Source organism: Ruegeria sp. HKCCA6707 (assembly GCF_013033515.1).
In the GTDB taxonomy this organism is placed as follows: domain Bacteria; phylum Pseudomonadota; class Alphaproteobacteria; order Rhodobacterales; family Rhodobacteraceae; genus Ruegeria.
Genome location: NZ_WQEG01000004.1, coordinates 1 through 57,671, shown reverse-complemented (window position 1 = coordinate 57,671; position 57,671 = coordinate 1). Strand labels below are relative to the sequence as shown.

At 57.1% G+C, this 57,671-nt stretch carries 48 protein-coding genes and 1 pseudogene (1 of these 49 running past the window's edge); 37 read left to right on the top strand and 12 right to left on the bottom strand.

Going from position 1 to position 57,671, the window contains the following annotated elements; all coding sequences use genetic code 11:
* On the bottom strand, positions 1–374 hold the beginning of the coding sequence (locus GOW40_RS11170; protein ID WP_217352285.1) for a carbohydrate ABC transporter permease. Its footprint begins 493 nt before the window's first position; 374 of the gene's 867 nt are visible here — the first part of the coding sequence; its start codon is at positions 372–374; the stop codon falls past the left edge of the window.
* A gap of 26 nt (positions 375–400) precedes the next feature.
* A complete protein-coding gene (locus GOW40_RS11165) occupies positions 401–1,630 on the bottom strand; it encodes an ABC transporter substrate-binding protein (RefSeq protein WP_171132394.1) in 1,230 nt (409 codons plus the stop codon).
* A 204-nt stretch (positions 1,631–1,834) separates the two neighbouring features.
* On the opposite strand from GOW40_RS11165, the gene GOW40_RS11160 reads away from it, so the two are divergent.
* From GOW40_RS11160 to GOW40_RS11125, 8 genes are all read left to right on the top strand, one after another.
* Positions 1,835–2,497 carry a GntR family transcriptional regulator gene (locus GOW40_RS11160; RefSeq protein ID WP_171132392.1) on the top strand — a complete coding sequence of 221 codons (663 nt, stop codon included), beginning with the start codon at positions 1,835–1,837 and terminating at the stop codon, positions 2,495–2,497.
* 223 nt (positions 2,498–2,720) lie between these two features.
* Complete coding sequence (locus GOW40_RS11155; RefSeq protein ID WP_171136627.1) at positions 2,721–4,250, top strand: sulfatase; 1,530 nt, start codon at positions 2,721–2,723, stop codon at positions 4,248–4,250.
* A gap of 12 nt (positions 4,251–4,262) precedes the next feature.
* Positions 4,263–5,417 carry a mandelate racemase/muconate lactonizing enzyme family protein gene (locus tag GOW40_RS11150; RefSeq protein ID WP_171132388.1) on the top strand — a complete coding sequence of 385 codons (1,155 nt, stop codon included), beginning with the start codon at positions 4,263–4,265 and terminating at the stop codon, positions 5,415–5,417.
* Between the two features lie 29 nt (positions 5,418–5,446).
* A complete protein-coding gene (locus GOW40_RS11145) occupies positions 5,447–7,372 on the top strand; it encodes an ABC transporter substrate-binding protein (protein ID WP_171132386.1) in 1,926 nt (641 codons plus the stop codon).
* A 118-nt stretch (positions 7,373–7,490) separates the two neighbouring features.
* Positions 7,491–8,474 carry an ABC transporter permease gene (locus tag GOW40_RS11140; protein ID WP_171132384.1) on the top strand — a complete coding sequence of 328 codons (984 nt, stop codon included), beginning with the start codon at positions 7,491–7,493 and terminating at the stop codon, positions 8,472–8,474.
* Positions 8,471–9,616, top strand: coding sequence for an ABC transporter permease (locus GOW40_RS11135; protein WP_171132382.1), 1,146 nt, complete (start codon positions 8,471–8,473; stop codon positions 9,614–9,616). The genes GOW40_RS11140 and GOW40_RS11135 overlap by 4 nt, the downstream gene beginning before the upstream one ends.
* Complete coding sequence (locus tag GOW40_RS11130; protein WP_254444409.1) at positions 9,591–10,643, top strand: ABC transporter ATP-binding protein; 1,053 nt, start codon at positions 9,591–9,593, stop codon at positions 10,641–10,643. Before GOW40_RS11135 ends, GOW40_RS11130 begins: the two co-directional genes overlap by 26 nt.
* A complete protein-coding gene (locus GOW40_RS11125; protein ID WP_254444408.1) occupies positions 10,636–11,619 on the top strand; it encodes an ABC transporter ATP-binding protein in 984 nt (327 codons plus the stop codon). Before GOW40_RS11130 ends, GOW40_RS11125 begins: the two co-directional genes overlap by 8 nt.
* 9 nt (positions 11,620–11,628) lie before the next feature.
* Here GOW40_RS11125 and GOW40_RS11120 read toward each other — a convergent pair whose 3' ends face one another.
* From GOW40_RS11120 to GOW40_RS11100, 5 genes are all read right to left on the bottom strand, one after another.
* Positions 11,629–12,489, bottom strand: a complete 861-nt coding sequence (locus GOW40_RS11120) for a carbohydrate ABC transporter permease (RefSeq protein ID WP_171132380.1) — start codon at positions 12,487–12,489, stop codon at positions 11,629–11,631.
* The gene (locus tag GOW40_RS11115) at positions 12,486–13,322 is read right to left on the bottom strand and encodes a carbohydrate ABC transporter permease (RefSeq protein ID WP_171230970.1); all 837 of its coding nucleotides are present in this window, start codon (positions 13,320–13,322) and stop codon (positions 12,486–12,488) included. The genes GOW40_RS11120 and GOW40_RS11115 overlap by 4 nt, the downstream gene beginning before the upstream one ends.
* A 139-nt stretch (positions 13,323–13,461) precedes the next feature.
* Positions 13,462–14,676, bottom strand: a complete 1,215-nt coding sequence (locus tag GOW40_RS11110) for an ABC transporter substrate-binding protein (protein ID WP_171132376.1) — start codon at positions 14,674–14,676, stop codon at positions 13,462–13,464.
* Positions 14,677–14,709: 33 nt separating this feature from the next.
* Positions 14,710–15,888 carry an ABC transporter ATP-binding protein gene (locus GOW40_RS11105; protein ID WP_171132373.1) on the bottom strand — a complete coding sequence of 393 codons (1,179 nt, stop codon included), beginning with the start codon at positions 15,886–15,888 and terminating at the stop codon, positions 14,710–14,712.
* A 276-nt stretch (positions 15,889–16,164) separates the two neighbouring features.
* Positions 16,165–17,166 (bottom strand): LacI family transcriptional regulator, encoded by a 1,002-nt coding sequence (locus GOW40_RS11100; protein ID WP_171132371.1) that lies wholly within the window; start codon positions 17,164–17,166, stop codon positions 16,165–16,167.
* Positions 17,167–17,360: 194 nt separating this feature from the next.
* Here GOW40_RS11100 and GOW40_RS11095 point away from each other — a divergent pair, with 194 nt between their 5' ends.
* The 15 genes from GOW40_RS11095 (at position 17,361) to GOW40_RS11025 (ending at position 37,699) form a co-directional block, all read left to right on the top strand.
* Positions 17,361–18,569 (top strand): ABC transporter substrate-binding protein, encoded by a 1,209-nt coding sequence (locus GOW40_RS11095; protein WP_254444407.1) that lies wholly within the window; start codon positions 17,361–17,363, stop codon positions 18,567–18,569.
* Between the two features lie 72 nt (positions 18,570–18,641).
* Positions 18,642–19,568, top strand: a complete 927-nt coding sequence (locus GOW40_RS11090) for a carbohydrate ABC transporter permease (RefSeq protein ID WP_171230969.1) — start codon at positions 18,642–18,644, stop codon at positions 19,566–19,568.
* Positions 19,561–20,469 (top strand): carbohydrate ABC transporter permease, encoded by a 909-nt coding sequence (locus GOW40_RS11085; RefSeq protein ID WP_171097706.1) that lies wholly within the window; start codon positions 19,561–19,563, stop codon positions 20,467–20,469. Before GOW40_RS11090 ends, GOW40_RS11085 begins: the two co-directional genes overlap by 8 nt.
* A 2-nt stretch (positions 20,470–20,471) precedes the next feature.
* Positions 20,472–21,542: an ABC transporter ATP-binding protein gene (locus tag GOW40_RS11080; protein ID WP_171132367.1), complete on the top strand. Its 1,071-nt coding sequence runs from the start codon at positions 20,472–20,474 to the stop codon at positions 21,540–21,542.
* Between the two features lie 8 nt (positions 21,543–21,550).
* Positions 21,551–23,971 carry a glycoside hydrolase family 2 protein gene (locus tag GOW40_RS11075; protein ID WP_217352283.1) on the top strand — a complete coding sequence of 807 codons (2,421 nt, stop codon included), beginning with the start codon at positions 21,551–21,553 and terminating at the stop codon, positions 23,969–23,971.
* Positions 23,968–24,738, top strand: a complete 771-nt coding sequence (locus GOW40_RS11070; RefSeq protein ID WP_171132365.1) for a sugar phosphate isomerase/epimerase — start codon at positions 23,968–23,970, stop codon at positions 24,736–24,738. Before GOW40_RS11075 ends, GOW40_RS11070 begins: the two co-directional genes overlap by 4 nt.
* On the top strand, positions 24,735–25,874 hold the full coding sequence (locus GOW40_RS11065; RefSeq protein ID WP_171132363.1) for a Gfo/Idh/MocA family protein: 1,140 nt from the start codon (positions 24,735–24,737) through the stop codon (positions 25,872–25,874). Before GOW40_RS11070 ends, GOW40_RS11065 begins: the two co-directional genes overlap by 4 nt.
* Before the next feature lie 145 nt (positions 25,875–26,019).
* Complete coding sequence (locus tag GOW40_RS11060; RefSeq protein ID WP_171132722.1) at positions 26,020–26,604, top strand: ANTAR domain-containing response regulator; 585 nt, start codon at positions 26,020–26,022, stop codon at positions 26,602–26,604.
* Positions 26,601–27,770 (top strand): ABC transporter substrate-binding protein, encoded by a 1,170-nt coding sequence (locus tag GOW40_RS11055; RefSeq protein WP_171097717.1) that lies wholly within the window; start codon positions 26,601–26,603, stop codon positions 27,768–27,770. The genes GOW40_RS11060 and GOW40_RS11055 overlap by 4 nt, the downstream gene beginning before the upstream one ends.
* A 266-nt stretch (positions 27,771–28,036) precedes the next feature.
* On the top strand, positions 28,037–29,401 hold the full coding sequence (locus tag GOW40_RS11050; RefSeq protein ID WP_171132361.1) for a CmpA/NrtA family ABC transporter substrate-binding protein: 1,365 nt from the start codon (positions 28,037–28,039) through the stop codon (positions 29,399–29,401).
* Between the two features lie 119 nt (positions 29,402–29,520).
* Positions 29,521–30,594 carry an ABC transporter permease gene (locus GOW40_RS11045; RefSeq protein ID WP_171097721.1) on the top strand — a complete coding sequence of 358 codons (1,074 nt, stop codon included), beginning with the start codon at positions 29,521–29,523 and terminating at the stop codon, positions 30,592–30,594.
* Positions 30,595–30,599: 5 nt separating this feature from the next.
* Positions 30,600–32,279: an ABC transporter ATP-binding protein gene (locus tag GOW40_RS11040; protein WP_171097723.1), complete on the top strand. Its 1,680-nt coding sequence runs from the start codon at positions 30,600–30,602 to the stop codon at positions 32,277–32,279.
* Between the two features lie 4 nt (positions 32,280–32,283).
* Complete coding sequence (nirB, locus tag GOW40_RS11035) at positions 32,284–34,719, top strand: nitrite reductase large subunit NirB (RefSeq protein WP_171136625.1); 2,436 nt, start codon at positions 32,284–32,286, stop codon at positions 34,717–34,719.
* Positions 34,716–35,048: a nitrite reductase small subunit NirD gene (nirD, locus tag GOW40_RS11030; protein WP_171230968.1), complete on the top strand. Its 333-nt coding sequence runs from the start codon at positions 34,716–34,718 to the stop codon at positions 35,046–35,048. Before nirB ends, nirD begins: the two co-directional genes overlap by 4 nt.
* Entirely contained in the window at positions 35,048–37,699 is a 2,652-nt protein-coding gene (locus tag GOW40_RS11025) for a nitrate reductase (protein WP_171132355.1), read from the top strand. The genes nirD and GOW40_RS11025 overlap by 1 nt, the downstream gene beginning before the upstream one ends.
* A gap of 64 nt (positions 37,700–37,763) precedes the next feature.
* Here the strand turns inward: GOW40_RS11025 and GOW40_RS11020 are convergent, their stop codons facing one another.
* The gene (locus GOW40_RS11020) at positions 37,764–38,834 is read right to left on the bottom strand and encodes a sulfatase-like hydrolase/transferase (protein ID WP_171132353.1); all 1,071 of its coding nucleotides are present in this window, start codon (positions 38,832–38,834) and stop codon (positions 37,764–37,766) included.
* Complete coding sequence (locus GOW40_RS11015; RefSeq protein ID WP_171136623.1) at positions 38,786–39,505, bottom strand: hypothetical protein; 720 nt, start codon at positions 39,503–39,505, stop codon at positions 38,786–38,788. The genes GOW40_RS11020 and GOW40_RS11015 overlap by 49 nt, the downstream gene beginning before the upstream one ends.
* A 314-nt stretch (positions 39,506–39,819) precedes the next feature.
* Between GOW40_RS11015 and GOW40_RS11010 the strand changes: the two genes are divergently transcribed.
* Both GOW40_RS11010 and GOW40_RS11005 read left to right on the top strand, forming a co-directional pair.
* A complete protein-coding gene (locus tag GOW40_RS11010) occupies positions 39,820–40,926 on the top strand; it encodes a saccharopine dehydrogenase family protein (protein ID WP_171230967.1) in 1,107 nt (368 codons plus the stop codon).
* A gap of 18 nt (positions 40,927–40,944) precedes the next feature.
* Complete coding sequence (locus tag GOW40_RS11005; protein WP_371731846.1) at positions 40,945–42,441, top strand: aldehyde dehydrogenase family protein; 1,497 nt, start codon at positions 40,945–40,947, stop codon at positions 42,439–42,441.
* A gap of 35 nt (positions 42,442–42,476) precedes the next feature.
* On the opposite strand, the gene GOW40_RS11000 is transcribed toward GOW40_RS11005, so the two are convergent.
* Positions 42,477–44,054, bottom strand: coding sequence for a DUF5928 domain-containing protein (locus GOW40_RS11000; RefSeq protein WP_171136622.1), 1,578 nt, complete (start codon positions 44,052–44,054; stop codon positions 42,477–42,479).
* 141 nt (positions 44,055–44,195) lie between these two features.
* Between GOW40_RS11000 and GOW40_RS10995 the strand changes: the two genes are divergently transcribed.
* Complete coding sequence (locus GOW40_RS10995; protein ID WP_171132341.1) at positions 44,196–45,014, top strand: sulfotransferase family protein; 819 nt, start codon at positions 44,196–44,198, stop codon at positions 45,012–45,014.
* A 425-nt stretch (positions 45,015–45,439) separates the two neighbouring features.
* Here GOW40_RS10995 and GOW40_RS22185 read toward each other — a convergent pair.
* A pseudogene (locus GOW40_RS22185) lies at positions 45,440–45,745 on the bottom strand (transposase); the annotation flags it as partial.
* A 397-nt stretch (positions 45,746–46,142) separates the two neighbouring features.
* Between GOW40_RS22185 and GOW40_RS10985 the strand changes: the two are divergent.
* The 11 genes from GOW40_RS10985 to GOW40_RS10935 all read left to right on the top strand — a co-directional run bounded on the left by GOW40_RS10985 (position 46,143) and on the right by GOW40_RS10935 (position 56,247).
* Positions 46,143–46,313: a Flp family type IVb pilin gene (locus GOW40_RS10985; protein WP_171097742.1), complete on the top strand. Its 171-nt coding sequence runs from the start codon at positions 46,143–46,145 to the stop codon at positions 46,311–46,313.
* A gap of 143 nt (positions 46,314–46,456) precedes the next feature.
* Positions 46,457–47,272: a Flp pilus assembly protein CpaB gene (gene cpaB, locus GOW40_RS10980; protein ID WP_171097744.1), complete on the top strand. Its 816-nt coding sequence runs from the start codon at positions 46,457–46,459 to the stop codon at positions 47,270–47,272.
* A gap of 23 nt (positions 47,273–47,295) precedes the next feature.
* Positions 47,296–48,864, top strand: coding sequence for a Tad domain-containing protein (locus tag GOW40_RS10975; protein ID WP_171136621.1), 1,569 nt, complete (start codon positions 47,296–47,298; stop codon positions 48,862–48,864).
* 32 nt (positions 48,865–48,896) lie between these two features.
* The gene (locus GOW40_RS10970) at positions 48,897–49,376 is read left to right on the top strand and encodes a TadE/TadG family type IV pilus assembly protein (protein WP_217352282.1); all 480 of its coding nucleotides are present in this window, start codon (positions 48,897–48,899) and stop codon (positions 49,374–49,376) included.
* Positions 49,373–50,068 carry a TadE/TadG family type IV pilus assembly protein gene (locus GOW40_RS10965; protein WP_171132335.1) on the top strand — a complete coding sequence of 232 codons (696 nt, stop codon included), beginning with the start codon at positions 49,373–49,375 and terminating at the stop codon, positions 50,066–50,068. The genes GOW40_RS10970 and GOW40_RS10965 overlap by 4 nt, the downstream gene beginning before the upstream one ends.
* 24 nt (positions 50,069–50,092) lie before the next feature.
* Positions 50,093–51,301: an AAA family ATPase gene (locus tag GOW40_RS10960; protein ID WP_171132333.1), complete on the top strand. Its 1,209-nt coding sequence runs from the start codon at positions 50,093–50,095 to the stop codon at positions 51,299–51,301.
* Positions 51,302–51,315: 14 nt separating this feature from the next.
* Positions 51,316–52,704, top strand: a complete 1,389-nt coding sequence (locus GOW40_RS10955; RefSeq protein WP_171230964.1) for a CpaF family protein — start codon at positions 51,316–51,318, stop codon at positions 52,702–52,704.
* Positions 52,705–52,707: 3 nt separating this feature from the next.
* Positions 52,708–53,679 carry a type II secretion system F family protein gene (locus GOW40_RS10950; RefSeq protein ID WP_171132331.1) on the top strand — a complete coding sequence of 324 codons (972 nt, stop codon included), beginning with the start codon at positions 52,708–52,710 and terminating at the stop codon, positions 53,677–53,679.
* A gap of 10 nt (positions 53,680–53,689) precedes the next feature.
* A complete protein-coding gene (locus GOW40_RS10945) occupies positions 53,690–54,691 on the top strand; it encodes a type II secretion system F family protein (RefSeq protein WP_171230963.1) in 1,002 nt (333 codons plus the stop codon).
* 196 nt (positions 54,692–54,887) lie between these two features.
* Positions 54,888–55,772, top strand: a complete 885-nt coding sequence (locus GOW40_RS10940; RefSeq protein ID WP_171136618.1) for a LuxR family transcriptional regulator — start codon at positions 54,888–54,890, stop codon at positions 55,770–55,772.
* The gene (locus GOW40_RS10935; RefSeq protein ID WP_171132325.1) at positions 55,762–56,247 is read left to right on the top strand and encodes a prepilin peptidase; all 486 of its coding nucleotides are present in this window, start codon (positions 55,762–55,764) and stop codon (positions 56,245–56,247) included. The genes GOW40_RS10940 and GOW40_RS10935 overlap by 11 nt, the downstream gene beginning before the upstream one ends.
* Before the next feature lie 205 nt (positions 56,248–56,452).
* On the opposite strand, the gene GOW40_RS10930 is transcribed toward GOW40_RS10935, so the two are convergent.
* Positions 56,453–57,613, bottom strand: coding sequence for an IS30 family transposase (locus tag GOW40_RS10930; RefSeq protein ID WP_171133943.1), 1,161 nt, complete (start codon positions 57,611–57,613; stop codon positions 56,453–56,455).
* Between the last annotated feature and the right edge of the window lie 58 nt (positions 57,614–57,671).

Below are 57,671 nucleotides of genomic sequence, written 5' to 3'. Positions count from 1 at the left end.
AACGGAGAATAGATGAACTGCCAGACATAGCCGACGACAACAAAGGACATCATCGCCGGTGTGAACAAGGCGGCGCGGGAAAAGTTGCGGATGGCGGGCAGGCGGTGCAGCAAGGCCGCCATAATCAGGCCCGCCAGGGTTTGGACCGTCACCACAAAGACCGTGAACTTGACGGTGACCCAAAGCGCCTCGGGGTATCTGCTGCGGCCTATGATACGTTCATAGTTCTTCAGGCCAATATTTTCCGAAACGCCCACGCCCGTGAAGTTGGTGAAACTCATCTGGAACGTGAGCAATATTGGATAGACAAAGAACACGCTCAAAACAATCAGAGCGGGCAGGGTGAACATCACCGCAGAGCTTCTAGATACCATTGTCCTCGTTCCAGTGAGAAGACGCGTTAAAACGCGTCTTCAACTGCCTCGTCCCAACGTGTCAGAACGTCTTCGCTTGGCTTTGACGGGTCAAGCAGGAAACCGGTCAGGCTGTCCCAGATCTCACCCTCCAACGGTTTGGGCCATTGCAGCAGTGCAAAGGGATAATTGATGATACCGCCTGCGCTGCGCGCCGCATCATAAGGTGCGGCCTCGGCCGGGGTGCCGCTGGCACCGTCGTCAAAGGGCGAATAGGCGGATTCGGCATCCAGCATGACCTGAAGGTTTTCGGGCTGGGCAAACCAGTCTACGTAAGTGCGCGCAGCGTCTTTGTTTTTGCTGCCCGACGCGATGGACCAGCCGATGCCAAACAGATCAAGCGCGACGCCCGATGGTTGCGAGGTCGGGATCGGTCCGAACGCAAAGTTCAGCCCGTCGATCTGCTTGAACGCCGCGATATTCCACGCGCCCTGCGGCATCATCGCAAAATTGCCACCCTGAAATTCGGTCAGCGCCGTGCTCCAGGGATCCAGCCCCGCCTGCAGCGATGGATCAAAACAGCGGGCGTCAATCAGATCGCGGATCAGGTCGATCCCCTGGTTGAATGCCGCGTCTTCGGCAAATTTCGCGTCACCTGATCCAAGCGATACAGCTGCGTTGGTTGTTGTCTCAAGCCCGTTTGCGATCAGAAAGAGAGGTGCCTGAAAGCCGCCCGTAAAGATCATCGGATTGATCCCCTCATCCGCAAGCGCACCGCAGGCTGATTTCAGTTCGTCCAATGTTGTGGGCATTTCATCGACACCAGCCTGGGCCAGCAGGTCCATATTGGCGAAATTGCCCATGCCAATCACTTCGAGCGGCATGATGAAAGCGTTGCCATTCAAGGTCAGAGCCGCCTGCAGGCTTTCGGGAATACGCCCATACCATTCGGAATCTGTACCAAGGTTTTCCAGCAGACCGGCGTTGCCCCAAACCTCGACCAGCGGCATATCAGTCATCATGACGTCTGGTGGATTTCCACCCTGCAGGCGCGGCGGAATGATCGTGTCGGTATCCAGACGCCCAATGTAGCTGAGTTCGACATCAATATCGGGGTGTTCCGATTCGAATTTCTCGATCAGTTCGGCCAAACCCGCAGGCTCTGCCTCGTTGCCTTTCCAGGCGGTGACATCCAGTGTTACAGATTGACCAAAGGCCATTGTTGCAGTGACTGCCAATATCGAACTCGCAGCCGCCAAAGCCGAGCGCTGTTTCATGGTTTCCTCCTCGTTGGGATCCGCTGGTTGCGAATCTCTCGTCACGAAAATAGCATCATTTCTAAAAAATCGTCGATTATTTTTTTCATTTAGTATATATTGTGGTTCACACCACTGATAATCTGTTTTGAACTGAAGTTGGTGTGCCTTATGGTATATGCCTGCGGAAAATCGGGCCACAAATACTAATGAAGCGGAGTGCGTATGACGATTGAGCTGAAAACAGGCGACGAACAGAAGGCCACGCTTTACCAGGCAATACTCGACGATATTTCCAGTGGAAGGCTTGTCGGCGGCCAGCGTTTGAAAATCTCGGCACTGGCTGATCGGTTTGGTGTCAGTGCAAGCCCGGTGCGCGAAACGTTGCGGCAGATGCAAGGCGAGGGCTTTGTCGAGATCCACCCCAATCGCGGCGCTACAATCAAACTGGCCGATGCCAGCACAATCCAGAACATCTTTGAAGTTCTTCAGTTGCTAGAGCCTTATTTCGTCAGTTGGTTCGCCGAGCATGCCCGCCCTGAGGACGTCGCGCGACTGAGCGAAATTCAAGAAAAAATTCGAACCTGCGGTGACGGCAACATGCTGAAATTCCGCAAGCTTGATCTGCAGTTTCACAGCGTGATCTGTCAGCACCATTATAATGACGTTGCCGCTGAAACATGGAAACGACTGCGCACGGCGCTGAACGTTCACGCTGCGCCTCTGCGCATCAGTCAGGGGCGGTTGCGGAACATTCTGAAAGAGCACGATGATCTGATCGAAGCGTTTCGTCAGAATGATCCGGAACAGGCAGATCGGGTGATCCGCACCCATGTGGACGGGTCGTTTGTGCAGATGTCGCAGCAAATGCGCGCCTTGGGGCTGTGACCTCGGGTCTGAGTACCCGGATGTGACGGCTCGCGCCGCGGATTCTCGAACTTTGACCGACTGACTTTTGCCTTTGTGCATTTTAAGTCGATTATTGCGAAAAAATCATCGACGATTTGTTATGTTTCATATTATTGTTTTTAGCATTCGATTCGACGAACTGGGGAGGAGTGACGGTCGTGGGTAGCCTTGGGCTCTTTAAGCACGGCAAGCAGGTCGGGTAATGCCAAAGGGCCAACCGAACGTATTGCTGATTACGACGGACCAGCATCGCGGCGATTGCATGGGCTATGGTGTGCGAGGTGTGAAAACACCGCATATCGATCGTCTGGCAGAGACCGGGACACGGTTTAATACCTGCATCACGCCCAATCCAATGTGTCAGCCCGCGCGCGCGGCAATTCTGACGGGCAAGCTGCCTTATTCGAACGGTGTGCGCGACAACGGGCGCAACCTGGATGAAGCTTTGGGGCAAGACGGGATGGGTGGCGTGTTTTCACGCGCCGGGTATCAGACCCATTTCATCGGCAAGGCACATTTTTCATCAAATGAGACGTTTGACGCAACCGGACGTCCAGAATGCTATACGTCGACCGCAGATTTCCCGGCAGATTGGTGCGGGCCGTACTTCGGATTTCAACATGTTGAACTAACCCTGCGGCCGCATCATCACTGCGCGTGGAACGATCCCCCCTATACGTTGCATTTCGAGAACTTTCTGAACGGTGACGGGCTTGGCCGTGCGCGTTGGCAGCGTGCGAAAGAGCAGGCGCCGCCGGCTACAGATCATCCACAAGCCTGGCGAACCCCTCTGGGTGATCGCTGGCAATCCACAACCTGGATTGGTGACCGCGCTGTGGATCTGATCGAGAGCAAGGGTGAAAAGCCCATATTTTCCTGGATTTCCTTTCCTGACCCGCATCCGCCGTTTCTGGCCTCGGAGCCTTGGTCGCAGATGTATGACCCGCAGGACGTCGTCATCGCCGAAAGCAGATCGCGAGATCTTGAGGGCCGCCCATGGTGGCACAGCGCCTTCTTGAAACACCGGCTTGCAGGCGACGTTGAGCGCGAAAATGCGGAAGGTGGCAAAAACTGGAGCGATATGGGCCGGCTGGACGAGGCCGAATTGCGGCAGATCACGGCGATTTACTTCGGCATGATCTCGGCGGTTGATCATCAGGTCGGTCGGATCGTCAAAGCACTTGAGGACACGGGCGCGTTAGAAAACACCATTATTGTTTTCGCCAGCGACCATGGCGAATGGCTTGGGGATCACGGGCTCTTGCTGAAAGGGCCGATGCTCTATGATGGGTTGCTACGTGTCCCTCTGGTGATTGCGGGGCCCGGCGTCCCGCGCGGACGGGTGATCGACGACCCGGTCTCGACCCTGGATCTGCGATCGACACTGGCAGAGCTGGCTGCAATCGACGCGACGGCAGACAATGGGTGTTCGCTGGTGCCCGTCATGACCGGCGCGGAACGCCGTGACTTTGCTTTGAGCGAATGGGAAGTCGATGCGGAACGCAGTGGTGTTTCGCTGGACCTGCGCACCGTCAGAACGCGTCGCCACCGGATGTCGGTTGATCTGAGCACCGGTGCAGGTGAGCTTTACGATTTCGACACCGACCCCTCTGAGACAACCAACCTATGGTCCGATGCGTCGCACAGACCGCTGCGCGATGAGTTGATGGACATGATCCACAGCCGACCAGACGACATGATTCCGGCAGCCCCACGCGTGGGCTGGCATTGAGAAGGACATGGAATGACTAAGATTGCCGCAATTGAACCTCTTTTGGCCCGGGTCGGGATCCGTAACCAGCTTTTGGTCAAAGTGACGACCGACGACGGTTTGTACGGGTGGGGTGAATCGGGTCTTTCCTGTCGTGAAGGCCCTGTTGCGGCGGCTGTCGAACATTTTGCCGAGTTTCTCGTTGGCAAGGATTCCCGGCAGATCGGGCGCATTTGGCAGGAAACCTATCGCAGCCAGTATTTCGAAGGCGGTCGCGTTCTGACGGCGGCAATGTCTGCCATCGACATCGCCCTTTATGACATTCTGGGCAAACGCCTTGGAGTTCCTGTGTATCAGCTTTTGGGTGGTAAACAGCGCGATGAAATCCCCACCTTCCCAAGCTGCCAGGGCCGAAACGTCGAGGAACTGCTCGGCAAAGCCAGAGTTCTGGTGGACGCTGGCTGGGATTGTCTGCGCATCTACACTGGCGAGTTCGACGGGAATGGTGAATTCGACCCAAGGCGCAATCTGAACCGCGCTGCAAACGAATTGATCGCGTTGCGCGAGGAGTTTGGTCCAGAGCTTTGTATTGGCATCGACATGCATCACCGGCTTTCGCTGGCCGAGGCCGCTGATTTCTGTGCCCGGCTGCCTCAAGGTACTTTGAATTTCCTGGAAGAACCCATTCGTTCGCAGACGCCAGACGCTTATCGGACGTTGCGTGGCATGACGAATATTCCGTTCGCCATCGGTGAGGAGTTTTCCTCGAAATGGGAGGCGCTGCCCTATATCGAAGGCGGCCTGACGCAATATATGCGGCTCGATATCTGCAATATTGGTGGGTTTACCGAAGCCATGAAAGTCGCGGGCTGGTGCGAGGCACATTACGTCGATCTGATGCCCCATAACCCGCTTGGCCCGGTCTGCACCGCGGCCACGGTTCATATGGCCGCAGCGGTCGCAAATTTCAGTTGGGTCGAAACCAGGCAGGCTCAGACTGAGTCCCTGGGTTTTCACGACCCCGAGATTTTCCCGGTTCAAGTTCCGCTGGAAGGGATCACCTACAAAGTGCCGGATCGACCTGGTCTTGGCGTCGAGGTGGACGAAGAGAAGGTTCGGAACTCGAAACCCGAACATGTCGAGCCGCCGCATCTGTGGCGGCCCGATGGGTCTGTCACCAACTGGTGACACACACGCATTAGGAGGAGGAGAAAAAGATGAGTTTGGATTTTGGACATTTACGTCCGTTGGTTACGGCGCTTTGCCTGACCGCAGCGGGTACGCTGCCGGCTTGGGCCTATCAAGAAGCGCCGGCGCTGGCCGAAAAAGTGGCAGCGGGGGAGTTGCCACCGGTTGAAGAGCGGATGCCCGATGAGCCGATGGTGATGGAAACGCTCGACAGCATTGGCGAATATGGCGGCACCCTGCGCCGTGCGATCCTTGGGGGCGGTGATCAGCACAACATTCTGCGCCAGATCGGAACCGAGCTTTTGGTGCGCTGGAGCCCCGATTGGAGTGAGGTGAAACCCAATATTGCCAAGAGCTGGACGGTGTCGGATGACGCCACGACCTATACGTTCGAACTGCGCCCGGGCATGCGCTGGTCGGATGGTGAGCCCTTTACTGCCGACGATATCATGTTCTGGTATGAAGTGTTTCTGGACGAAAGGCTGACGCCGTCGAAGCACGCGAATTTCGTTGATGCCGGCGGTCCGGTGCAGGTCGCAAAGCTTGGGGATTACACGGTTGAATTCAAATTCAACGAACCGAACGGTCTTTTCCTACAGGCACTGGCCTATGGGTTCGGCTACCCACCCGTAGTCTATCCCAAACACTATCTGAGCCAGTTCCACATCGACCACAATCCCGATGTTCAGGCTCTTGTGGATGCCGAACCGGCAGCGACCGATTGGGTTTCTCTGTTCAACCTTAAAGCGGGCCCGATGCATACGCCTCTGTTCTGGCAGAACCCGGATCGCCCGACATTGCATCCGTGGAAGGTGAAAAACGCCTATGGCTCGGTCGACCGTGTTGTGGCCGAACGGAACCCCTATTTCTGGAAGGTCGATGAAGAAGGCAATCAACTGCCCTATATCGACGGCCTGACCTGGGATCAGGTTGAAGACGCCGAGACCATACTGTTGAAAGCCTTCAACGGTGAGATCGACTATATGGCGCGTCATATCGGTCGCCCGGTGAATCTTGCCGCTCTGACCGACAACAAAGATCGTGGCCAGTATGGCTTCTTTCAGGTCGGAGACATTCCCGGCAGCCAGACCGCCTTGCTGTTGAACCTCAACAACCCCGATCCGGTGAAAAACGAGATCGTCAACATGTTCGAGTTCCGCCAGGCGCTGAGCCATGCGGTGGATCGCCAAGAGATCAACGATCTTGTGTATCTGGGTGCTGGCCGACCGGTTCAAACCGCACCGCACCCGAACGCACCATTCTATAATGAAGAATGGGCGACGCGGTATACCGAGTTTGATCCCGATCTGGCCAACGAATTGCTCGACGGTATCGGGTTGGATCAGCGCGATGCGGATGGCTTCCGGCTGGGGCCCGACGGCAACCGGTTTACGCTGGTCTTCCTGGTCGCGGATGTCTTTGGGTGGCAATACCCCGATGTGGGCGAGCTGCTTCAGGGATATGCCAAGGATGTTGGCCTTGATTTCCAGATCCGTGCCTCTGACCGGTCGCGTTTGCAGGAAATCGCGTCAGCCGCCGAACATGACGCCTATATCTGGAACTGTCCCGGCGGTCTGGTTGATGCCTATGTCAACCCGTTCTGCTACTTGCCGCGTGGTGGTGCCGTTTACTGGGCGCCGAAATGGGCTGATTGGGGGACCGACCCGAATACCGGGATCGAGCCACCCGAGCACATCAAAGAGCTGTTCGAGATCTATCGCGGTGTGACATCGACCAGTGACCCGGCAGCGCAGGAAGCGGCCTTGCTTGAGCTGATCGAAAAGGCGAACTCGCAGCTGTTGACCATTGGTTTGATCCAATCAAACGGGGCCTTTGGGATCGTGCGCAACAATGTGCGCAACTATGTGGATCCGATGCCCATCGCCGGTCAGCTGTGGACGCCTGCGCCCTATACCTCGCAGGTGTATTTCGAAGGCGGCGCCAACCTGCCCTAAACGCCAATAATTGCGTCCGGCCCATCCGGGCGTGATTTCTGCGGGGTGAGCGTGTCCTCCATTAGCTCACCCCGTGTTATAACCGCGCTGCACCGCGCCTGAAACGGAACCAAGGATCGTGCTGGGATTTCTTTACCGCCGCATACTCTACATGATCCCGACAGTCTTTCTGGTTTCGGTGGTCACCTTTCTGATCATTCAGCTGCCCCCTGGGGACTATCTGGACACGTTGGCGGCGGAACTGTCGGATCAAGGCGGGCTGGACGAGGCAACGGCGCAGGCGTTGCGTGATCAATATGGTCTGGGTAAGCCGTTCTATGTCCAATATTACAAGTGGATCACGGGGATCATTTTTGATTGGAACTTTGGCATCTCGTTTGAAAAGAACGTGCCGGTCAATGATCTGATCTGGGATCGATTGGGTTGGACCTTTGGGATTTCGGTTCTGACGCTGCTGTTCATCTGGATTGTCGCGCTGCCCATCGGGATCTATTCTGCTGTTCGAAAGTATTCCTTTGGGGATTACGCTGCCACATTGTTCGGGTTCATCGGTCTGGCCGTGCCGAATTTCCTGCTGGCTTTGGTGATGATGTATGTGGCCTTCAAATATTTCGGCCAAAGCGTTGGTGGTCTTGTCAGCCCACAATATATCGGCGAGCCCTGGACATGGGACAAGTTCGTCGATCTGCTGAAACATATCTGGATGCCCATTGTTGTGGTTGGCACGTCGGGTGCGGCGGCGCTTATCCGTATCATGCGCGCCAATCTGCTGGATGAGCTGTATCGGCCCTATGTGGTAACAGCACGGGCCAAGGGCATGTCCGAGTTTCAGCTTCTGATGCGCTACCCCGTTCGCGTCGCGCTTAATCCCTTTGTCTCAACAATCGGCTGGATCCTTCCCACGCTTGTGTCCGGCGAAATCATCGTAGCGGTTGTGATGAACCTGCCGACCACCGGCCCGCTGCTGCTGCGGGCGTTGTTGGTGCAGGACATGTACCTTGCCGGATCTCTGATCCTGATCGTCAGCCTTTTGACGGTGCTGGGCACGTTGATCTCGGATCTGTTGCTGGCATGGATCGACCCGAGGATACGGTATCAATGAGCTTGGCAGACACACAACCCGAAGCCGCAAAGCAAGCGGATGTTGCCGTGCCCGAACTGCTGGGGCCGTGGTCGCTGATGTGGCGAAAGTTCCGGCGTCACCGGGTGGCCTATGTCAGCCTCTGGCTGGTCGGTTTCATCTATGCGCTGGCGCTGTTTGGGGATTTCTTTGCGCCCGAACGTTTGGATGACACCAACCGTAGGGGCATCTTTGCACCTCCGCAGGGCATTCATTTCTTTGTGGAAAACGAAGACGGATCGAGTGAGTTTCAGCTTCACGCCAAGGCGCGCAAGGTGCAGGTCAATCAATCGACGATGCGGCGCAGCTATGTTGACGTTCCGGGCAAGATCATCCCGCTTGGCTTTTTTGTCGAAGGCTATGACTATAAGCTTTTGTGGCTGATCCCGTCCAACACCCATTTCTTTGGCCCGAAAGACCCTGATGATGTTGTCTATTTCCTTGGGGCCGACAGATTGGGGCGCGATATCCTCAGTCGGATCATCATTGGCACCAAGATCTCGATGTCGATCGGTCTTGTAGGTGTGGCGATTTCACTGGTCATCGGCGTGTCGCTTGGGGGTTTGTCGGGTTATTACGGCGGCTGGGTCGACAATGTCATCCAGCGTTTGATCGAGTTTCTGCGGTCGATACCCACCATCCCTCTTTGGATGGGTCTTGCGGCCGCGATCCCATTGGGATGGCCGCCCCTGCGCACCTATTTCGTGGTCACTATCATTGTGTCGATGATCGGTTGGACAAGCCTTGCGCGCGAGGTGCGCGGCAAGTTTCTGTCATTGCGCAGCGAAGACTTCATCGTTGCGGCTCGGTTGGACGGCTTGTCGGATTGGGAAGTGATCCGCAAGCATATGATCCCCAGCTTTTCCAGTCATATTATTGCATCGCTCACGCTTGCGGTGCCGATGATGATCCTGGCCGAAACCTCATTGTCTTTTCTGGGTATTGGGCTGCAACCGCCCATCGTGTCCTGGGGGACGTTGCTGAAAGAGGCTCAGAATATCCGCACGATTATCGAGGCCCCCTGGCTGCTGCTGGCGCCGGGCACGATGATTGTTGTGGCCGTTCTGGCGTTGAACTTCCTGGGGGACGGCCTTCGCGATGCCGCAGATCCACATGCCCACTGATATGTCCATCGCCCCGCCCGAAGGATCTCCGCTGGTCGAGATACGGGGGCTTAAGACCCATTTCTTCACCGATGACGGTGTGGTCAAGGCCGTGGAAGGCGTTGACCTGGACATCTTCGCCAATCGGACCTTGTGCATTCTTGGCGAAAGCGGTTGTGGCAAATCCATCATGGCGCGGTCGATCCTGCGGATCATTGATGCGCCGGGCAAGATCACCGCAGGCAGCATCACCTATCACGGGCGCGAAGGCGGGTCAGTGGATCTGGCCCGGGCGCGGCCCGGATCGAAAGAGCTGCGCGATATCCGCGGCAGTGACATCGCGATGATCTTTCAGGAACCGATGTCCTCGCTGGGTCCGATCACGAAGATCGGCAAGCAGATTGTCGAAACCTTGCACCTGCACCGAAACCTGAGCAAGGCTGAAGCGCGCGAGCTGGCCATCGAAATGCTGGCCAAGGTCGGTATCCCCAAACCTGCAGAGCGGTTCGAGGCCTATCCGTTCGAGCTGTCCGGCGGTATGCGTCAGCGGGCGATGATCGCAATGGCGCTGTCGTGCCAACCTCGGTTGCTGATCGCGGATGAGCCGACCACCGCGCTGGACGTGACCACCCAGGCGCAGATTCTTGATCTGATCGCCGAGTTGCAGGACGAGTTGAAGATGGGCGTCATGCTGATCACCCATGACCTGGGCGTGGTGGCCGAAGTGGCCGAGGATGTGGCCGTCATGTATATGGGGCAGATTGTCGAGAAGGGCGATGTCTACTCGATCTTCGAGAACCCGCAACACCCCTATACACAGGCTTTGCTGGCCTCAATCCCGCGTATGGGCATGACGCGGCAAAGGCGTTTGCCTGCGATTCAAGGCATGGTGCCACATCCATTGGCGCGCCCCTCGGGCTGTGCGTTCCGAACCCGGTGTAACCACGTCATCGCGGGCAAGTGTGATGCGCAGACCCCACCTCTGGTGTCGCGCGATGGCAGCGAGGTTGCGTGTTTCCTTCACGATGAGGGGGCCAAGCATGTCTGACCCCATTCTGAAGGTCCGCAATTTGGACAAGCATTTCCCGATTGGTGGCGGGTTTTTCGGCAAGCCCACAGATATCGTGCGCGCCGTCGACAACGTGTCGTTCGATGTTGAGCGGGGCGAGACCTTTGGCATCGTTGGCGAAAGCGGTAGCGGAAAGACCACGCTGGGCCGCTGTATCATGCGCGTGTTGAGCCCGACAAACGGGGACATGACGTTGCACCGGAAGGGCAAGGACTCGCTTGATCTGGTCACTGCCGACCGGGCACGCTTGACCGAATCCTGGCAGGACATGCGGATGGTGTTTCAGGACCCGCAATCATCCCTGAACCCCCGTTTGCGCGTGCTTGAGATCGTTGGTCAATGCCTGCGTAAATCCGAAGGTCTAAGCGGCAAAGCGCTGTCCGACAGGGTGGGCGGTTTGCTGGAAGAGGTCGGACTGCGCAAGGAATTCCTGATGCGCTATCCCAATGCCTTTTCGGGCGGACAGCGTCAAAGGTTGGGCATCGCGCGCGCCTTGGCGACAAAGCCCGAATTGGTCATCGCGGATGAAGCTGTCTCGGCCCTGGATGTGTCTATTCAGGCCCAAACGCTCAATCTGTTGCAGGACCTGCAAGAACAGTTCGCCCTGACCTATATCTTCATCGCTCATGATCTGGCGGTGGTCGAACATATCTGTGACCGGATCGCGGTGATGTATCTGGGTGAGATCGTCGAGCTGTCGACAACCCAGGATTTGTTCCGCGCCCCGAAGCATCCCTACACCCGAGCGCTTTTGTCTGCGGTGCCTATTCCCGACCCGCGCGCGCGTCACAAAGCGAAACGACGCTTGCCGGTCGGGGATGGCGGCGTGCCCGACAAGGGCTGCCGTTTTGCCCCGCGATGCCCACATGCAACCGAGCTGTGTCGGAACGAAACACCCAAGGCCAAACCAATGGCCGGCGCGGATGTGCTGTGCCACTATGCGGGAGAGATCTAGTGACCGGTCTCAGCCCTTCAGCGCACCGGCTGTGAGCCCGGATTGGAACTGGCGTGTCATCAGGAAATAGGTGACGACGACCGGCAGGGTTGAAACAACCACCGAGGCAAATACAAGCCCCCATTCGGTCGAATACGATCCTACAAAAGACACGATACCAACCGGCATCGTCTGCACTTCGGGATCGAAGGCGATGATGAGGGGGATGAAGAACTCGTTCCACATCCAGACACCGTTCAGGATCGAGACCGACAGCAAGCCCGGTTTCAACAGCGGCAATACGACCCGCCGAAACACTTGCCATTCCGACGCCCCATCCATGCGGGCCGCGTGGATCAGGTCACGTGGCAGGCTGGCGGCCAGCGGCGTCAGCACCAGCACACCCAGCGGCAGCCCCATGGCGATATAGGGGATGATCAGTGCAAATAGCGTACCAAAAAGCCCGACGGTCTTGAGCAGAATAAAAAGCGGCAGAATGATCGCATGGACAGGCACCAGCAGGCCCGCCACGAACAATGTGTAAAGCCCGGTCGAAAACTTGCGTTCTTTCCGAGACAAGCCATAGGCAACCATGGCCGACAGAAAGCTGGAGGCGGCAACAGCCGTTCCGGTCACGATGATCGTGTTGGGCAATGTCAGAGACAGGTTCGCCTCATCCCAGGCGCGTTTGTAGTTCGAGAAGCTCCATGATGATGGCAGACCAAACGGGTCCATGAAGATCTCGCTGACCGATTTGAACGAGGCCAGGACCATGAATAGAAGGGGCAAGATCACCCAGGCAGCGGCCACGATCAAAACCGCTGTTCGCGCTGAGGTGATCAGAAACCGTGACTTGGCGCTTGTACGTTGAACCAGTTCAGTGGAACTCATGTCTCGATCTCCCGCGCGCGCAAGACTTTGAGGATCAGGCGGCAGATCACTGCCATGACCAGCATGGTCAAAAGCGCCATGGCGACACCAAATGCGAAGCGGATTTCAGCGCTGGAGAAGGATGAACTGCCGAAAGCCGTCCGATAGATGAGCGTGCCCAGCACATCGGTCGAAAAGTTCGGCGCCCCGAGCGGGCCGGTCAGAACATAGACAACATCGAAAGTGCGAAAGGTTCCAATGAAAGTCAGGACGCTGAGCGCCGTGAATGCCGGAGAAAGCTGAGGGAAAGTGACGCGCCAAAAAATCTGACGGGTATTTGCCCCATCCATTGCGGCTGCCTGGCGCAGCTCTTCCGATACGTTCTGCAATCCCGCAAGGTAGATAATGATCGCCCAACCCAGCGAGTTCCACGCGGTCACCGCAATGACGACACCCAAAGCTGAGGTCGGATTCGACAGCCATTGCAGCGCCAGAAAATCAAGCCCCACCGATCTGAGCGCCGGATTGATCAGGCCGATATTGGGCGACAGCATCAATGTCCAGACAAACCCCGTGGCCACCAGCGACAGAATGACGGGAAGAAACAGAACCGTGCGGTAGAATTCCATAAAGCGCGGTTTTTCGTTCAATAGGACCGCAATATAGAGCCCGACTGTGTGTTGAAACACGAGGATCGCCACAAAGATCGCCGCATTGTGTAACGCTGCACGGTAATAGGGCCAATAGCCTAGAATTTCGGTATAATTCGCCAATCCGATGAACGACACATCATTGCCAAGCCCGCTCCAGTCGGTCATCGACAGGCCAAAGGCAAACAGGATCGGAAAGATCATGACTGCCAAAAAGAAAGCCAGCCCTGGTAACACAAACCAGAGATGGCTGTAGGATGACCGTCTGTTTTTCGGATTGCTTTGCATGTGCGCTCTTGTTGGATCGGCTGCACCAAATGGCGCAAGCGATCCTGTCTTGGTGTCAGTTGGCAATTTTGACGGCGTCCTGAGCCGCCTGAGCAAAGTCTTCTGGGCTCATCTCTCCCAAAAACAGGGCCGCTACGTTTTGCTGAACGACGGACCAGACATTGCCGGTTTCGGGCAGCTCATAGAATACGCGAACGTCGTTTACCTTTGCCGCCGAGGTGAACTCATCCAGGATGCGGTTTTCACTGGGCGTGACGTCTTTGTGCGTGGTCATCGTGATCGTATCGACCACCATCTGCTGCGCCTCTTCCGACAGCATCCAATTCAGGAATGTGTAGGCCGCGTCTTTGTCTTCGGCGTCCGAGTTGACCAGAAAGATGTATTCCAGACCTGTCACGGTCGAGGGCGCATTATCCCCAACTGCGGGGAACGGCACGACACCGAGATCGACATTGGGGTTGATCTCTTTATAGCCGACATAGTCGGCCGAGCCGCCGGGCATCATCGCGCCGCGTTTCATCGCCGCCAGCGCCTTGCCTTCGACATAGGGTGTCGACAGAGCGCCAGGTTGCAGACAATTCTGCCCGATCTCTTGCAGGAACCGGGCAGCATCGACCATGTCAGGGTCTGTGAACTTGCGCTTGCCGGCACGCAGATCGGCAAACCCATCGGCCCCCATGACCGAAGAGGTCAGCATCATATACATGAAGGATGGCACGATGCCGTCAGAGGCTGGCACAACCATCGGCGTGATGCCTTTGTCCTTGAGCGTTGTGCACATCTCCAGGAATTCCGCCTGCGTCGATGGGGGCGTCAATCCGTTCTCTTCAAAGACATCCCGGTGGTAATAAAGACCTACGGAATAGGCGCCCAGGATCGGAACGCCCCACACCTGACCATTGGTTTCAATCGCTTCACGTGCCGCGTCGCGCAGGTTGGCAACGTCAACTTTGCCGGTCAGGTCGGTGATATAGCCTGCCTCGGCGGCGGCAACCGTCTCGGGCCCTGCGGGTAGGCCAAACAGATCAGGGGCTTCGCCTGCGGCAAGGGCTGTGTTCAGCCGGGCGGAGTAGTTGGTGCCTGCGATCTCTTCGAGATCGATCTTGATGTCGGGATGGGCGGCTTCGAATTTGTCCAGAATGGCTTCGACCGCCGATTTCCATTCAGGGTGCTGATGCCACATGGTCAGGGTCGTTTCAGCCAGGGTCTGGTTCGCGCAGAACGCCAACCCGGCAGCTGTGACAAGGGAACGGAACACACGTTTCTTCATTTTCTTCTCCTCCAAGTTGGTCTTGATGTCACTTCACTGGTTCAGCGCTCCTCCTGTCGCCGGATCAAAGAAGTGAAGGTTATCTGTGGCGATACGCGCGCGGACGCGGTCGCCGGAACGGGCTTTGGATCGCGGTGAAAAGCGGCAGATACACAATCCGCCGGATGTAGGCCCAAGCGGGGTTTCGACCTGATCCTGGGGTTGATCACCAACATGGACCTGCTCGGCCTCTAAGGCCAAATGAACCATGTGATCCGCGCCAAGCGACTCGAGATGTGCAACTTCGGCTGTGATCGTGTCGCCCGCGCGCGTGTCTGGGGACAGATCCGCGTCTTCGATATCTTCGGGGCGGATCCCAAGGATGACATCACCTGTGTGTGCGGAGATTCCGGGATAGGCTTCAATGCTTTCGGGGGCGATGGTCAGGGTCTGGTCCCCAAGTGTTATCTGCTTGTCGCCGGTCCCGCTCAGGCTGGCCCGAAACAGGTTCATCGGGGGTGAGCCAATGAAACTTGCCACAAATGTATTGGCAGGTTTTCGATAGAGGTCATCAGGCGTGGCCACTTGTTGCAGCACGCCTTCACGCATGATGGCCACGCGGTCACCCATTGTCATCGCTTCGACCTGATCATGGGTCACGTAGATGGTGGTCACATCCAGACGTCGCTGAATCTGGGCGATTTCCGAACGCATTTTGACCCGCAGTTTTGCGTCGAGGTTCGACAGCGGTTCGTCCATGAGAAACACCGAAGGCTGGCGGATGATCGCCCGCCCCATCGCAACCCGTTGCCGTTGGCCACCCGACAAGCGGCCCGGCCGCTGGTTTAAAAAAGCGCTAAGATGCAGTGTTTCAGCAACGGCTTGAACACGCTTGGAAATTTCGGCTTTGTCAACTTTGGCGATCTGAAGGGGAAAAGCGATATTGTCGAAGACCGACATATGCGGATAGAGCGCATAGCTTTGGAACACCATCGCGATGTCCCGGTCGCGCGATTCAAAATCCGTCACGCGTTGTTCGCCGATATAGACGTCACCCCCGGAGGGGTCTTCCAGTCCACCGATCAGCTTGAGCGCGGTAGATTTTCCGCAGCCGGACGGGCCGACGAGCACAAGAAACTCGCCATCTGAAATCTCAAGATCGAGGTGATCCAGCGAAGGCTTGGCGGATCCATCGTAGACCTTCGAAAGCCCCTGAAGCGTAACGCTTGCCAAAAGCCCCTCCCAGCAGTTTTGGCGGAATATGCGCTTCGCATCGCAAAGGCGGCCGCATTTTGTTATACGTTCCAAATGAAATACTATATTATTTTGGCCGTATCAACGATTAAATAGTTTGCGAGGCGCAGAGTGTCAGTGATTTTAGTGATCGCGGCTCTGTTTGATCAGGCAGGGGGGCGCTGGTTTCCGCGACGCTCTAGTAACCGGTGCGGCAGAGGGACCTGTTGGACTTTATGCTGAGTCTGGGCACACATGCGTCACGCGCTTTTCGGCTCAGACCTGCTTGGGTGATATGATGTCTTGGCTGGGTGCTTTGTTCGGCGCCTCGATCGCGCGGATGGCTGCCTTGGCCAGAAAGCTGCCGGCATTTTGAACATCCTCGCGCACCACTTTGATCGCGTGCCGGAAGTGCTGCAAGAACGGTACCGCTTCTTTTGCGAAGATATCCAGATCCTGACCCAGAACCCTGCCCGCCCCTTCGGCCCCGACGCTGGCAAAGATCGCCGCCGTCGAGGAGGGAGCGATAATGCCGTCGATATCGGTCCGTCTGAGCAGAAAATCCCTGATATGCTCTTTGATGTCCTCGCCGCTTTCATCGCTCGATGATCCGGGGATCGCCTCGAAATGCGCCTCGGTCTGCGCAATGGCTTCGCGCGCGCCTTTCAGCATGTCCTGTGCATAGTTTTGGGTCAGCGGCGGGGTCAGCATCGCAATGCGGCGACGACCGCTGCGGACAAGCTCTTGCGCTGCGATCCGCCCGAAGGCGACATTGTCAAAGTCGAAATAGGGGTGCTGTTCGCGCCACTTCGTCCGGCCGTAAGTGGCAAAGGGGAATTGACGCCGCAGCAGATAGGCGACGCGCGGGTCTTCGACTTCGATCCGGTTCAGGATCAACGCATCCGCCGATCCGGTCTCGAGGATGTAGCGGACCGGCTTCATCGGGTCCTCGCCGGGAAAATAGGGCGTCACAATCAGATGGTAACGCGTGTCGCGCAGCGCATCCGCAATTGACGAGACCAGTTGTCCGGTGTGATCGGTCACCTCATGATCAGAGCATAGGACCAGTGAGATCACATTGGTCTTGCCGGTGCGCAAGCGCAATCCGGCCCTGTTGGGGACGTATCCGATCTGTGACGCGATTGCGCGTACCTTTTCCTTGGTCGCGACCCCAATATCCGGCGCATCGTTCAGTGCCCGCGATACAGTGGGCACCGCCAGCCCCGAAAGCTCGGCGATGGTGCGCAATGTTGGTCTGGGCTTGTCCGAATCCGGCATCTCTTGGTGCGCCTTGGTGGAGTTTGTTGGGCTTTATGGCGGCTCGATAGCTGCCGTTCGCCCTATTTTGAAAGACGAAATTAACCTGCGAAAGGCCGGAAGTAAATCCGTTGCAAGAAATTTCTAAAACGTTATAGTAGCGATCTATAACGATTTAGATTTGGGAGGAATCAATGAATCGCCTGGCGAAAATAATGGCTGGAACTTTTCTTGCAGGGGCCGGAGCAGCCCATGCAGCGGACCTTGAGGTCACGCATTGGTGGACATCAGGAGGCGAGGCCGCAGCGGTCTCGGAGTTTGCCAAAGCCTTTACTGAAAATACGGATCACAACTGGGTCGACGGCGCGATTGCCGGATCAGGTGGTACAGCGCGCCCGATCATCATCAGCCGCATCATCGGCGGTGACCCGATGGGCGCCACGCAGCTAAACCATGGACGACAGGCGGAAGAGTTGATCGAGGCCGGTTTGCTGACCGACCTGACCGAGTTGGCAGAGAAAGAAGGCTGGAAGGACGTTGTGAACCCGTCCTCGCTGCTGGATGCATGCACCTATGAAGGACGCATCTATTGCGTGCCGGTCAATATCCATTCCTGGCAGTGGATCTGGCTGAGCCATGACGCCTATGAGACAGCGGGTCTGGATGTCCCCGCCGACTGGAACGAATTCGTCGCCAGCGCACCGAAACTGCAAGAGGCCGGTATTGTTCCGCTGGCCATGGGGCAGCAAAGCTGGCAGCAGAACGGTGCCTTTGGCGTCTTGGCTATCGCCATTGCAGGTGTTGACGCCTGGCGCAAAGTGGTTGTCGATCGCGATGCAGATGCGGCGATGGGCCCGGAATACCAAAAGGTGTTTGAAGCGATTGTAACCGCACGTGAGCTGGCTGCCGACTCAAACGTCCAGGACTGGAACCAGGCCACAAATATGGTGATCACCGGCAAGGCCGGCGCGCAGATCATGGGCGATTGGGCGCAGGGCGAATTCCAGATCGCCGAGCAAGTGGCCGGTGAAGACTATACCTGCCTGCCCGGTTTGGGGATCAATGAGATCCTGGATACCGGTGGCGACGCGTTCTATTTCCCTGTGATTGATGATCCGGCGGTGCAAGAGGCCCAGATGGCCCTGGCCTCGACCCTGATTTCCCCGGATGTGCAGGTGGCCTTCAACCTGAAAAAAGGGTCGCTGCCGGTGCGTGGCGATGTTGATCTGTCTGCGGCCAATGACTGCATGCAGAAGGGTCTGGATATCCTCAAGGCGGGTGGCATCCTGCCATCGGGCGAAATGAACCTAACGCCCGACACGCAAACCCAGATCGAAGACCTGATGGCCGAGTTCTGGTCGACAGATATGTCTGCCGGTGATGCGCAAGAGCGCTATGCCGACATCATTCGGTCTTCTGAGTAAAGCGCCACCACTCGCGCGCCTGTCCGGGATTAGGTAATCTCGGGCAGGTTTAAGCCGCGCCAAGGGACTATCATGTCAGATCTGTCGTCAATCAACACATCCGAGCGCAAGCAAGCGCAACGGCCTGTGTCACTGTTTCGCAACCTGTCCGCCAAAATCGCTTCGATCCCAATGATCCTGACCGCTCTGGTCGTGTTCGTGGGCGGAACGGCCTGGACGGTGGTGCATTCTTTTACCTCGTCGAAACTGCTGCCGAAGACCAATTTTGTAGGCTTCGAGCAGTATGAGCGACTGTGGACCACGCGCCGCTGGCTGGTGTCGCTGGAAAACCTTGCGCTCTACGGTATCCTGTCGTTGGTCTTTACCTTGGTCATCGGCTTTACGCTGGCCGCCCTGCTGGACCGAAAGATCAGAGGCGAGAACGTATTTCGCACAATCTTCCTTTACCCTTTCGCGCTCAGCTTCATTGTGACGGGTCTGGCCTGGCAATGGATTTTGAACCCCGATCTGGGCATTCAGCACGTGGTGCGCAGCCTGGGGTGGGAAAGCTTCACCTTCAACCCGCTGAACGACCCCGACATCGTGATGTATGGTATCCTGATTGCGGGGCTGTGGCAGGGTACCGGGCTGATCATGGTGATCATGCTGGCGGGTCTGCGCGGCATTGACGAAGACATCTGGAAAGCCGCCCGAGTGGACGGCATTGGCACCGTGAAAACCTATGTGGTGGTCATCATCCCGATGATGCGCCCGGTTTTTGTGACCGCGCTGGTGCTGATCGCAAGCGGCATCATCAAGCTTTATGATTTGGTGGTCGCTCTGACCAACGGGGGGCCCGGCATTGCCTCGGAAGTGCCCGCGAAATACGTGATCCAGTACATGTTCCGCGCCCAAAATCTGGGGCAGGGCTTTGCGGCCTCGACCATGATGCTGGTTTCGGTGGCCATCATCCTGATCCCCTGGGCCTATCTTGAATTCGGAGGGCGCAAACGTGGTTGATCTGACCTCATCCCGCAGCCTCGACGGCCCCCGTGGCCCCAAACCCAAACGCAGCTTCAGCCGAGCGAACATCTTTCTCTATGGCACGCTGATTGTCGTGTCTGTGTATTACCTGCTGCCGCTTTACGTGATGGTGGTGACCTCACTCAAGGGCATGCCGGAAATCCGCACCGGGAACATCTTTTCCCCACCGCTTGAAATCACTTTCCAGCCTTGGGTCAAGGCCTGGGCGCAGGCCTGTACCGGGATCAATTGTGACGGGCTGAGCCGGGGGTTCGGCAATTCGGTCAAGATCCTGATCCCTTCGGTGGTACTGTCCATCGCCATCGCCTCGATCAACGGCTACGCTCTGGCGCGGTGGCGTTTCAAAGGGTCCGAGGTGTTCTTTTCGATCCTGATTGTGGGCGCATTCATACCCTATCAGACGATGCTGTATCCGCTGGTGATCATCCTGCGCGAGATCGGATTGATGGGCGATCTGGGTGGGCTGGTGCTGGTGCACACCATCTTTGGTATGCCGATCCTGACGCTGCTGTTTAGGAACTATTTTGCCTCGATCCCCGAGGATCTGCACAAGGCCGCGCGGGTCGATGGGGCCGGGTTCTGGAGCATCTATTTCCGCATCATGCTGCCCATGTCTCTTCCGATCTTCGTGGTAGCGATAATCCTGCAAGTCACTGGTATCTGGAACGATTTCCTGTTCGGAGTGATCTATACCAAGCCCGAAACTTACCCGATGACGGTGCAGTTGAACAACATCGTCAACTCGGTTCAGGGCGTCAAGGAATACAACGTCAACATGGCCGCGACCCTGCTGACCGGGCTGGTGCCGCTGATCATCTACTTTGTCTCAGGCAAGCTGTTTGTGCGCGGTATCGCCGCCGGTGCCGTGAAAGGATAACCATGCATTCTGTCGAAATACGCGATCTTGATCTCAGCTTTGGCGCGGTCGAAGTGCTCAAAGGTCTGAACCTGAATATCGAGGACGGAGAGTTTCTGGTTCTGCTCGGTTCATCCGGCTGCGGCAAGTCAACGCTGCTCAACTGCATTGCCGGGCTGTTAGAAGTCACCGACGGGCAGATCTTCATCAAAGACCGTAATGTTACATGGGAGGAACCCTCGGACCGGGGTATCGGCATGGTGTTCCAGTCTTATGCGCTCTATCCGCAGATGACGGTCGAGGGGAACCTGTCTTTTGGTCTGAAAAACGCCCGCATGTCGCGGGACGAGATCGCCAAGCGCGTCGCGCGGGCGGCCGAGATTTTGCAGATCGAACCGCTGCTGAAACGCAAACCCGCGGCCCTATCGGGCGGTCAGCGTCAGCGTGTCGCCATCGGTCGGGCGCTGGTGCGCGATGCCGATGTGTTTCTGTTCGATGAACCGCTCAGCAATCTGGATGCCAAACTGCGTGCCGATCTGCGGGTGGAAATCAAGCGCCTGCACCAGCAGTTGAAAAACACCATCATCTATGTGACCCACGATCAGGTCGAGGCGCTGACATTGGCCGACCGCATTGCGGTGATGAAAGGCGGGCAGATTCAACAATTGGCCTCGCCCACGGAAATCTACAACCGGCCAGGCAACCGCTATGTTGCGGATTTTGTGGGCTCTCCGGCGATGAATTTCATCGATGGGATGCTGATCGAAGACCGGTTCGAGATGCAGGATCAGGTGCTGTCGGTGGCAGGTTATCCCTTTGCCAAAACGCCAGGCGGCCCGGCCACATTGGGCATCCGTCCCGAGCATATCGAAACCGGCGCTGCCGCCGAGGCTTTGCCGTTTCACACTGATGTTCCCGTTGAGGTGATCGAACCGATGGGGTCAGACACTCTGGCCTGGACCCGTTTTGCAGACAAGGCGTTCCGTGTGCGACTGGATGGGCAGACCGATATCCGCCCCGGTGATCAGCTGAAAATCGGGATCGATATGGCGAAGGCCTCATTCTTTGACGCCGAAACCGAGGTTCGGTTGTGAAGGACATGATGAACGGCGGCACCCTCAATCTGACCGGGCCGTGGCGCATGACCGATGCGGATGGCGAATATGATCTGACGATCACATTGCCCGGGGACGGTATCTCGGCCCTCTATGATGCGGGTCTGATCCCCGATCCTTATTTCGGGCGCAACGAGTATGATCTGCGCTGGATTGCTGAGCGCGATTGGGTGTTTGAACGGGCGATCCATCTAGATGACCCAAACGTCGTTCTGTGCCTGTCCGAGGTCGACACGGTGGCCCGGATCGACGTGAACGGAACCCCGGTGCTGCGCACAGACAATGTGTTCCGATCCTACCGCGTTGATCTGTCAGACGCCGCGCGCCAGGGTGAGAACATGCTGCGGATCACGCTGCGCTCCAGCGTACGCGAAAGCGCCGACCGTCAGGCAGCTCTGCCCTATCCCGTGCCCAGCCATCCGCGAAACTGCCCGATCCTAAACGGCAATATGCTGCGCAAGGTGCAGTGCGACTTCGGCTGGGATTGGAACATCGCGCTGGCACCCTTCGGGATCTACGGCGAGATGCAGCTGCGGCCCAAAGACCAGCCGCATTTCTCTCAGATTACCACAAAACAGGCCCATTCCGAGGGCTGTGTAACACTGACCGTGCAGGCGCAACTGGACGGTGCGGATCAAGCAGAGCTTTGCTTTGCAGGCCAGGCCCAGACGGTTACCCGCGATGCGCATGGCCGGATCGAAGCGATGTTCGAGGTCGAAAACCCGGATCTGTGGTGGCCGGTTGGGCTGGGCGCTCAGGTGATGCACAGCCTGACGCTCAGTGCCCAAGACGTCACCGAGACGCGCAGGATCGGGTTGCGCGACATGCGTCTGGTCACCGAACCCGATGAGATCGGCACCAGCTTTCGGGTGCAAGTTAACGGGGTCGATGTCTTTTGCCGGGGCGCAAACTGGATCCCCGCTGATGCGTTGCCGGGCCGGATTACGCCGGAAAAGACCCGCGACCTGCTGCAATCGGCGGTTGACGCCAATATGAATATGCTGCGCGTCTGGGGTGGTGGGCGGTATGAGCCCGACAGCTTTTACGAGGCCTGTGATGAGCTGGGGTTGCTGATCTGGCAGGACGCGATGTTCTCGTGCAACCTCTACCCGGCGCATGACAGTTTTCTGGATGATGTGCGGGCCGAGGTGACGGAACAGGCCGCGCGTCTCTCGAACCACGCCTGCATCGCGCTGTGGTGTGGCGATAATGAGCTGGTCGGCGCGCTGGGCTGGTATCCCGAAAGCGTAAAGGACCGTGACCGTTATCTTGTGGCCTACGACCGCCTGAACCGCACCATTGAACGCGCGGTCAAGGACGTGCTGGGCGACGACGCCAATTGGTGGCCCTCATCACCGTCCCTGGGGCGGCTGGATTTCGGTGACGGCTGGCATGATGACCGCGCTGGTGACATGCATTTCTGGTCGGTCTGGCACGAAGGGCGCGATTTTGATCATTATCGCGACGTGGTGCCGCGGTTTTGCAGCGAGTTCGGTTTTCAATCCTACCCGTCGATGGATGTAATCCGCAGCTTTGCCGGGGAACGAGATTTCAACATCGCCACCCCGGTGCTGGAAAGCCACCAGAAGAACAAAGGCGGCAATGCGCGGATTGCCGAGACGATGTTCCGCTATTTCCGTTTCCCCGAAGGCTTCGAGAACTTCGTCTATCTCAGCCAGGTACAGCAGGGTTTGGCTATCAAAACCGCTGTATCCCATTGGCGCGCACAAAAGCCACGCTGCATGGGGACGCTTTATTGGCAGCTCAATGACACTTGGCCTGTCGCCAGTTGGTCTTCGCTGGATTATGGCGGCGGGTGGAAGTTGATGCACTATATGGCGCGCCATTTCTATGCGCCGGTCAGCACCACGCTTGTGCCCAGTGACGGCGCCTATGATCTGATCACGGTGAATGACACATCGGCCCCGGTTGAGGTCACTGTTGCCCTCTGCGCGCTGGGCATGGACGGGCAAGAGCGTGAGGTTGCGCGGGCGAAAGGGCAGGTCACGCCAGATCGTGCCGCCAAGCTGTTGCAGGTGCCAACCAGTCTGATTGCTGCCGACGAAATCCTACTCTACCGCACCACCCTGCCGGACGGATCTGTGCAGACCGATCACCATGCGCCCTTACCCTACAAGGCCTATGACCTGCCGGCGACGCAGTTGGTCCTGACGTCTGCGCGTGATGGTGACAGATACAAGTTGACCGTCAGCACCGACAAGCCCGCTTTTTTCGCCGGTATCGAGGCCGACAAACCGGGCCGGTTCTCGGACAACGCGCTTTTGGTGCTTCCGAAAGAGCCGCGCCAGTTGACCTTTACGCCATCCGACCCGCACGCGCGCGTCGAATTCGTTCTGCGCGATCTGTATTCCGCCACATACGGCACGACCAACAAGGATAGATCATGACCGCTTTTGGATATCAGCTTTATAGCTCGCGCAATTTTGCGCCACTCACCGATACGCTTAGCTTGCTGGCCGATATCGGCTATCAAGAGGTCGAAGGTTATGGTGCGCTGTTTCAGGATGCTGAACTGCTTGGACAGTTGAGGGCAGGGCTGGACCAAACCGGGTTGCGCCTGCCCACCGCTCATTTCGGTTTGGATGCCGTGCGCCAAAACCCTGGCGATGTGGTCAAACTGTGCAAGGAACTCGGGGTCGAGATCGTCTTTTTTCCGTTCCTGATGCCTCAGGATCGCCCGGTGGATGCGCAGGGATGGACAGCGTTTGGTCAAGCTTTGGCTGAGGCTGGCAAGCCTTTGCAGGATGCCGGACTGTCCTTCGGCTGGCACAATCATGACTTTGAAGTTGCCGATCTGGGGATAGCGGAAACGCCATTGGATCTGATCTTGCAGGCGTCGGATGAACTGTTGCTGGAACTCGACGTGGCTTGGGTTGCGCGCGGCGGGCGTGACCCGTTCGACTATATCGCCCGCTATGGTGACCGGATTTCTGCCGTTCACGTCAAAGACATCGCGCCCGAAGGCATGTGTCAGGACGAAGACGGCTGGGCCGATGTAGGGCAGGGCGTTTTGGACTGGTCGGCACTGTTTGCAGCGCTGAAAGGGACCAGCGCAAAGCACTTCATCATGGAACATGACAACCCGTCTGACCATGCACGGTTCGCCCGGCGTTCGTTCGAGGCAGCAACCGCATTTGCAAAGGACAACACATGACGAATTTGGGCGTAGGTATTATCGGGGCCGGAAACATCTCGGCCGCCTATCTAAGGCTCGCCCCGTTGTTCAAAGGGTTCGAAATGCGGGCCATTGCCGATTTGAACCTGGAAACGGCACAGGCACGGGCGGCCGAGTTCGGGATCCGGGCCGCGACGGTCGAAGAGTTGCTTGCGGCGGATGACATTGACGTTGTGGTCAACCTCACCATCCCTGCGGCGCATTTCGAGGTTTCGAAATCGGTGCTTGAGGCGGGAAAACATGTTTATTCGGAAAAACCGGTTGTTCTGACGCTGGATGAGGCCATCGCGCTGTCCAAACTGGCCAATGAGCGCGGGCTGCGTGTCGGGTCTGCACCTGACACTTTTCTGGGTGGCAGCCACCAACAGGCGCGGCAGCTGATCGATGATGGGGCCATTGGTCAGGTCGTTTCGGGGACCGCCTATGTGATGGGGCCGGGGATGGAGCATTGGCATCCAAACCCCGATTTCTTCTTTTTGCCCGGCGCTGGGCCGGTTCTGGATATCGGGCCGTATTACGTGACCAACCTCATCAACATGCTGGGGCCGGTGCGAAAGGTTGCTGCCCTGTCGCAGACCGCTTTTGCCGAACGGGTCATCAAGTCTGAGCCCCGGCGCGGTGAGACGGTACCGGTGAAGACCCCCACAACGCTGATGGCTTTGCTGGAGTTTCAGTCGGGCGCGATCATAACGCTTGGCACCAGTTGGGATGTGAAGGCGCACACCCATAGCAATATGGAGCTTTATGGCAGCCATGGCTCGCTCTATGTGCCTGATCCGAACTTTTTCGGAGGTACGCTTTCCCTTGCGGGTGAGAACGGTGAGGTCAAAACGGTCGAGCCTTGGAACCACCCCTTTGGTCAGGCCAATGAAAACCTCGATTCAAATGAGCCGCGCGCCAATTATCGCTGTGCGGGGCTGGCCGACATGATTGCCGGTCTGCATGCGGGTCGCCCGCATCGGTGTGCCTTGGAACTTGCTGTGCATAGTGTCGATGTCATGACCGCTATTCTGAAATCGGCCAAGATCGGTTCGTTTGTCGAGATCGAGACAGATTGCACCCGGCCCGAGGCTTTCCCACCCGAACTGGCCCGGGAAATCCTGAACCCAGCTTGAGTCCATGGGCGGGCGACACCTAAAACTGCTCATCGCTTTCGCAGCCTCGCCGTTTCCGCTCAATTTTTGAGCGGAAGTGGACCCGAAAGCGGTGGGCCTGACCCTGCTGATTGAGGTCGGCCCAACAAGTGTCCAGATGGTCTGCATGAGCCAGAATCTGACCGTTGTTGTCGTCGAGCAGAACCAGGAACGCGCGTTCGCGATCGTTGATGCCTTGAAAGAGGCGGGCGACGCGGACGTGTTTGTGATTGGCAATGTCTCGGGCTTGGCGCGCCAGATTGCTGTGCATGACCCCGACATCGTTCTGATTGATATCGACAACCCTTCACGCGACATGCTGGAAGAGCTGACCGTCGCTTCCAGCCCGCTCGAACGCCCGGTGGCCATGTTCGTAACCGGTGCGGCGGGCGGTTTGGCCAAAGCGGCTGTTGAGGCCGGCGTGTCTGCCTATGTGGTCGATGGCTTGCAGGCCGAGCGGATTAAACCGGTTATCGATACGGCCATTGCCCGGTTTCAGGTCCTCCGTCAGATGCGCGTGGAACTGGCCGAAACCCGCCGCGCACTGGAAGAGCGTAAGGTGATTGACCGGGCCAAAGGATTGATCATCAAGGCCAAGGGAGTTTCCGAGGACGAGGCCTATGCGCTGTTGCGCAAGACCGCCATGAACCAGAACCGAAGGGTCGCGGAGGTGGCTGAGGCACTGGTCACCGCGTCGGGGTTGTTGTCATGAGAACCGTGACTCTGCCCGTCGCCTATATGCCTCTGGTCGATGCCGCCCCCCTGATCGTTGCGCGCGAGATGGGGTTTGATCATGCCGAAGGCATCTCATTGGATTTGCGCCCGGCCCCGTCTTGGTCATCGCTGCGCGATATGCTGGCCTTTGGGCATGTGGATGCGGCGCATCTGCTGTCACCAGTCCCGGTGGCGATGGCTTTGGGCCTGGGGGGCATTGCAACTTCGCTTTCTGCGGTTTCGGTCCTGTCGCTGAATGGGAATGTTATCGGCGTTGGTACGCATCTGGCCCAGCGGTTGGCGGATCAGGGTTTTGCCTTTGACTTTGCCGATGCGCAAGCGGCGGGTGCTGCCTTGGCAAAGGTGGCCGGTGACGTTCTGGTATTCGGCGTGCCTTTCCCGTTCTCGATGCATGTCGAGCTTTTGCGCTATTGGGTTGCGGGCACCGATCTGGCCTCGAAACAAGTGGAAATTCGCACGGTTCCGCCCCCTCTGATGGCACAGGCGCTGGCCGGAGGGGAAATCGATGCGTTTTGCGTGGGTGAACCTTGGGGCTCTTTCGCGGTGGATGACAATGTCGGTGCGCTGCTTTTGCCCGGTCGTGCGATCTGGAGCTGTGCGCCGGAAAAGGTGCTGGCGGTTAGAAATGATTGGGCCGAGACCGAGCCACATTTGCTGGGCAGTCTGATGCGCGCCGTGTGGCGTGCAGCGCGGTGGCTGTCGCAACCGGACAGCCGGACCACCGCCTCTGAAATGTTGTCGCGTAAAACCTATCTTGATGTCTCGCCGGAACTGGTTGACCGCGCGTTGATGGGTGAGTTCACCATTTCGGCCCGCGGTGAGACGCGCCAAGTCGAAGGCTTTGTTGAATTCTTTGACGGTGCGGCCACTTTCCCCTGGCGCAGTCAGGCGAAATGGGTGGCGCACCAACTGGCGATGCGAAACGGGCTGGATGCCAGCACAGCCGAACGTCAGGCTGCCAAGGTCTTTCGCAGTGATCTGTACCGGCGTGAGTTGCAGGGGCTTGGGGTCGAAACTCCCGGCGCATCCGAGAAACTGGAAGGTGCTTTGGCCGAGTCAACAGCCGTCGCTTCAGCCAATGGAAGCCTGATTCTGTCTCAGAATGTGTTCTTCGACCGGCGCATTTTCGAGCCGACCAGTTAAGTCTGCACAAAATTTTTGCATCGCAGCGTAGTTTGACGCTGCATTGCAGAAAAATCGGGGCGCAAACCTCAAAAAGGAATGACGTCGCCACCTGTCAGGGGCTTAATGAGGTCATCGGAAGGCAACGAAGCCCACCGACGGAATTCGCCCACAACGCAGGGCATCTAAAAAGAGCAAAGCCGCTCGACCAACCGCCAACTCCTCCCGGCGGTGTGTGTCGGCGGCTTTTTTTGTTTGCCCAATGGGCTGAACCGAGAGGGATGAAGATGAAAAAGCTAATTCTGAGCCTGGCAGCGACGACGGCCCTTGCCTCGCCTGTATTTGCCGAGCTGGAGCTGGAAAAAGACGAGCTGACCTTTGGCTTTATCAAGCTGACCGACATGGCGCCTTTGGCGGTTGCCCAGGAACAAGGGTTCTTCGACGACGAAGGCTTGTTTGTCACGCTTGAAGCGCAGGCCAACTGGAAAGTGCTGCTGGATGGCGTCATCGATGGTCAGCTGGATGGTGCACATATGCTGGCCGGTCAGCCTTTGGCGGCAACAATCGGCTATGGTACCGAAGCGCATATCATCACGCCCTTCTCGATGGACCTGAACGGCAACGGCATCACCGTGTCCAATGAGGTTTGGGAAGAGATGAAGCCGAACGTGCCGAAAATGGACGATGGTCGCCCGCAGCACCCGATTTCTGCGGCAGCGCTCAAGCCGGTGATCGAAAAGTACAACGCCGAAGGCAAGCCTTTTAACATGGGCATGGTCTTCCCGGTTTCGACGCATAATTACGAGCTGCGCTATTGGTTGGCAGCGGGGGGTATCAACCCCGGTTATTACTCTCCTGAAAACATCACCGGTCAGATCGCAGCCGAAGCGTTCCTGTCTGTGACGCCTCCGCCGCAAATGCCGGCCACGCTCGAAGCGGGCACCATTTATGGCTATGCCGTGGGCGAGCCATGGAACCAGCAGGCCGTGTTCAAGGGCATCGGCGTTCCGGTCATCACCGACTATGATATGTGGAAGAACAACCCCGAAAAGGTCTTTGGCATCACCAAGGAATTCGCGGAAGAAAACCCGAACACGACCCTCGCCGTGGTCAAGGCGCTGATCCGCGCGGCTATCTGGCTGGATGAAAACGACAATGCCAACCGCGAAGAAGCGGTCGAGATCCTGAGCCGCCCGGAATATGTGGGTGCGGATTACGAGGTGATCGCAAACTCGATGACCGGCTTTTTCGAGTTTGAAAAAGGCGACCGTCGTCCGGCGCCCGACTTCAACGTGTTCTTCCGCTATAACGCGACATACCCGTTCTATTCCGACGCGGTGTGGTATCTGACGCAAATGCGCCGCTGGGGCCAGATCTCGGAAGCCAAACCAGACAGCTGGTATGACGAGGTCGCCAAGTCTGTCTATAAGCCTGAAATCTATCTGGAAGCTGCCAAGCTGCTGGTAGACGAAGGCCTGGCGAACGAAGCCGACTTCCCCTGGGACAGCGACGGGTACAAAGCGCCTACTCCGGCAGCGGACGTCATCGACGGCATCGGCTATGACGGCAAAGCGCCCAACGCCTATCTGGACAGCCTGCCGATCGGCCTGAAGGGTGACCAAAAAGTCGTTGGCACCGAGATCCAAGGCTAATTGAGCTGCGCCTCGGTGATGGCTTGCGGCGGAAGGATTCTTCAAATCCTTCCCCGCCCCGGCATCACTGATGCGCGATCCCTCCATCCAACTTCCCGCCACAAAGCAGGACCCGACACATGACCGCGATCGACCCCAGTTCCTTAGCTTCTGAACAGCGCAAAGAGCGTTTGTTCACACGTATCAACCAGGCCGACAAATGGTTTCAGGTGCTTGGCCTTGCTTGGCTGACGCCTGTCCTGAAGGCTGCTGCGGGCGATAACCCCAAGGCACAAGTCAGCGAAATCTGGCGTCTGTTGATCGTGCCGTTGTTGGCCATTGCGGCCTTTCTGGTCTTGTGGGGCACGCTGGCCCCAAAGGTCCAAACTTCTCTGGGGGCGATCCCCGGCCCGGCGCAAGTCTGGACCGAAGCGGTCAACCTGCACGAAGCGGCGAAAGCGACCGCTGAAAAACGGGCAGCCCATGAAGAGCGCGTCGAAAAACGCAACCAGCGTTTTATCGACCGGGGCCAGCCTGAGAAGGTGAAAGATATCCCCTTCACCGGCGCGCCATCTTATTACGCGCAAATCTGGACTTCGATCAAAACCGTGTTCTTCGGCTTTCTGATCGCCACGGTTGTCGCCGTGCCGCTTGGTATCGCGGCGGGCCTTTCGCCGACCGCAAATGCAGCGCTGAACCCGTTGATCCAGATTTTCAAACCGGTCTCTCCTCTGGCATGGTTGCCCATCGTGACCATGGTTGTCTCGGCCGTTTACGTCACGCAGGATGGCTGGTTCGCCAAGTCCTTCCTGGTCTCGGCTATCACCGTCACGCTCTGTTCGCTCTGGCCTACGCTGATCAATACCGCTTTGGGTGTGGCATCCATCGACAAGGATCTAGTGAACGTCTCGAAGGTGTTGAAAATGAACACCTATACCAAGATCACCAAGCTGGTTCTGCCCTCGGCTCTGCCGCTGATCTTCACTGGTCTGCGCCTCAGCCTTGGTGTTGGCTGGATGGTTCTGATCGCCGCTGAAATGCTGGCGCAGAACCCTGGCCTTGGTAAGTTCGTCTGGGATGAGTTCCAGAACGGCTCGTCTCAGTCGCTGGCCAAGATCATGGTTGCGGTTTTGACCATCGGCATCATCGGCTTCCTGCTGGATCGGGTGATGTACGCGCTGCAATCCCTGTTTACCTTTACCAATAACCGGTGAGTATGATGGGTATTCTAAGCATCAAAAACGCCTCGAAATCCTTTGGTGAGGGCGCCGGACGCACCGATGTGCTGAAGGGCATCGACCTGGATGTAGAAGAGGGTGAGTTCCTGGTCATCCTCGGCTTTTCCGGCACCGGCAAGACCACGCTGATCAACCTGCTGGCAGGGCTGGATACCCCCACATCGGGTGAGGTCACGTTCAAAGGCGCACCGATCAAGGGCCCGGGCCCAGAACGCGGCGTGATCTTTCAAAGCTATTCGCTGATGCCGTGGCTGACGGTCAATGGCAATGTCGGGTTGGCGGTGGACACTGTGTTCCCGGGTCTCAGCAAGGCGGAAAAAGCCGAGAAGGTCGCGCATTACGTCAAGATGGTGGGCCTCAGCCACGCCGCGACGCGCCGTCCGGCGGAACTGTCGGGCGGGATGCGGCAACGGGTCAACGTGGCGCGCGCCCTGTCGATGAACCCCGAGGTTCTGCTTCTGGACGAGCCGCTGTCAGCACTGGATGCGCTGACCCGCGCCAATCTGGCCGATGAGATCGAACATATCTGGGAAGCCGACAAGAAAACCTGCGTGCTTATTACCAACGATGTGGATGAGGCGATCATTCTGGCCGACCGTATCATCGCATTGAACCCTGATGGCACGCTGGGGCAGGAATTCCGCGTCTCAATCCCGCGTCCGCGTGAACGGGGGGCGATGAACAACAACGAGACGTTCAAGCGTCTGCGTGCTGATGTCACCAAATACCTGATGGATGTGGGGATCGAGGCCAAGGTTGAAGGCACGCGTCTGCTGCCTGATGTCACCCCGATCCACGGCGTGCCCGCTGCAGTAGCCGAGGCACAGGCCGGGATGATCGAAAACCGGTTCCTGGACTTCTCGCAACTGCACAAGGTCTATCCGACACCCAAGGGACCGCTGACCGTGGTTGAAGATTTCGATCTGAAGATCGACAAGGGTGAGTTCATCTCGCTGATCGGCCATTCAGGCTGCGGCAAGTCCACGGTTCTGACCATGGCGGCCGGACTGAACGAGATCTCGAAAGGCGCGATTAAACTGGATGGGCGTCACGTTGAAGGCGCTGATCCCGAACGTGCGGTGGTCTTCCAGTCACCCAACCTGTTCCCCTGGCTCAGCGCCAAAGAGAACGTGGCGATCGGGGTCGACAAGGTCTATCCCAAGGCCAGCCAGGCCGAGCGGCAAGATGTGGTCGAATACTATCTGGAACGGGTCGGTCTGGCCGACGCGATGGACAAATCCGCCAGCGATCTGTCGAACGGCATGAAGCAGCGCGTTGGCATCGCCCGCGCCTTTGCTCTGTCGCCCAAACTCCTGCTGCTGGATGAGCCCTTTGGGATGCTCGACAGCTTGACCCGCTGGGAGTTGCAAGAAGTGCTGATGGAGGTCTGGTCGCGCACCAAGGTGACCGCGATCTGCGTGACCCATGATGTCGATGAGGCGATCCTGCTGGCTGACCGGGTGGTGATGATGACCAACGGTCCGCAGGCGACCATCGGCAAGATCACCAACGTCGATCTGCCGCGCCCGCGCACCCGCAAGGCGTTGTTGGAGCATCCCGATTATTACGCCTATCGGCAGGAAGTTCTGGATTTCCTGGAAGAATACGAACACGGCGCCAAGCCGAAATCGCCCGCCCCCAAGGCGATTGCAGCGGAGTGAAACCATGAAACAAAGACTTGTTGTCATCGGCGCAGGCATGGCCTCGGGTCGGGTTCTGGAAACCCTGACCGACAACGCGCCGGATGCGTTCGACATCACCCTGTTCAATGCCGAGCCGCGCGGGAACTATAACCGCATCATGCTGAGCCCGGTGCTGTCGGGTGAGAAAACCTATGACGAGATCGTCACCCATGACGATGCCTGGTATGCCGAGCGTGGCGTGGCCTGCCGCTTTGGCGAAAAGGTTGCGAAGATCGACCGTGAAATGAAGGTGGTCGAGGGTGAGAAGGGGCATGTGCCCTACGACAAACTGGTGATTGCCACCGGGTCAAACCCGTTCATCATCCCTCTGCCCGGTCATGATCTGGACGGTGTGATCGCCTATCGCGATCTGGAAGATACGCAGCAGATGATGGGTATGGGTCCCGATAACAAGGTTGTCGTGATCGGTGGCGGCTTGCTGGGCCTTGAGGCCGCAGCGGGCATGGCCGCGCATGGGGTGGACGTGACAGTGGTGCACATCATGGGCCACTTGATGGAACGTCAGCTGGATGAGGCCGCCGGTTACCTTCTGAAGAAGTCGCTGGAGGAGAAAGGCATCAAGATCTGCCTGCAGGCGAACTCGAAGGAGATCCTGGGCCAGGACGGCAAAGTACGGGCGTTGCTGTTGGAGGACGGCACGGAATTGCCCTGCGACCTGCTGGTGATGGCGGTGGGCATCCGGCCCAACACCACACTCGCGCAGGAGGCCGGCCTGGCCACGGGGCGTGGTATTCATGTTGATGACCAGATGCTCACCTCGGACCCGGATGTGTATGCGGTGGGCGAATGTGTCGAACATGATGGTGCGGTCTTTGGCCTTGTGGCGCCTCTTTATGATCAGGCTAAGGTGGCCGCGCAGGCTCTGATGGAGCAGGACGCGGCATTTGTTCAGAAAACGCTCTCGACCAAGTTGAAAGTCACCGGGTGCGACCTGTTCAGCGCGGGTGATTTTGCCGATGGCCCCGGGCGCGAAGACATTGTGTTCCGCGATCCGTCGCGCGGCGTCTACAAGCGGTTGGTGATCGAAGAGGACCGGCTGGTTGGCGCGGTCATGTATGGCGACACGGCCGATGGCAGCTGGTTCTTTGGCCTGATCAAAGACGGCACAAACATTGACGAAATGCGCGAGACGCTGATCTTCGGCCCGGCTTATCAGGGGGGCGATACTGCGGACCCTCTCTCAGCCGTTGCAGCATTGCCGCCTGAGGCGGAGATTTGCGGCTGCAACGGCGTATGCAAGGGCGAGATTGTCGCAGCGATCACAGCAGGGGCCGGTGATCTGGGCGCGGTGCGGGCCAGCACCAAGGCCAGCGCATCCTGCGGGACATGCACCGGGCTGGTCGAGCAATTGTTGCAGGTTACACTGGGTGATGAGTTCCAGATGCCAGCGGCGCAGCCGGTATGTGGCTGCACTGATCTGACCCACGAGGATGTGCGCCGTCTGATCAAGGGGCAGGAGTTGAAAAGCCAGGCTGCCGTCTGGCAGGAGCTGGGTTGGACAACACCCAATGGCTGTCATATCTGCCGCCCGGCGATCAACTATTACCTGCTGGCCGATTGGCCGCTGGAATATCAGGACGACCCGCAAAGCCGGTTCGTGAACGAACGCAAACACGCCAATATCCAAAAGGACGGTACTTTCAGCGTTGTGCCGCGTATATGGGGTGGGATCACCACGCCGGATGAGCTGCGTGCCATCGCAGACGCCGCCGACAAATACGATGTGCCCACCGTCAAGGTGACAGGCGGCCAGCGCATCGACTTGCTGGGCGTTAAGGGTGAGGACTTGCCCGCGATCTGGTCGGACCTGAACGATGCGGGTTTGGTCTCGGGCCACGCCTATTCCAAGGGTCTGCGCACGGTGAAAACCTGTGTTGGCACTGATCACTGCCGGTTCGGCACGCAAGACAGCACCGGGCTTGGCATCAAGCTTGAGAAAACCCTGTGGGGGTCCTGGACACCGCACAAGCTCAAGCTGGCCGTTTCGGGCTGTCCACGCAACTGTGCCGAAGCGACCTGCAAGGATATCGGCGTCGTCTGTGTGGACTCGGGCTATCAGATCAGCATCGGCGGGGCTGCCGGGATGGATGTGAAAGAGACCGAGCTGCTGTGTCAGGTCCCCACCGAGGATGAGGCGATTGAGGTCGTCATGGCCGTCACGCAAGCCTATCGCGAAGGCGGCAAGTATCTGGACCGCCTGTATAAATGGCTGGGCAAGGTCGGCATGGACTGGGTCAAGGCGCAGGTCGTCGAGGACCTGGACAACCGTGCCGCACTGGTTGCGCGGTTTGAGCTGTCGCAAAGCATCTACCGCAAGGATCCCTGGGCCGAGCATGTGCGTGACAAGGCCAAGACCTATGCACCGATTGCAGATTTCACATTGGAGGCCGCGGAATGAGCTGGATCGACATCGGAAGCCTCGATGATGTGCCCCTGCGCGGCGCACGTCTGGTGAAAACCCATATCGGCTGTATCGCGGTGTTTCGCACCGCCGAGGCCGAAGTTTTTGCCGCCACCAACAGCTGCCCGCATAAGGGCGGGCCTTTGTCCGAGGGCATCGTGCACGGGCAATCCGTGACTTGCCCGTTGCACAATTGGGTGTTCGATCTGAACACTGGTCAGGCGCAGGTCGCGGATGAGGGGCGGATTGACACTTATCCCGTACGCGTCGAAGACGGCCGCATCTTGCTGGACGACAGCGCCGTCACCCGGCGGAGCGCGGCCTGATGGACGGAACCGGCCTGCCCGAGACCCGGTCAACCTGTGCCTATTGCGGTGTCGGCTGTGGCGTCTTGCTGCGCCCGGACGGGGCCGGGGGGCTGGCCGTGCGTGGAGACCCGGAGCATCCGGCAAATTACGGGCGTCTATGCTCGAAAGGCATGGCCTTGGCGGAAACTGTCGGACTGGATCACCGCCTGCTAGCCCCGCGTGTGTTGGGACAAGACACAACGTGGGACGACGCGTTGCTGCTGGTGGCGGATCGCTTTGCCACAACGATCAGGGATCACGGGCCCGACAGCGTCGCCTTTTATGTCTCGGGCCAGTTGCTGACCGAGGATTACTATGTCGCCAACAAGCTGATGAAAGGGTTCATCGGCTCGGCCAATATCGACACCAATTCGCGGCTGTGCATGGCCTCCACCGTGGCCGGGCAAAAACGGGCCTTTGGGACGGATACGGTTCCGGGCACCTACGAGGACCTGGATCAGGCCGACCTGATTGTTCTCGTGGGGTCAAACCTCGCGTGGTGTCACCCGGTTCTCTATCAGCGCATAATCGCCGCGCGACAGGTGCGGGGCACCAAGATCGTGGTAATCGACCCGCGCCGGACAGCCAGTTGCAGCCAGGCCGATCTGCACCTTGCCTTGCAGCCCGGCAGCGATGTGGCCTTGTTCAATCACCTGTTGACGCAAATCCATGCAGGCGGGCATGTCGCGCCTGAGTTTCTGGACCACACAGTTGGCTTCGCCGAAGCGCTTGAGGCCGCCCAACAGGATGATCCGTCGGTCACCGGTTTGGACCCTGACGACATCGAACGGTTTTGCACGCTTTGGACGCAAACGGAACGCGTGGTGACGATCTTCAGCCAGGGCGTGAACCAATCCTCCAGCGGAACGGACAAGGTGAACGCGATCCTGAGCTGCCATCTGGCGACCGGGCGGATCGGGCGTGAAGGCATGGGGCCGTTTTCGGTCACCGGTCAACCCAACGCGATGGGCGGTCGAGAGGTGGGCGGCTTGGCCAATATGCTGGCCTGCCATCTGGACATCGAAAACGAAGACCATCGCGCCGCGGTGCAGGGGTTCTGGAATGCGCCAACGTTGCCGCAAAAACAGGGTCTAAAAGCGGTCGATCTGTTTCGATCAATCGAAGAAGGCAAGGTCAAGGCGCTGTGGGTCATTCACACCAACCCGGCGGTCACCATGCCGGATGCGGACCGGGTCAGCGCCGCGATCAAAGACTGCCCCTTCACGGTGGTCAGTGATCTGACCGCGCAGACAGACACAGCGCGCCTTGCGGATGTGGTGCTGCCTGCGGCAGGCTGGGCCGAGAAATCGGGCACAGTCACCAACTCGGACCGCACGATCAGCCGGCAACGCGCGGTTCTGACGCCACCCGGCCAAGCCCGCGCCGATTGGGACATCCTGGCTGAGGTCGGACGCCGTATGGGCTGGGACGAGGCGTTCAGTTTTGACTCTCCAGCGCAGATCTTTCGCGAATATGCAGCCATGTCGTCGCTCGCGGGGTCTTTCGGCAAGGATTTCGACATTTCTGGCCTCTCGGATATCACCGAGGATGACTATGCCGAGCTTGCGCCTACACGCTGGCCCGTATCTGCGAAACGAACCGGTGGACGCTTCTTTGAGGATGGAGTGTTCTTTCACCCCGACGGCAAGGCGCGTCTTCTTCCCGTTTCCCATCGCCCGCCTCAGAAAGCGCCTTCCGAGACCTATCCATTTGTGCTGAACACCGGGCGCAACCGCGATCAATGGCACACGATGACCCGATCGGGCCTGTCGCCGCGCTTGTCTGCCCATCTGGCGGAACCTTATGTCGAGGTGAATCCGGAGGACGCGAAGAAATTGGGCCTTGCCCCAGCAGATCTGGTCGAGATCACAAGCGCGGTTGGCAAAGGTATCTTCCGGTTGCGGATCACCGATGCGGTCACGCCGGGGCAGGTCTTTGCCCCCATCCACTGGACGGGTGAAACCGCGCCTGCTGCGCGTGTCGATGCCTTGGTGCCCAGCGTGACAGATCCGATCTCGGGTCAGCCGGAAAGCAAAGCGGCGGCTGTGTCCGTAAAGCCCATGCAAGCGGCATGGTATGGGTTCGCAGTATCGGTTTCGGCGCCTGCTCCGTCTTCGGATTATTGGGCTTTGGCAAAAACCGACAACGGGTACAGAACCGAATTGGCGGGATGTCACGCCATTGATGATTGGGAAGTTACCGCGCGCGCGTGGTTTGACTTGCCCGATGCTACGGCAACCGTGATCGAAGACCCGAAACGCGGCGCGTATCGGATTGTGTTGTCCAATGATCACCGGGTTTTGGCCGCACTGTATGTTTCGTCGCAACCGATCTCGTTGATGCGCGACTATCTTGCAACCCTGCCAGATGTGGCCCCCTATCAACTGCTGTCGGGACGCGCTGCGCTGGATCAGGTCGATTGCGGGCCGGTTGTCTGTTCATGCTTCGGCGTTGGGCTGAAGACCATCATCAGCGCGATACAAGACGAGCGCCATCTGAGCGTCGCTGAAATCGGCGAAGCGCTTCAGGCGGGCACAAATTGCGGCTCGTGCCGGCCCGAGCTTGCGGATCTGATCACCGAATATTCGACGCCAGAGGCCAAGACCCCAAAACGCCGCGCACAGGTCTGAGGTCTATGGCTTTGACGCTCAGTTGATCGGCGTGGAGATCTTCCCAACGACATCTAGGCTGCGATCACTGCTGTGAGTTTGCGGCGTCGGCCTGAACACGTTTGAAGTTGAGGAACTGCACGATGTCGGCAGCTTCGTTTTCCTCGAAATCGGCACCCTCAAAATGGGTTCTGTCACCGTTCAACGTAACGACCCCCAACCGTTCGCCTGAAAACACACTGAACTGGTTTCGATGGTCTCCGCGGCGATGCAGTGTGTATTTGGGCGCCGATGCGTTTTCGCCCCAGATCATGCCTCGGATCGGGCTGGTACAGGCTTTGGCATCAGCCAATGCCACGAGGCTGTTGGCAATGTCGACTTGGCTGAATTGCGTATCGACACGTTTAGAATCGGGGGCAAGAACCGGCCCGATCACAACAGCGGGTATTTGGGTATAGGCTTTTTCGTACCCGTATCTGTCGACCTCTTGGCCGAGTAACGGGCGCATCGCGCGATGATCACCCAAAACTATCAGATGGCCTGTTTCGAAAAAGCCAGCTTCTGAAAGATGGCGGTATAGCGCGCCGATTTGCCGGTCGACATAGCGGATAACCTGTTCTTCCGAGCGGATACCACTGTCTGGCGCGACGAACGGATGATGGCTGGAAGCCGTTTTCGCAAAGATCAACGTTGGCACGGTGGCGCCTTGTATGACGTCGATGATCCGCTCGACCAAAGCGGCATCGGGTGCCGCATCAAAATGATAGCGGGGCCATCCTTCATAGAATTTGGCTTCACTGCCATGGACCGTCTCGAACCCCAATGCGTCGGCCCATTCTCCGGTTGATGAAAACTCGAGATCAGAGGTGGTCAGGAAATAGCTGTCATAATTGTTTGCAGCGTATGCCGATACCACCGAGTCTTTTGCAGCCCTATATCCGGCGAAATGGGTGTTTCCTCCGTCGGTCAGGGTGTTCGGAGGATAGATCGGGTATTCGGCGGTCAACAGCGAAAGCTCGGCATCTTCGGTCGTAAAGCCGTTGGCCAGGAAATTGCCCAAGGCAAGGTTTTCACGGGCCAGTTTGTCAAGCTCTGGTGTCCAGTCATTCAGTCCGCTGAAAAACCCAGATTGATAAGACGAAAGGGATTCGACCATGTAGATAACCAAAGGCCCGGCAAGCCTTGGGGCGTCAGAGCATATCGGTTCGAATGGATCAGAAAGAGTGCCGCGAAACTCGGCACTATAGGCCCGAAACTCGCTAAGATCTGTCTGGTGTAGGAAATGACGTTCTGGAAAAGACGGTAATGCACATATCCGGTCTCGCGCATGTTCCAGACGAGGATGCCCGCAACCGCGACGACAATCCCCAAAGCTGTTGCCGTATGGTGACTGATCCTAGTACTTTGCAACAGGCGCCAGACACAGAAAACCGCGCAGCAAAAAGCCACCAAAGTCGATGCAATCGCGATCAGCGTAAGAGGTTTGAAGTCAAACAGGTAGGTCAGCGAGTAGGAACCAAACTTTCCAATGTCGGATACGGTCAAACGCTGCCCATATTGCTGCGAAATGAGGACATCGAGGAAGATCAAGCTCAGCAAGAAAATGGCCACCAGAAAGCACCCGACCGCTATGTTTTTCCGCCTCGATGCCGCGGAAACCAGCAGCAAAAGCAAGATCGGCACCAGCAGAATAAAGTCGTTTCGAAGCGTTTCAACGAACGCATGGCGTGGCGTTGAAGTCATGCTGGAAACAAGGAGCTCGACTTCAAGGGCGCGATAAAGGCTTGGGCCAAAAACGGCGCCCAAAACAATAATAATTCTTAACATATTCAGTTTTTTAATTCGATCTAACGTTTGGTTTCTAAAATCTGTGTTGCAATGGGATGCGCCGAAAAAAGACACGTTTGCGCAGGGTTAGATTAATCAGGCCACGCATTGGTCAATAGTTAACTTTCAACGATTAGGTGAAAAATTTTTGTGGTGATGTCTTATTGCGATACTTGCGTGACGGCGTAGGCGAGATGACATAAAGTCGAAAAATCCGACATATTGACGTTATTACCGGCCAATTCGTCACTGTGGTCCCTGCACCTCGGACATTTCGCGTCTCATACTGGAGTAAACGCGTAAGGAGGCAGCGCATGACCTGGAATATTTGTGTTCTTGGCGGTGGTAAGATTGGGCAGATGATCGCCACTTTGCTGAAGCAATCCCGCAATTATTCGGTGACGGTGGCAGACCATGATTTGACGGCGCTTGCGGCGTTCAAAATCATGGGCGTCCCCACTCGCCAGATCGACGCGACGGACGAGACCGGGCTGAAAGCGGCGCTGGAAGGGTTTGACGCGATCATCTCGGCGGCTCCGTTCTTTCTTACTCCGGCCATTGCAGCGGCTGCCAAGGCTGTAGGGGCACATTATTTCGATCTGACCGAAGATGTCGCGGCAACTGCCACCGTGCGCGCGTTGGCCGATGGCAGCAAATCCGCCTTCATGCCGCAATGTGGTCTGGCCCCGGGCTTTGTTGGTATCGCGGGCGCTGCGTTGGCGGCTGAGTTTGACCAGATCGACAGCCTGCATATGCGTGTTGGTGCCTTGCCGATGTTCCCGACCAATGCGTTGAAATACAATCTGACTTGGTCGACAGACGGGTTGATCAATGAATATTGCAACCCGTGCGATGCCATCGTGAATGGTGAACGCGTCAAGACCGCACCGCTCGAAGATTATGAACGGATCGGTCATGACGGGGTTGAATACGAGTGTTTCAATACTTCGGGCGGGCTCGGGACTTTACCGGAAACGCTGGAAGGAAAGGCGCGGGCGGTGTCCTACCGATCGATCCGCTATCCCGGTCACTGTGATATCCTCAAACTGTTGTTGCATGATCTCGGGCTCGCGCAGCGTCGGGATCTGCTGAAAGGCATATTCGAGACGGCATTGCCACGCACCGATCAAGACGTGGTTCTTGTCTATTGTACGGCCAAAGGCAAAATCGACGGGACCCTGCGCGAAAAATCTTTGATCAACAAAAGCTTTGCGCGCGACATCAACGGTCAAACCTGGAGCGCCATTCAGATCACAACAGCTGCAGGCGTGCTGGGCGCGGTTGATCTGATGCGCACAGGCAAGCTGCCGCAAAACGGGTTTGTGCGGCAAGAGCAGGTCCGGTTGGACGACTTCCTGAACACCGAATTTGGTCAGCTCTATCGGGCTGGCGATGTCACCGAACAGAACAAGGCGGCCTAAGCGATGAAAGATGTTGTTATGACGGCAGAGCAGATTTTGCAGAATTTGGGGTTGAGCGCAGCAGAGCTGACGGGTGGAACACTGGCCGTTACCTCTCCGATCGATGGCAGCCTGCTGGGTGAGGTGCATGAAACACCGCTGTCCGAGATGGATGCCGTGTTCGACCGTGCCAAGGCGGCGTTCAAATCCTGGCGCATCGTGCCTGCGCCCCAGCGCGGTGAGCTGATCCGCCTGCTGGGCGAAGAGCTGCGCGCGGCCAAGGATGACCTGGGCGCGCTGGTCAGTTGGGAGGCGGGCAAGATCACCTCGGAAGGTCTGGGCGAAGTGCAAGAGATGATCGACATCTGCGACTTTGCAGTGGGTCTGTCCCGGCAGCTTTATGGCCTGACCATCGCATCTGAACGCCCGGGCCATCGGATGATGGAAACCTGGCACCCTGCCGGGCCGGTTGGTGTGATTTCGGCGTTCAACTTCCCTGTTGCCGTCTGGTCCTGGAACGCGGCGCTGGCGCTTGTCTGCGGGGATCCGGTGATCTGGAAACCGTCAGAAAAGACTCCACTGACGGCGATGGCCTGCCAGAAGATCTTTGAGCGTGCAGTGGCGCGGTTCGGCGATGCGCCCGAGGGTCTGCTACAGACACTCATTGGCGGTACGCAACTGGGCGAGGCGTTGGTGGCCAGCGAACATGTCCCGGTGATTTCGGCAACCGGCTCAACCCGGATGGGCCGTGCGGTGGCCCCGGTTGTAGCATCGCGTTTCGGCAAATGCATTCTGGAATTGGGCGGCAACAATGCAATGATCGTCGGCCCCTCGGCTGACCTTGAAATGGCGGTGCGGGCCATTGTGTTCTCGGCGGTTGGTACGGCCGGTCAGCGCTGTACCTCGCTGCGGCGGTTGATCGTCCACAACTCGATCAAGACCGATCTGGTTGCACGTTTGAAGAAGGCCTATGCCGGATTGCCCATCGGCAACCCGTTGGCCCAGGGCACATTGGTTGGTCCTTTGGTTGACGAGGCCGCAGGAGCCGCGATGACCGCCGCGCTGGAGGCTGCCAGAGTCCAAGGCGGCACCGTTTTTGGCGGCAATCGTGTCACCAGCGGTGTGCCGGACGGGGTCTATATGGAACCTGCGATTGTCGAGGTGCCAGGCCAGACCGAAGTGGTTAAGACCGAGACCTTTGCACCGATCCTCTATGTCATGGGCTATGACGATTTCGATCAGGCCGTCGACATTCAGAATGACGTGCCCCAAGGCCTGTCATCTTGTGTTTTCACCCTGAACATGCACGAGGCCGAGCAATTCCTAACCGCAGCCGGGTCTGATTGCGGGATCGCGAATGTCAATATTGGCCCATCTGGGGCCGAGATTGGCGGCGCGTTTGGCGGTGAGAAGGAAACTGGCGGCGGACGCGAAAGCGGCTCGGACGCCTGGAAAGCCTATATGCGGCGGCAGACAAATACGGTGAATTATTCAGCCGAACTTCCGCTGGCCCAAGGGGTCAAGTTCGACATCTGAACCAATGGCCCGACCGATTTGGACGTGGTCGGGCCTTAGTCGGCAAACAGATAATCCAGGCGCATGATGGCCTGCGCTGTGTCAGATGGCAGGCCCAGAAATCTAGCAACCGCGCGTTCATTCTCGGCGCGGTTCGCGGTTTCGCGCAGGCGCAAATAGCCGTCAAACTCGGCTCGCCGGATCAATTCGGATTCGTATGCGATATCGTTGCGCAGTGTCGGCAGCAGGTGGGCCACCGTTTCGGGCCGGCTGTTTTCACCGGTCAGGCCGACCCTTCGGGCATGCCCGGTCAGGTAGTCATCGGAATAGCTGCATTCAACCTCGAGGATATGGGTGCGGACCTGGTCGGCACAAAAGTCCTGAATGACGTCCAGATTGGCGGGATCGAGGCAAATCACCAGTTGATCAGACTTGAAATTCTCAAACAGCATACGCACAACGGCGCGCCGATGCCGCGAGCGTTTCAACAGAGTGGTCTCGATCCCGCCCAGATCGGGGAGGGGCGTTTCCTCTTCGTTGAAAAGGTATTCGATACAGGGAATGTTGGTTTCCGAAGCGATCTGATCGACCAGCCGTTTGGCGACGTGCCACTTCTTGCAAACTACAAGATACAGATCCCGTTCGGGCCCGAGTGTGTTGTTCGCTTCCCAGAACCGTTGGCCAAAGCGCCGCCCAACCCTGCCGCGACCGGTAAGAAAGGCGTGTAGATTTCGCCCTTCGTTCGAGATCTGAAAACTGACCCCTTCCTGCGCGTAAAGCTGGCCCAACCGTTCTTTCATCTCGCGTGCTTCAGGACTGATCTTTCGGGCGAACAGATAGTCCTGGCTGAGCAGTAAATCGTAGTGATCGTTGTAGAACGTAACCGGCATACCATAGTCGGAAAACATCAGGAACGTCAGCGTGCGGTTCTCGATCTCCTGTTTCGGAACCAGATGGCGGACCAGGGTTTGAAAAAACGTCTCGTCCGGTATCCAGGTGGTCGAGAAAAAGCGGATGATATCGCGGCGTTCGCGCAGCAGCTTTTGGATCATCTCGATTGTTCGGCGCCGCAGACACCACCATTGGCTGCCAATCATCACTTTCAAATCACCGGGTATTTCACGTGTCAGGCCCAGTTTCTTTTGTGCCTCATAGCTGGCGTAAAACCGGCCCGCCTGCGTTCGTTCGTTGAAATAGTGGCGATAGATCAGCCGGTCTTCCTTCATTCCGGTCTTGATCCAGTTGCTTTTGAAAAAGTCGTGGCTTTCGATAAAGTCGAGATCGTGCCGGTCCAGAAAATCATGCGTATATTCTGCCGTCTTGATGGCCATGCAATCGCCGGACAACATGTAGAAATGCGTGGCCCGGGGGAACGCTTCGGTTGCCGCATCTATGGCATGAAGCGTGGCTTGTACCAAAGACCACGCGCCCCAGCCGCATTTGATCCGTTTGGCCGCAAACGCAACATTCGGGTTTTCACGCAATGCGTCGCGGATGCGTTGATAATCTTTGGCGGATGCGCGCACATCGAAATGGATGGAGATGCAGTCCCCCACCGCCGTCAGTTGCTGAGCCTGAGCAATGATAGCGTCGGGGTCTTTGTGGCATAACAAGATAAAGGCAATTTTTGCCATTGGTTTGCGCTATTTCCGTTTCTGCCCGTTTGCACCCGTGATACTGAGGATGAGCGATTGAATAAACAGAATATTTTTGATTTTTTGTGTGTATAGGCCAAGTGTCGGACTGAGATCCGTTGGCATAAGGAGGCGCAGTTAATGGGGTTTCCCGGGACATGGATGACCGAAAGTCAAAGCATGGTCTACCGTGTGGTGCCCAAATGCGCCTGCTCGACCATTGGTCAGATCATGTACTATTCGGATCATGGTGTCTTTTTCGACGGCGACATCCACGATGCATCAGAGGGGCTGCACAAGTGGTCCTTTGAGAACAGCAAATCCCCGATTGCCGAGAATGTCCGTGGGCATAGCTCCTACACATTTACCTGTGTGCGCAATCCCTACACGCGGATCCTGAGTTCGTTCTTCGACAAGATTTGCGGCATTCAGCGCAACGGCAAGCGATACCGGGGCAATCTCGTGCCCAGCCTGATCTATAACTATGGGATTGAGGTTGGCGGGGATGACGGCAAGGGAGAGTTCGACCAGATCGCCAGCTTTCGTCGGTTCCTTCTGTTTGCGCGCGATACGATACGGTGGCGCCGCCCGATGGATCCCGACATTCATTGGTCGGCCATGTCGGGCCATGTCTCGACGCTGATCGTGAATGGCGGGCGTTATGACCGGATCTTTTGGACTGAAAAGTTCAACGACGGCATGCAGGGCGTTTTGGATCAGGTGCAGACCGAGCATACAATCACCTTGTCAGATGTGCCGCGCTTCAACGAATCCGAAGGTCATGGGCCAAAACGCGCACATCCGGTTGAGGATTTCTTTGACGATCTGTCCATGCATCTGGTCTACGAGATCTACAAACCGGATTTCGAACTGTTCAAATACGATTTCGAAAACCCGGCGAACAAATTGCCGATCGGCGAAATCGACCTGGACGAAATTCATGCCAAACTGGGGGACTGAGAAGCAATAGGTGCCCACGGCAGAGATCTATCTGCGTAGAACACGATTTGCACGTGAGTGTCTGCTTGGAGCCCAGATTGGCCAATGCTGCGCGATACCCCAATGACCGCAACGCGGGGGCAAGCAGACTTTGAAAAGCCGACTGCAGACCCAATGCGTCCGGATAGAAAGAGGCATGAAACCGCGTCAGCTCCAACGTTCAATGACATTCGCATCTCGCGTGGCTTTAGAAGCTTGAAACTCCCTCAGGCCCGAGAGATGAAACCTGCTTCTTTGAGTTGACCGAGATGCAATGCATTCGTAGACCGCGCAAGGTTCGAAAGGTGAGCGAGGTCGGACCGTGTCGCATCAACTTCGGGCTGCCGATCAAAAAGATTGTCTTTCACACGCACATCTGCGAGCCGCAAGAGAAAATAGTGAGGCGCTGAGTAGATCAGAAGATGCAGCGGGCCGCTGCCCGCCACGATACGGAAGATTCACCTTCAGCGTTCTTTGACGGCGGCACAGGGTACTGAAATCAGGCACAGCACAGTCCAAGCCATTCAGCCGCAGGTGACTACCCACGAAGCCCGTGTTTTGCCTCAGCGGCAACCCGACAAAACCTTCAGGGTCAAACACGCTTGGAATGCGGATTCGCTGAAACTGTGGCGACGATCGCGCTTGCCTTAAGGTAGCGGTGTCCAATCCACCTCTGGATCAAACCAGATCGAGAGCAATCCTCGTGTTTTCAATGCGGCATTGCACGAAGGCCAGTACCCGGTCTTCTACTTCGTCCGGGCCCAACTGGTCGAATCTCTTAGCTATCATGCTGCATTCATGAGGTGAATCCTTCAGCCCATTTGTGCAGCAAAGCAGCTTGGCTCCAGAATTGGCGACCCGTCAGTTGGGAGAGAATCACGATTCTAGGCATTAGGATTCCGGTAAGGAATCAGGCGATTTCATGACAAAGAATCGACCAAACCGCCAAATCTTTCAATCTAAGCGTGTATTTCTCCGTGGTTTGGAGGATGCGGCGTCCTGATCGCGGGACCTAACCTTGTGGAAGGCTCCGTCGGTATGGAGGGGGTTAGAACGCCGCAAATTTGGGCGGCATCCACGAGTAACTAGTGAGTTAACTAGGAGAGTATGATGTTGAAGCTTTATGTAATGATGAAGACCATGGCACGTGACGAAAACGGCGCGACCATTGTGGAATATGGCGTCGCTCTGACAATCGTCACGGCGATTGCAGTTGCTACCCTGACTGCTTTGGGCAACGACGTTAACGCTCAGTTCACAGACGCTGAAACCCTGATGTAATGAACTGACCGAAGACAAAGCACGCGGTGCGCTCAGCCCCGCGTGCTTATCGTCCCCGAATTTTTTCTTGATCCGCTGGCAAAGTGCAACCGCTCAGATCGGTTCATTCGATAAACGCCAGGAAATAGCTGAAGGAGCACCAGATGAGACTCTCTGCCATTTTCACAGCATTGACGGGCCTTGTCGTAGCCGGAGGGTCCGTTTACGTCGCTCGGGATTACATTCAATTCGATACACAGTCCGCAAATGTCGAGGCCGAGAGCGAGATGGTGAGCGTGGTCGTTGCATCGCGCGATATTTCGTTTGGCGAAGAAATCGAGCCCGGCGCGCTGACGACCATTGACTGGCCCCGTGGTGCTTTACCCGTGGGCGTCTTTACAGATTACGACGACCTGATTGCAGCGGCCAGCATGCCGTCCCGTCGCGCCCGTCGCGCAATTGCTCAGGGTGAACTGATCCTGAACAACAAGGTTTCCGACTTTGGTGAAAAGGTCACCATCGTTCAGACGCTGGGTGCAGATCATCGCGCCATGGCCATTGAAGTTGATGCCGAAACCGCCGTCGGAGGCTTTGTCACCCCGGGTGATCGGGTCGATGTGGTAATGACCACTGGCGAAAAAAGAGACATGCACGCTGTCACCATTTTGCAAAACATTAGAGTCATTGGTGTTGATCAGGAATCTGACGAACAGACCGACCAACCCGTTGTTGCGCGCACGGTCACTGTTGCTGTTACCCCGGATCAAGTACAGCGCCTTGCTCTGGCGCAACGTGCCGGTCGGCTGAGCCTGACCTTGCGGTCCATTGATGACACAGAAGACAAGGCGCTGACCATGACGCGGCTGAACGATCTTCTGATTGATGAACCGGTTGTTGCGCAGGACATCAAAGAACCGGTGCGCAAAACGATAATCCGGGTCCGCCGCGGCACCGAAGTGACAGAATCCGTCATCAACTGAATCGACCAAGGAAGGTTTCGACCGTGTCCCTCGCGCAATTCATACGTCAATTCCGTAGCTCCGAAGACGGCGCGATCCTGGTCTTTGTCGCGGTGGCCCTGTCGGTCATGATCGGAATGGCCGCCCTTGCATTCGACATTGGTCGGGTGACCACCACTCAGTCGGAATTGCAGAGCTTTGCGGACAATGTTGCCCTTGCGGCTGCGGGGGAACTCGATGCTCGCCCGGATTCAATCACCCGCGCCACAAATGCGGCTGCAAACATGATCCGCGACCGTCAAAGCTTTGGCGTTCGGAACAAGGATCAGCTGTTGTCAGGCGCTACGGATTACCAGCTGCGGTTTTACGAAAACCCGCCGACAACTGCGACTGATCCCGCCCAACCCGCGCAACTGCTGGATTCGACCGATCCGGCCAGCGGACCGAAAGCTGCATTCGTTCGGGTGACCGTCGATACGCACGAGGTCGGTACTCCGCTCGCGGCGGCAGCGGCGGCTTTGTTGGGCAATGCGCAGCCCTTCTCGAGCGTCAATGCCGAGGCTGTGGCAGGGTTCACCCTGATGGCCTGCGACATCACCCCTATGTTCATTTGCCTGCCGCAACCTAGCCTCGATCTGACCGAAGGCCAGTTGGTTCGGATGGTAAGTCAGGGCGGCAATGGCCATTGGGGTCCCGGAAACTTTGGTTTTCTGTCTTCTAATCAGACTCTGGCCATCGACGCGTCTGGTGCCTGCGAACCAGCACCAAACGGTCAGGAAGATTCTTGTGCTCTGGCCGCATCGCGCGCTGTTTCCATGTGCTTCAGCCAAAGAGGTGTTGAAACCAGACCGGGTCTGAGCGTGGGCAACATGGTGGCTGGCTTTAACACACGTTTCGACCGGTTTGATTCCAGTGCCAAACAGTTCAGCAACGGCGCGCGCTACGACGTCGACAATTTCGCTTCTTCTCCGCATGTCCTGGACGGTTGGATCACAGCAGGTAACGGAAACAACTGCACCAGCCAGCAGTCGCCCACTTATGATGCTAACGGGATCCTTGATCCGGCCGCGACCGTTGGGCTACCGCTTGACGATTGTTTTGCCAGCGGCACTTGCCCGACGCCTCGTATCGGCAACGGCGTTTTCACTGCTGGTCTTAACGAATACCTGACGATCAACTATGGCGCAGATTTCAGCGGCCCTGTCCCAACCGGTATCCCGTCATGGTTCCCGACTGGTGGCACCCGCTATGACATCTACAATGCTGAGGTCACCAACCAGGTCGCTCTGGAAGCTATCCTGAACGCCGGTGGTAAAGCTGAAAGCAGCATGCCTTCATGCCAACCCCCTTCTACCGGTCGTGCTGATCCTACGCGCCGCGTCATCACCGTCGCCGGTATCGATTGCGCAACGTTTGCAGACGAGCTTAACGGCGGATCGGGTACGATTCCGGTCACCAGTTTCATAGAGATGTTTCTGATCCGCCCCTCTGAATCCGGCAGCACCGGTGCCAACGCGGTCATCTATGGTGAAGTCATTCAGACCGTATCGGACGGCGTTGGCGGAGCCGGAGTCGGCGGCATCGTTCACGATCTGGTTCAGCTTTACGAGTAATGATCATGTTTGGTGCATCCCGTCATATCAGAATGACCCTCAACCGGTTCCGCAATGACCAGTCCGGCGCGGCGTTGGTCGAATTCGCGATCCTTTTGCCGATCCTGTTAGTGACATTTGCCCTGATCGTCGAAGGGGGACGGATTTTCTGGTCCTATCAAAATGCGATCACGGGGGTTCGGGACACTGCCCGTTATGTTGGCCGGATCGCCCCGTCGGACCTGTGCACTGCTTCGCCAAGCGCTGCTATCGGCGATTTTCAAGCCGCTGTATCAAACACTTTGACTTCACTTTCGACCACCGACATTGCCGTAGGTCTAGACTCTCTGTCCCTCGAATGCGTTGGCAACGCAGGTGAATACCGCGTTTCGCCCACACCGGTAGCCGTACTGACCGCGTCACTGACGATTTCAAATCTGCCATTCACGCCCCTGTTCCAACTGGTCGGAGGCTCGACAGCGACGCAGATCCAAACCACGATCACAGATCGCAGCCGGGTGTTTGGACCATGACCCGCCGCATTCACAAGATAACCCGCGAAATGTCGCGACTTGGCCGTCAGGAAGATGGGTCGACGATCACTGAGCTTGCCTTTGTCCTGCCGTTGTTCCTTTTGATTTTCCTGGGCCTAATAGACTTCGGCAGATTGGCCTTCCACTACGTGGCTGCTGAAAAAACGGCACAGGTCGCCGCTCGGATGGCTGCAGTGATGCCACCCGCATGTGGCGGTGTTCCAACAACCAACAGCCGCGGCACCTATACCGATATCACCGGCCCGCGCTTCGGAACCAATTGCAGTTTCGCATCGGGCGTTTGTGTTGAACCGGTCGCAACCGTATGCACCGGAGCGGCGCCCGCGAATGCAGCGGCGCAGACCACCGTGACCGACATCTGGAACATGCTTCAGTTTGCCGTTCCCAACGATCCCACCGCAACTTTTGACGAAAGCAACGTCACGTTCACTTACGAGTTCGACCCGGAAATGAATTTCCTGGGTGGCCCTTATGTACCGATGGTCACGGTGACAATCGAAGAACTTCCATTCCGGTTCGTCTCTCCGTTGGGTTCGATCGCAGCGCTGGTTTTGGGCGGCTCAACGCCACAAACCGATGCGCTGACCTCCGCGACAACGGGCTTCAAAATATTTTCCGACTTTAGCGCAACCCTTCCTGGTGAGGACCTCGCCAGCGGAGTCAACGGTTGAATTTCTAATCATGGGAGCTGAAGAATGACGCAAAAATCATTAGCCCTAATCTCTGACAATGAGGCGATTAAGAATTCAGTCGCCCAGGCCGTCGACCGGTTCGACGATCTTTCGCTAGAGACACATTCCGGGACCTTGTCTTCGGTAAACGGTCGCGCCTGTGATCTGATGGGTAACAATGACCTGCTGGTGTTCAGCTTTTCAGGCGAATTGGATCTGGAAACTGTCAGCGATCTTCGTCGCAGCGCCGGTTCGCGCGGTACCTTGTTGGCACTTAGCGACGGTGACATCTCATTGACCGAAGCGCGTGCGCTGAACAAATCGGGTGTGGATGAGATTCTGCCCTATCCCATCGGGCAGGACGAACTGGCCGAACAGATTCAACGTCTGACGGTCGACAAGTCTTTGCTGCCGACCATTTACTCGCCGCAACCGCAGCGGCTGGGACAGATCATCAGCGTATGCCCGGCCCGTGGTGGCATCGGTGCGTCGACGTTGTCCATCAACCTGGCCGACCAGTTGCAGGGGTATTCCGGCATCTTCCGGAAAAAGACGCGAAACAAGGTCGCCGTCGTAGATCTGGATTTGCAATTCGGCACGGTCGCGACGTCATTGGACTTGCAGCCTTCTTCCGGGCTTTTGAGAATGGCCCAGGATGGGGTCATGCCGGACCGGACGTTCCTTCAGCAATCTCTGGTTCAACATGCGTCCGGTTTGGAAGTCCTGAGCGCGCCCGAGGAATTCATTCCTCTGGATGTTCTGACACGCGAACAGGTCAGCGCGTTGATCGAGACTCTGCGACTGGAATTCGACTTTGTCGTCATCGATCTGCCTCGTTTACTGGTCGATTGGCTGGGCGCAGTTGTGACCGCGTCCGACCGGATGCTGATGGTGGGCGACAGCTCGGTCTCTTCGGTGCGTCAAGCCTGCCGTTTGATTGAATTCTTCTCAAAAGAGCGGCTCGAACCTCCGGTTGAGATCGTCATAAGCCAGGAAACAAAACCGACATTCCGGTCAAGCCAACATGTCGAGGCCCAAAAAGCGCTGGAACGCGAATTGGGCTTTTGGCTGCCAAGCGACGCGCGCCACGCAAAGCAGGCGCTGGATCGGGGTCAACTGCTATCGCAGGCCTCAGGCAGCTCTGCCTTGTCCAAGGCGATCCGCACAATGGGTCGGAAAATCATGAATGAAGCCATGGTCAGCAAAACCGACCTCAAAAACAACGCAGCCTAATTGGAGTCAAAGGGATGTTTGAAAAGTTTACACGCGCCGGGCGAACCAATGAGGCCGAAGTCATTCAGCTGAACCAGCATGCTGATCAAATGGCCAAGGACATTCAGCCAGACACTACAACGGAAGATACCGAACTCGCAGACTGGCTTGAGCTAAAAAGCACGTTGCACGCGGCTTTGCTGGAACGGTTGAACCTTTCCGTGATAGAAAAGGTGGAAAAGGACGTGCTACGGCGCGAAGTCGCCGGGGTCGTTGGAGGTGCTCTGTCCCAAACTGGCAGGCCGCTGAATACCGAAGACTTCAACCGCATCGTCGAAGAACTTCTGGACGAAATTCTGGGTTTTGGCCCATTGGAGCCGTTGCTGGCCGATCCAACGATCAATGACATTCTGGTTAACGGTTATCAGACGGTCTATGTCGAACGCTCGGGTCTACTGGAACGCGTGCCGGTGCGGTTCCGCGATGAAAAGCACCTGCTGCGGGTTATCGACAAGATCGTCAGCAAGATCGGGCGGCGTGTCGATGAACGGCAGCCTTGGGTGGATGCCCGGCTGGAAGATGGCAGCCGTGTCAACGCAATCATCCGCCCCTGTTCGATTGATGGCCCCAGCGTTTCAATCCGTAAATTCGCGCAGTCAAAACTGACGATGGAAAAGCTGGTCGCAAGTGGGGCTCTGAACGATGCCGCCGCGCGGTTCCTGCAAGCGCTGGTATACGCGCGCCTGAACGTTCTGATCGCCGGCGGGACGGGGTCGGGGAAGACAACGATGTTGAACGCCCTGTCTTCGTATATCGACCATGGCGAGCGTGTTGTCACCATTGAAGACGCAGCAGAGCTGCAACTCCAGCAGGAGCACGTTGTGCGACTGGAAACACGCCCGCCATCTCCGTCTGGCGACGGCCAGGTCATTCAGCGTGATCTGGTGCGCAACGCGCTGCGTATGCGCCCCGACAGGATTATTGTCGGTGAGGTTCGCGGAGCGGAGACCTTCGACATGCTTCAGGCCATGAATACGGGGCATGACGGCTCGATGACGACTGTACATGCGAACTCGGCACGCGATTCATTGGGCCGCTTGGAGCAGATGGTCACGATGACGGGTATCGAATTTCCCGCCGCAGCCATTCGATCCCAGATCGCGTCGGGGCTGCACTTTATTGTGCATCTGTCGCGGTTGGCGGATGGGTCGCGCCGCGTCACCAGCATTTCGGAAATAACCGGGATGGAAGGTGAGATCATCACGATGCAAGACATCTTCGTGTTCCAGAAGGAAGGCCGCGCGGAAAGCGGCGAGGTACTTGGTCGGTTTGTTCCCACCGGGATTCGCCCGAAATGCTATGACATGCTCACCGCTGCTGGCGTCGATCTCGAACCCGAGACTTTCCGAGTATCAGGAGGCTGAAGCATGACCAGTATTAACACAGCCGAACTTCTTAACTATCTGACGCTGGCTTGCGTCTTCGTCGGAATGTTCATGCTGATTACCGGTGTGTTCCACTTTGCCCGTCGCGGTGAAAACCACGCCGAGGCCCGCAACCGACGAATGCGCATGGTCCGGCAAGGCGTTACTGATGAAGATCGGCTCGCCTTGCTGCTTCCCGAGACCCAGACAGGGTTTTTTGCGAAGATCCCGTTTTTTGGGAACTTGCCGGATACACTAGTTCAGGCGGGACTGCATGTTTCAGCTAAGAATTTTGTGCTGCTTTGCCTGTTTGGCACCTTGGCGATCGCAACCGTCGGTATGATGTTTCTGCCGCCCTGGCAGGCGGCCCCGATCGCACTCATCATAGGTGTGCTTATGCCTGCTTTGGTGGTGAAATCGCGACAGACTGAACGCCAAAAAGCTTTGACCAGTCAGTTGCCCGATGCGCTAGAGCTAATGGCGCGAGGCCTGAAAATTGGCCACCCGGTCAACACCTCGATCAAAGCCGTTGCGGACGAGATGCAAGACCCTATCGGGACCGAGTTCGGCATCATTTTCGACCAGATCAGTTTTGGCGACGAATTGCCCGACGCGGTTCAGGACTTTGCTGACCGAGTCGGTTCGGAAGATGCACAATACCTGGCGGCAAGCATGGCAATCCAACACGGCACAGGTGGCGATCTGGAGCGGATCGTGTCTGTTCTGGCCGCCGTGGTCAGACGGCGCATTGCATTGCGTGCGCGGATAAAGGCTATTTCCGCAGAAGGGCGCCTGTCCGGGTTTCTTCTGTCGATCATTCCGCTGGTGATCATGGGGGTAATGTCGATCAACGCACCGGGATATTACACCGATATCAGCGACGATCCCGCATTCATCAAACTTGCTGTGCTGGTTGTCGTTCTGATGGTCTCGAACGTAATCATCCTGCACAAACTCGTCAATTTCCGTATCTGAGGGCAGTTTCATGGAACATATGCTGGAAATCATGTCGTTGCGTTTCGGTCTTCCAGCCGAAACAATTCTGCTGACCATCTTTGGCGTTGGCGTGTTGCTGGTATTCGTTGCCGTAACCTCGGCACTAAGCCGCCGCCATCCTGCGGCTGTCCGCATCGCCAATCTGCGTGCCCAAAGATATGGAGCCCGCAATGATCGTGGACTGTTGCGGGAAACCATTGCTACCCCAAAAGGCCTTTTTAAAGCAGCGCTGCCGAGCAAAGAGTCTGAGCGGCGCAAGATCGAGGAGCAGCTTATTCAGGCCGGGCTGACCGGCCGGAATGCCCTGCGGATCTATGCGCTGACGCGAGTATGGCTTGGGATTTTCGTGCCGATGATTCTAGGTCTGCTTATTGTTGCCTCAAGAACTCCTGGCATTCCCGTTCCCAGTGCGATTACAGGCGTTTTTGAATCCATCAGCAAAGCCAACGCCATACAGCTTATCGGTGTGCTGACGGCCGTCGGATATTTCCTGCCAGCAGCCTGGCTGAAGCATCGCCGTAAGGAACGTCAGCAGCGTATCCGCGACGCGTTTCCAAATGCCCTCGACTTGTTGCAGATTTCGCTTCACTCCGGTTTGGGCTTTGATGCAGCTATGACCCGGGTCGGAAACGAACTCGCGCTGGCCTCCCCTGATCTGGCATTTGAGTTTCTGAATACACAACACGAGATTCAGGCTGGGCGCCCCCGCGCAACCGCGCTGTCTGACATGGCGCGGCGTACAGGGGTTGATGAAATCCAGTCATTTGCCACAGTCGTCCAGCAATCCATTCGCTACGGAACGAGCATGTCCGAAGCCCTGACCACCTATGCATCGGAAATGCGGGATTCCCGCGAAACCAGGGCGCAGGAGCTGGCAAATCAGTTACCAGTAAAGATGTCGGCCGTTCTGGCTGCACTGATGCTGCCGACGCTGATAATCATCACCGCCGCACCTTCGATGATTCGATACTTCCGGGGCTTTGGGGCTTAGAATTCGTGCTCGGTTCCACTGCAATAACGTATTCAAACAGGCCGTGTTTCCAAAATGAGAACAAACAGAGCTCTTGTCGCGGAACTTTTTTGCTCGACTTAGGCTGATATGGCTAAACTTTTAAGCAGTTAAGTGGAGTCCGGCCACACAAAAAAATCGAGACACAATCGACGGGTGGGGGCGCTTGTCGAAAGGGTTGATCGGGTTTCGGTCAATGTTAAACGGTATGAATGGTATGTTTTCGGCGCATCGTTTCGCGCCAGATGCAATGGCACCGACTTCAGAACTTCTTAAAGTCGTAGCGGTCCTTTGCCAGGCCTCTCAGGGGAAAGTCCCATTGCTAAACGCATTGCGTGAAACGGCTCGCGCGATTGATGCCGAAGTGGTTGCAATCAGCCGGGTCGACCTGCAAGGCAATCAGAATTCGGCAAAAGTGCTGAGCTACGACGCCAATCACAAGACGCCGGACAGTTTCAGCGGCTTCGACTTCTGCATCGCGCCTGCGATCTGCGGCGACAACATGAGCCGGGCCAAACTCGGGTCGGCTTGGTTCGGCAAGCTCGATGACCTTTCCGAATACGAACATCTGTCAGAGTTCTATGAGTTCCGCAGATTTTACGAGTCCGTATCCATTTTGCTGGAAAGACAAAATGGTGTCGCCGACTTTCTGGAATTGCATTTTAACCACCCCATCTCTTCGGCTCTGGTAGATATTCTGAGCGTTCTGGGCCCTGTTCTGTCGGATTGCTGGAAGAAAAGATCTCTTGGTCGGTTTTCCGAAGCGAAGCTGAAGAACACACGCCGAAAGCTTATCAAGAAAGAACCAAAAAGCATTTTGTCTATGGACAACCCTTGTCGGCTGAGTCGCTCGGAGTATCGGGTTTGCCTGTTACTGGCGCGGGGACTGAACAACAACGCCTTGTTGTCCGAGTTGTCGATTTCAATTTCGACACTGCGTACGCATCTTCGCAATATCTACGTCAAAACAGAAACATCCTCTCAAGCCGAATTGATCCATGATTTGTTGACCCCGATGGTCAAGCGCCAATCGCCGACTGCGAGTAGCAAAAATGTCGCCTGAAGTCGCGCAGTTCGTCCCTTTGATCGTCATCACCCCGCTTTTGGCTGCAATGGCATGGAATGACCTGAAGAACCTCAAGATATCCAATAGGCTGGTGCTGACTATGCTCGCCGCTTTTGTCCTCTCCACGCCCGTGTTTCTATCCTTCCACGAGACGTTATACCGCGCGGTCTTCGGCGTCGGCGTATTTGTCGTTGGTTTTATTGGTTTCACGCTGCGCCTGTGGGGTGGAGGCGACGTAAAGGCAATCGCCGCGCTGATATTGTTTGTGCCCAGCTACTTTCTTTTGCTGTTCTTCTATACTTTCACCCTGTCCATGGTCGTGGGCATGCTGTTTGTGATCACAACCCGCTCGATAATTGGATTTCCGGAATGCCGCTGGCTCGCATTGCGACCAAAAGCCAGCTATCCGATGGGTGTGTCGATAGCCATGTCGGGTATGTTATTGCCCTTGGTGGCGATGGGTTTGGGGTAGAACTTTAGGGTGGTCTTAGGCCTCATAGCCAAAAAAACGGTTGCAGGACCGCTTTAGCAGAAAGGAAGGCTCTCCAATTTGCGTCTGCAAAGAATGTCCGGATGCCGCCCTCGCGCCGGATGCCGGGCATCAATTCAGTGGCTGCAAAGGGGCTTAACGTCGTCATTAGGTGCTTGGGTGCGAACAGCTGCTTAGTCCTGCCGATTCAACTGATCGCCGCAACACACTCTTGGAACTTCTCTGCGGGTGAGAAGTAATTCAAGGTCTTTCTGGGTCTTTCGTTGAGTTCGCGGGCGACGGTATCGAGATGCTCTTGGGTGTGCACGGAGAGGTCCGTGCCTTTCGGGAAGTACTGGCGTAGGAGACGGTTGGTGTTCTCGTTGGTGCCGCGTTGCCACGGGCTGTGGGGATCGCAGAAGTAGATGTCGAGATCGGTCGCCAAGGTCAGGCTCTTGTGATCGGCCAGTTCCTTGCCTCGGTCCCATGTCAGCGTCTGGCGAAGTTCTCTGGGCAAATGCTGGACCTGTGCGGTAAGTGCAGCCACGACAGTCTGCGTTTCTTTCCCGCCTACCTTGGCAAGCATGACATAGCGGGTGCGCCGTTCCACCAACGTCGCGATGAAGCTGTTCTTTGAACCCGCTATGAGATCGCCTTCCCAGTGGCCAGGGATGGCGCGGTCCTCGACGGCGGCCGGACGTTCCCGGATCGAGATTGCATCCTTGATTTGACCAAGCCCATCGCGCTTCAGGCTCGCATGACGGGATCGACGGATGGCTCGTGTTGCGCGCAGATGGGCCAGCAGCTCTTTCTTCAACACACCGCGGGCCTGGATAAACAAGCTTCTATAGATCGTCTCGTGGGACACGCGCGCGCCTTCGTCGTTGGGATGCTCGCGCTTCAACCAACCTGCAATTTGCTGAGGTGACCACTTGCGCACGAGTTTCTCTGCTATTGTCTGACAGAGCTGCGGCTGCCCCGCCAGCTTGCAAGGCTTTGGCCGCTTGGCCCGATCCCAGGCCGCCAGGTCTGCGCTGGCCGCGCGATAGACGCGTCGACCGCCATTGCGACGCACCTCCCGGCTGATTGTTGAAGGCGCTCGACGAAGCTGACGCGCAATGGAACGAAACGACAGCTTGGCTTTCAGGCCCCGAGAGATCTCTTCGCGTTCCGCCAGCGTCATTGCCAATCGCGAGCGCCGCCTCTCAGGCGGGCGGATACCACCTGTCCGTGCCAGTAGCGGATAGATTGACGATGAGTTCCGATCGAACAACCGACCGATCGAGCTCATCGACTCTCCGCGTTGCCAGCGATCCCAGATTTCCGCCTTTTGTTGGTCCGTAAAATAAATCCGACGTCGATAAGCCATTCCAACACTCCATCTTTGCTCTCAAAGTGAAGTGTTGCGGCGATCCATTGAGACCGCC

What these genes read in the sequence shown, in the direction of transcription:
- GOW40_RS11020 (WP_171132353.1), bottom strand. Translation starts at nt 38,834, where the DNA reads ATGGTCGAATCCCTTTCGTCTTATCAATCTGGGTTTTTCAGCGGACTG.
- GOW40_RS10930 (WP_171133943.1), bottom strand. Translation starts at nt 57,613, where the DNA reads ATGGCTTATCGACGTCGGATTTATTTTACGGACCAACAAAAGGCGGAA.
- GOW40_RS11095 (WP_254444407.1), top strand. Translation starts at nt 17,361, where the DNA reads ATGGCTGGAACTTTTCTTGCAGGGGCCGGAGCAGCCCATGCAGCGGAC.
- GOW40_RS11045 (WP_171097721.1), top strand. Translation starts at nt 29,521, where the DNA reads ATGACCGCGATCGACCCCAGTTCCTTAGCTTCTGAACAGCGCAAAGAG.
- GOW40_RS11130 (WP_254444409.1), top strand. Translation starts at nt 9,591, where the DNA reads ATGCCGCAGATCCACATGCCCACTGATATGTCCATCGCCCCGCCCGAA.
- GOW40_RS10945 (WP_171230963.1), top strand. Translation starts at nt 53,690, where the DNA reads ATGGAACATATGCTGGAAATCATGTCGTTGCGTTTCGGTCTTCCAGCC.
- GOW40_RS10970 (WP_217352282.1), top strand. Translation starts at nt 48,897, where the DNA reads ATGACCCTCAACCGGTTCCGCAATGACCAGTCCGGCGCGGCGTTGGTC.
- GOW40_RS11025 (WP_171132355.1), top strand. Translation starts at nt 35,048, where the DNA reads ATGGACGGAACCGGCCTGCCCGAGACCCGGTCAACCTGTGCCTATTGC.
- GOW40_RS11060 (WP_171132722.1), top strand. Translation starts at nt 26,020, where the DNA reads ATGAGCCAGAATCTGACCGTTGTTGTCGTCGAGCAGAACCAGGAACGC.
- GOW40_RS11000 (WP_171136622.1), bottom strand. Translation starts at nt 44,054, where the DNA reads ATGGCAAAAATTGCCTTTATCTTGTTATGCCACAAAGACCCCGACGCT.
- cpaB (WP_171097744.1), top strand. Translation starts at nt 46,457, where the DNA reads ATGAGACTCTCTGCCATTTTCACAGCATTGACGGGCCTTGTCGTAGCC.
- GOW40_RS11120 (WP_171132380.1), bottom strand. Translation starts at nt 12,489, where the DNA reads ATGAGTTCCACTGAACTGGTTCAACGTACAAGCGCCAAGTCACGGTTT.
- GOW40_RS11015 (WP_171136623.1), bottom strand. Translation starts at nt 39,505, where the DNA reads ATGTTAAGAATTATTATTGTTTTGGGCGCCGTTTTTGGCCCAAGCCTT.
- GOW40_RS11165 (WP_171132394.1), bottom strand. Translation starts at nt 1,630, where the DNA reads ATGAAACAGCGCTCGGCTTTGGCGGCTGCGAGTTCGATATTGGCAGTC.
- GOW40_RS11100 (WP_171132371.1), bottom strand. Translation starts at nt 17,166, where the DNA reads ATGCCGGATTCGGACAAGCCCAGACCAACATTGCGCACCATCGCCGAG.
- GOW40_RS10985 (WP_171097742.1), top strand. Translation starts at nt 46,143, where the DNA reads ATGTTGAAGCTTTATGTAATGATGAAGACCATGGCACGTGACGAAAAC.
- GOW40_RS11005 (WP_371731846.1), top strand. Translation starts at nt 40,945, where the DNA reads ATGACGGCAGAGCAGATTTTGCAGAATTTGGGGTTGAGCGCAGCAGAG.
- GOW40_RS11135 (WP_171132382.1), top strand. Translation starts at nt 8,471, where the DNA reads ATGAGCTTGGCAGACACACAACCCGAAGCCGCAAAGCAAGCGGATGTT.
- GOW40_RS11145 (WP_171132386.1), top strand. Translation starts at nt 5,447, where the DNA reads ATGAGTTTGGATTTTGGACATTTACGTCCGTTGGTTACGGCGCTTTGC.
- GOW40_RS11010 (WP_171230967.1), top strand. Translation starts at nt 39,820, where the DNA reads ATGACCTGGAATATTTGTGTTCTTGGCGGTGGTAAGATTGGGCAGATG.
- GOW40_RS11160 (WP_171132392.1), top strand. Translation starts at nt 1,835, where the DNA reads ATGACGATTGAGCTGAAAACAGGCGACGAACAGAAGGCCACGCTTTAC.
- GOW40_RS11125 (WP_254444408.1), top strand. Translation starts at nt 10,636, where the DNA reads ATGTCTGACCCCATTCTGAAGGTCCGCAATTTGGACAAGCATTTCCCG.
- GOW40_RS11050 (WP_171132361.1), top strand. Translation starts at nt 28,037, where the DNA reads ATGAAAAAGCTAATTCTGAGCCTGGCAGCGACGACGGCCCTTGCCTCG.
- GOW40_RS11155 (WP_171136627.1), top strand. Translation starts at nt 2,721, where the DNA reads ATGCCAAAGGGCCAACCGAACGTATTGCTGATTACGACGGACCAGCAT.
- GOW40_RS10960 (WP_171132333.1), top strand. Translation starts at nt 50,093, where the DNA reads ATGACGCAAAAATCATTAGCCCTAATCTCTGACAATGAGGCGATTAAG.
- GOW40_RS11040 (WP_171097723.1), top strand. Translation starts at nt 30,600, where the DNA reads ATGGGTATTCTAAGCATCAAAAACGCCTCGAAATCCTTTGGTGAGGGC.
- GOW40_RS11150 (WP_171132388.1), top strand. Translation starts at nt 4,263, where the DNA reads ATGACTAAGATTGCCGCAATTGAACCTCTTTTGGCCCGGGTCGGGATC.
- GOW40_RS11080 (WP_171132367.1), top strand. Translation starts at nt 20,472, where the DNA reads ATGCATTCTGTCGAAATACGCGATCTTGATCTCAGCTTTGGCGCGGTC.
- GOW40_RS11090 (WP_171230969.1), top strand. Translation starts at nt 18,642, where the DNA reads ATGTCAGATCTGTCGTCAATCAACACATCCGAGCGCAAGCAAGCGCAA.
- GOW40_RS10965 (WP_171132335.1), top strand. Translation starts at nt 49,373, where the DNA reads ATGACCCGCCGCATTCACAAGATAACCCGCGAAATGTCGCGACTTGGC.
- nirD (WP_171230968.1), top strand. Translation starts at nt 34,716, where the DNA reads ATGAGCTGGATCGACATCGGAAGCCTCGATGATGTGCCCCTGCGCGGC.
- GOW40_RS10935 (WP_171132325.1), top strand. Translation starts at nt 55,762, where the DNA reads ATGTCGCCTGAAGTCGCGCAGTTCGTCCCTTTGATCGTCATCACCCCG.
- GOW40_RS10950 (WP_171132331.1), top strand. Translation starts at nt 52,708, where the DNA reads ATGACCAGTATTAACACAGCCGAACTTCTTAACTATCTGACGCTGGCT.
- GOW40_RS11065 (WP_171132363.1), top strand. Translation starts at nt 24,735, where the DNA reads ATGACGAATTTGGGCGTAGGTATTATCGGGGCCGGAAACATCTCGGCC.
- GOW40_RS11075 (WP_217352283.1), top strand. Translation starts at nt 21,551, where the DNA reads ATGAACGGCGGCACCCTCAATCTGACCGGGCCGTGGCGCATGACCGAT.
- GOW40_RS10955 (WP_171230964.1), top strand. Translation starts at nt 51,316, where the DNA reads ATGTTTGAAAAGTTTACACGCGCCGGGCGAACCAATGAGGCCGAAGTC.
- GOW40_RS10995 (WP_171132341.1), top strand. Translation starts at nt 44,196, where the DNA reads ATGGGGTTTCCCGGGACATGGATGACCGAAAGTCAAAGCATGGTCTAC.
- GOW40_RS11055 (WP_171097717.1), top strand. Translation starts at nt 26,601, where the DNA reads ATGAGAACCGTGACTCTGCCCGTCGCCTATATGCCTCTGGTCGATGCC.
- nirB (WP_171136625.1), top strand. Translation starts at nt 32,284, where the DNA reads ATGAAACAAAGACTTGTTGTCATCGGCGCAGGCATGGCCTCGGGTCGG.
- GOW40_RS11115 (WP_171230970.1), bottom strand. Translation starts at nt 13,322, where the DNA reads ATGATCTTTCCGATCCTGTTTGCCTTTGGCCTGTCGATGACCGACTGG.
- GOW40_RS11070 (WP_171132365.1), top strand. Translation starts at nt 23,968, where the DNA reads ATGACCGCTTTTGGATATCAGCTTTATAGCTCGCGCAATTTTGCGCCA.
- GOW40_RS11110 (WP_171132376.1), bottom strand. Translation starts at nt 14,676, where the DNA reads ATGAAGAAACGTGTGTTCCGTTCCCTTGTCACAGCTGCCGGGTTGGCG.